General features: G+C 60.4%; 33 protein-coding genes and 2 pseudogenes (1 of these 35 cut by a window edge). 10 read left to right on the forward strand and 25 right to left on the reverse strand.

The genetic code is table 11. The features are described 5' to 3' along the window. Nucleotides 1-251, reverse strand: partial view of a gamma-glutamylcyclotransferase gene (locus tag ONB52_21000; protein MDZ7418612.1) — the 5' portion only. 238 nt of this gene lie to the left of the window's left edge; the window shows 251 of its 489 coding nt (coding positions 1-251); its start codon is at nucleotides 249-251; its stop codon lies off the left edge, out of view. 185 nt (nucleotides 252-436) lie between these two features. Then, nucleotides 437-1,243 (reverse strand): DUF3108 domain-containing protein, encoded by an 807-nt coding sequence (locus tag ONB52_21005; protein MDZ7418613.1) that lies wholly within the window; start codon nucleotides 1,241-1,243, stop codon nucleotides 437-439. Between the two features lie 823 nt (nucleotides 1,244-2,066). Here ONB52_21005 and ONB52_21010 point away from each other — a divergent pair. The 4 genes and pseudogenes from ONB52_21010 (at nucleotide 2,067) to ONB52_21025 (ending at nucleotide 8,192) form a co-directional block, all read left to right on the forward strand. Continuing rightward, nucleotides 2,067-3,176, forward strand: a pseudogene (locus ONB52_21010) (aminopeptidase). A 326-nt stretch (nucleotides 3,177-3,502) separates the two neighbouring features. Beyond that, nucleotides 3,503-3,673: pseudogene (locus ONB52_21015) on the forward strand (Rdx family protein). Nucleotides 3,674-3,821: 148 nt separating this feature from the next. Continuing rightward, the gene (locus tag ONB52_21020) at nucleotides 3,822-4,697 is read left to right on the forward strand and encodes a class A beta-lactamase-related serine hydrolase (GenBank protein ID MDZ7418614.1); all 876 of its coding nucleotides are present in this window, start codon (nucleotides 3,822-3,824) and stop codon (nucleotides 4,695-4,697) included. A gap of 39 nt (nucleotides 4,698-4,736) precedes the next feature. After that, nucleotides 4,737-8,192, forward strand: a complete 3,456-nt coding sequence (locus ONB52_21025) for a PAS domain S-box protein (protein ID MDZ7418615.1) — start codon at nucleotides 4,737-4,739, stop codon at nucleotides 8,190-8,192. 247 nt (nucleotides 8,193-8,439) lie between these two features. Here ONB52_21025 and ONB52_21030 read toward each other — a convergent pair whose 3' ends face one another. The 4 genes from ONB52_21030 to ONB52_21045 all read right to left on the reverse strand — a co-directional run bounded on the left by ONB52_21030 (nucleotide 8,440) and on the right by ONB52_21045 (nucleotide 13,004). Continuing rightward, on the reverse strand, nucleotides 8,440-10,017 hold the full coding sequence (locus ONB52_21030) for an ATP-binding protein (GenBank protein MDZ7418616.1): 1,578 nt from the start codon (nucleotides 10,015-10,017) through the stop codon (nucleotides 8,440-8,442). A gap of 141 nt (nucleotides 10,018-10,158) precedes the next feature. Further along, nucleotides 10,159-11,079 carry a DUF58 domain-containing protein gene (locus ONB52_21035; GenBank protein ID MDZ7418617.1) on the reverse strand — a complete coding sequence of 307 codons (921 nt, stop codon included), beginning with the start codon at nucleotides 11,077-11,079 and terminating at the stop codon, nucleotides 10,159-10,161. A gap of 73 nt (nucleotides 11,080-11,152) precedes the next feature. Next, entirely contained in the window at nucleotides 11,153-12,145 is a 993-nt protein-coding gene (locus ONB52_21040; protein MDZ7418618.1) for a MoxR family ATPase, read from the reverse strand. A 340-nt stretch (nucleotides 12,146-12,485) separates the two neighbouring features. Next, on the reverse strand, nucleotides 12,486-13,004 hold the full coding sequence (locus tag ONB52_21045) for a hypothetical protein (protein ID MDZ7418619.1): 519 nt from the start codon (nucleotides 13,002-13,004) through the stop codon (nucleotides 12,486-12,488). A 213-nt stretch (nucleotides 13,005-13,217) separates the two neighbouring features. Between ONB52_21045 and ONB52_21050 the strand changes: the two genes are divergently transcribed. The 3 genes from ONB52_21050 (at nucleotide 13,218) to ONB52_21060 (ending at nucleotide 16,512) form a co-directional block, all read left to right on the forward strand. Next, nucleotides 13,218-14,594: a cystathionine beta-synthase gene (locus ONB52_21050; protein ID MDZ7418620.1), complete on the forward strand. Its 1,377-nt coding sequence runs from the start codon at nucleotides 13,218-13,220 to the stop codon at nucleotides 14,592-14,594. A gap of 127 nt (nucleotides 14,595-14,721) precedes the next feature. Then, nucleotides 14,722-15,672, forward strand: a complete 951-nt coding sequence (locus ONB52_21055) for a DUF4249 domain-containing protein (protein ID MDZ7418621.1) — start codon at nucleotides 14,722-14,724, stop codon at nucleotides 15,670-15,672. 429 nt (nucleotides 15,673-16,101) lie between these two features. Then, nucleotides 16,102-16,512 (forward strand): YkgJ family cysteine cluster protein, encoded by a 411-nt coding sequence (locus ONB52_21060; GenBank protein MDZ7418622.1) that lies wholly within the window; start codon nucleotides 16,102-16,104, stop codon nucleotides 16,510-16,512. Between the two features lie 129 nt (nucleotides 16,513-16,641). Here the strand turns inward: ONB52_21060 and ONB52_21065 are convergent, their stop codons facing one another. From ONB52_21065 to ONB52_21075, 3 genes are all read right to left on the reverse strand, one after another. Then, nucleotides 16,642-18,039 carry a M20/M25/M40 family metallo-hydrolase gene (locus ONB52_21065; protein ID MDZ7418623.1) on the reverse strand — a complete coding sequence of 466 codons (1,398 nt, stop codon included), beginning with the start codon at nucleotides 18,037-18,039 and terminating at the stop codon, nucleotides 16,642-16,644. Between the two features lie 260 nt (nucleotides 18,040-18,299). Next, nucleotides 18,300-18,950 carry an SH3 domain-containing protein gene (locus ONB52_21070; protein MDZ7418624.1) on the reverse strand — a complete coding sequence of 217 codons (651 nt, stop codon included), beginning with the start codon at nucleotides 18,948-18,950 and terminating at the stop codon, nucleotides 18,300-18,302. A gap of 483 nt (nucleotides 18,951-19,433) precedes the next feature. Then, nucleotides 19,434-19,715, reverse strand: a complete 282-nt coding sequence (locus ONB52_21075) for a hypothetical protein (protein ID MDZ7418625.1) — start codon at nucleotides 19,713-19,715, stop codon at nucleotides 19,434-19,436. Between the two features lie 13 nt (nucleotides 19,716-19,728). Between ONB52_21075 and ONB52_21080 the strand changes: the two genes are divergently transcribed. After that, nucleotides 19,729-20,061 carry a hypothetical protein gene (locus ONB52_21080; protein MDZ7418626.1) on the forward strand — a complete coding sequence of 111 codons (333 nt, stop codon included), beginning with the start codon at nucleotides 19,729-19,731 and terminating at the stop codon, nucleotides 20,059-20,061. A 337-nt stretch (nucleotides 20,062-20,398) separates the two neighbouring features. Here the strand turns inward: ONB52_21080 and ONB52_21085 are convergent, their stop codons facing one another. The 4 genes from ONB52_21085 to mtaB form a co-directional block, all read right to left on the reverse strand. After that, a complete protein-coding gene (locus tag ONB52_21085) occupies nucleotides 20,399-21,556 on the reverse strand; it encodes a class I SAM-dependent RNA methyltransferase (protein MDZ7418627.1) in 1,158 nt (385 codons plus the stop codon). 507 nt (nucleotides 21,557-22,063) lie between these two features. Further along, nucleotides 22,064-22,222, reverse strand: a complete 159-nt coding sequence (locus tag ONB52_21090; GenBank protein ID MDZ7418628.1) for a hypothetical protein — start codon at nucleotides 22,220-22,222, stop codon at nucleotides 22,064-22,066. Nucleotides 22,223-22,230: 8 nt separating this feature from the next. Next, entirely contained in the window at nucleotides 22,231-23,991 is a 1,761-nt protein-coding gene (locus ONB52_21095) for a mechanosensitive ion channel family protein (protein ID MDZ7418629.1), read from the reverse strand. Nucleotides 23,992-24,083: 92 nt separating this feature from the next. Next, nucleotides 24,084-25,397 carry a tRNA (N(6)-L-threonylcarbamoyladenosine(37)-C(2))-methylthiotransferase MtaB gene (gene mtaB, locus ONB52_21100; GenBank protein ID MDZ7418630.1) on the reverse strand — a complete coding sequence of 438 codons (1,314 nt, stop codon included), beginning with the start codon at nucleotides 25,395-25,397 and terminating at the stop codon, nucleotides 24,084-24,086. A gap of 433 nt (nucleotides 25,398-25,830) precedes the next feature. On the opposite strand from mtaB, the gene ONB52_21105 reads away from it, so the two are divergent. Next, nucleotides 25,831-26,424, forward strand: coding sequence for a DUF2179 domain-containing protein (locus tag ONB52_21105; GenBank protein MDZ7418631.1), 594 nt, complete (start codon nucleotides 25,831-25,833; stop codon nucleotides 26,422-26,424). 20 nt (nucleotides 26,425-26,444) lie between these two features. On the opposite strand, the gene corA is transcribed toward ONB52_21105, so the two are convergent. From corA to ONB52_21125, 4 genes are all read right to left on the reverse strand, one after another. Continuing rightward, entirely contained in the window at nucleotides 26,445-27,527 is a 1,083-nt protein-coding gene (gene corA / locus ONB52_21110) for a magnesium/cobalt transporter CorA (GenBank protein ID MDZ7418632.1), read from the reverse strand. A gap of 32 nt (nucleotides 27,528-27,559) precedes the next feature. Beyond that, nucleotides 27,560-29,089: an acetyl-CoA carboxylase biotin carboxylase subunit gene (gene accC, locus ONB52_21115; GenBank protein MDZ7418633.1), complete on the reverse strand. Its 1,530-nt coding sequence runs from the start codon at nucleotides 29,087-29,089 to the stop codon at nucleotides 27,560-27,562. Nucleotides 29,090-29,215: 126 nt separating this feature from the next. Then, nucleotides 29,216-29,560, reverse strand: coding sequence for an STAS domain-containing protein (locus ONB52_21120; GenBank protein ID MDZ7418634.1), 345 nt, complete (start codon nucleotides 29,558-29,560; stop codon nucleotides 29,216-29,218). Between the two features lie 76 nt (nucleotides 29,561-29,636). Beyond that, complete coding sequence (locus tag ONB52_21125) at nucleotides 29,637-31,187, reverse strand: acyl-CoA carboxylase subunit beta (protein MDZ7418635.1); 1,551 nt, start codon at nucleotides 31,185-31,187, stop codon at nucleotides 29,637-29,639. A 480-nt stretch (nucleotides 31,188-31,667) separates the two neighbouring features. Here ONB52_21125 and ONB52_21130 point away from each other — a divergent pair, with 480 nt between their 5' ends. Beyond that, entirely contained in the window at nucleotides 31,668-34,622 is a 2,955-nt protein-coding gene (locus ONB52_21130; protein MDZ7418636.1) for a TonB-dependent receptor, read from the forward strand. Nucleotides 34,623-34,758: 136 nt separating this feature from the next. Here ONB52_21130 and ONB52_21135 read toward each other — a convergent pair whose 3' ends face one another. The 8 genes from ONB52_21135 to ONB52_21170 all read right to left on the reverse strand — a co-directional run bounded on the left by ONB52_21135 (nucleotide 34,759) and on the right by ONB52_21170 (nucleotide 43,806). Continuing rightward, entirely contained in the window at nucleotides 34,759-35,625 is an 867-nt protein-coding gene (locus ONB52_21135; GenBank protein ID MDZ7418637.1) for an acyltransferase, read from the reverse strand. A 31-nt stretch (nucleotides 35,626-35,656) separates the two neighbouring features. Further along, nucleotides 35,657-36,286, reverse strand: a complete 630-nt coding sequence (locus tag ONB52_21140) for a Uma2 family endonuclease (GenBank protein MDZ7418638.1) — start codon at nucleotides 36,284-36,286, stop codon at nucleotides 35,657-35,659. Between the two features lie 202 nt (nucleotides 36,287-36,488). Next, nucleotides 36,489-36,995 (reverse strand): DinB family protein, encoded by a 507-nt coding sequence (locus tag ONB52_21145; protein ID MDZ7418639.1) that lies wholly within the window; start codon nucleotides 36,993-36,995, stop codon nucleotides 36,489-36,491. A 95-nt stretch (nucleotides 36,996-37,090) separates the two neighbouring features. Then, complete coding sequence (gene preA, locus ONB52_21150) at nucleotides 37,091-38,386, reverse strand: NAD-dependent dihydropyrimidine dehydrogenase subunit PreA (protein MDZ7418640.1); 1,296 nt, start codon at nucleotides 38,384-38,386, stop codon at nucleotides 37,091-37,093. A 60-nt stretch (nucleotides 38,387-38,446) separates the two neighbouring features. After that, a complete protein-coding gene (locus tag ONB52_21155) occupies nucleotides 38,447-39,793 on the reverse strand; it encodes an NAD(P)-dependent oxidoreductase (protein ID MDZ7418641.1) in 1,347 nt (448 codons plus the stop codon). Nucleotides 39,794-39,856: 63 nt separating this feature from the next. Next, nucleotides 39,857-41,242 (reverse strand): dihydropyrimidinase, encoded by a 1,386-nt coding sequence (gene hydA, locus ONB52_21160; protein MDZ7418642.1) that lies wholly within the window; start codon nucleotides 41,240-41,242, stop codon nucleotides 39,857-39,859. A 39-nt stretch (nucleotides 41,243-41,281) separates the two neighbouring features. After that, entirely contained in the window at nucleotides 41,282-42,676 is a 1,395-nt protein-coding gene (locus ONB52_21165) for an aspartate aminotransferase family protein (protein ID MDZ7418643.1), read from the reverse strand. A gap of 350 nt (nucleotides 42,677-43,026) precedes the next feature. Beyond that, nucleotides 43,027-43,806 (reverse strand): T9SS type A sorting domain-containing protein, encoded by a 780-nt coding sequence (locus tag ONB52_21170; GenBank protein MDZ7418644.1) that lies wholly within the window; start codon nucleotides 43,804-43,806, stop codon nucleotides 43,027-43,029. Nucleotides 43,807-43,989 lie beyond the last annotated feature (183 nt).

The raw sequence follows: 43,989 nt of genomic DNA on the forward strand, positions 1-43,989 counted from the left end.
TCGCCATGCACCCGCTCGCCGTTGTCGCTTTCAATCATGCCGGGGAAGGAACCGACGTCATACAGTTTGCCGGCAGCGGTGGCGGGCCCGGCAAAGCTGGCTTTATCGGGATTGTTCAAAAAATCTGCGCGCTCCATGCCGCGCATGAGTGTGCCATAAACGAAAAGGAGATCGGTCGTTTCCGCCGCGGGTGCACGGCGCGGCCGCAGGCGAAACAGAGTGTTTTTGGGGAGATGATCGATAAATAGCATGGGGGATTCCTGACGCGCCCGCACAAGCGAAAAAATTTTGTGAAAAGTAAGCATCCGCCTGCAGGATGTCAAGGGCTTTGACGGCGCTGCATGGTGGCCGGGGCGCCTGTGTTGGTGCGCGGCGGGAGAGGCAGCGCGCCACGCCGCAAAGTGACGGGGTGGCGCGTTTGCGCTCGCGATCACTTTCAAAATGTGGCGGATACTTCGACCAGCTCGAAGCTCAAATGCGCGGCGGGCAGAATCTGTTTGATGAGGCGGTGGGGAGCTGTGCTTTCCAACAGCAGAATCCAGCGCGCTTTGCCGGAGAAACCTTCAACGCGGTAGCAGTGGAACGAGCCCGCGGGAACCGACACTTCCTCGGTGCGCACCACCCAGGCCCGCGCGAGGGTTTCTTCATTCTCCAGTGCGTCGAAAATCGGGAAGGTGAGGGTGCGCCCCACCGCCAACCGGCTGGCGCGCAGGAGGTAGGGCACCGCGTTGACATCCGCCACCCCGGAGGAGAGCAGGCGGTGAATGTTCAAATTGCCGCCGAGCGCCTCCGGCCGTTTGACCATGCCGTTGACCGTGCGATCCTCATAGCGCAGATGGGCTTCCCGCGTCCAATCCTCATCGGACACGATCGTGTGGCTGGTCAACGGCTGCAAAGTCGAATCAGCTCGCAACGTGAAGGCGGTGGTGCGTGCGAACAATCCACGGGTGGCTTCGCTGATGTGAATGACGCCGGCGGCGCGGTCATGGACGATCGTCACAAGGGTTTCGCCGAACACGTTATGCCCGGAGACAGTGCGATAACGCAGTTGATCATCCACCAGCAATTGCGCATGGAATGGCCCGGGTGACGGCAGGCTCTGCGCCGATCCCACAGCGCACGGTCCAATGATGGCCGTGAGAATCACCCTTGCCAGCCATATACCTGCCGCGGTTTGCCACTGGTCACGCCGGTGGCGGCGGCACCACGTGAACAGGTAAACAGGCGCTTTGCAAATCAACATATGCTGCTCCTCTTCATCCATAAAGGGTCTGGCCGGGGCCTTTTCCCCAGGCCGGCAAGCTGGCGTGAGAAATGTTGACAGCGAGCCTGCAAAAGCGCGGGTCACACGGCAACGCCGCAGGTCCAAATCCAAAGACCAGGATGTTGCCTCAGAATCCTCGACGTGCGCCGCTCTCTGGAGACCGCAGCCTGAACAGGCATGGAAACATTTTTGATCAAACACTAAAATAGCCGCAACCGGCCGCTCTTGCTGATTGTCGCATCACACTGTTTTGAGATTGCCTGAAAAGGCATTTCTCACTTTGGATCCTGCCCGCCTGCTCGCCAACTCGGAAACGATGGCCTACTTGAGAAGGCGGGCCGCCAGTGCGCCGATCCTCTTGCGGAAGGTTTTTTTCCCGGCCGGAAATTTGAGAGGGCCAACCCGGCATGTCTGCCGGCGAACAAATGTCTACTGCAGTTTGCCGGAAAAGCCGCTCTTTTCCGCAGATTTGCCAGGTTGATTGTACAAGAAAATGTTGCGGCTAAACACACTTGAAGCCCGGCCGGAATGGCATCGTGGAATCCCGAGGCAGGGAAACAACAGTTGCCGGAGCCTGTTTTCCGCAGGAAGGGGAACAGAAAAAAATTCGCAGGATCGCTGCCCGGCGCATACTAATAAGCGGCTGGTGATTGGCCAGTCGCAAGCAGGCAACGACCAGACCGGTTGTTGACAATCGGGCAATCATTTAATATATTTGCCGGTCGTTCTGCCAGATGCCACTAATTCAATGAACACGGCATTGCGCGACTGGCATCACGAACTTCAACATTGGCGGAATGCTATGAAAGATCCAAGACTAGCACGGTTGGCGGAGGTTCTCACGCGTCACTCCACCCGCCTCCAGAAGGGGGAGCGGGTTTTGATCGAAGCCTATGATGTTCCGGAGATATTCGTCAACGAATTGATTGCCGCGGCGGTGCAATGCGGCGCGCTGCCGATTGTCGAGACCAGGCACAATCAGGTGTTGCGGCAGATGTATCGCAAATACGGCGAAGACGCCTTCAAGCTGCTGGGCGACATTGAGAAGTACCGCATGGCCAAGATGGATGCCTACATCGGCGTGCGCGGCAGTCACAACATCTGCGAGATGTCCGACGTGCCGGTGCTCAACATGCGGCATTTGCAGCGCCACATCCTGCAGCCGGTGCATCACGACATTCGCCTGAAAACCAAGTGGGTGGTGTTGCGCTATCCCAATGCCGCCATGGCGCAGCAGGCCGGTATGAGCACGGAAGCCTTTGAAGATTTCTACTTCGAAGTGTGCACCATGGACTACGGCCGCATGTCGCATGCCATGCAGGCGCTCAAGGAATTCATGGAACGCTGCGACCGCGTGCGCATCGTTGGGCCCGGCACCGATTTGGAATTCAGTATCAAGGGCATGCCGGCCGTACCCTGCGGTGGGGAGTACAACATCCCGGACGGCGAGTGTTTCACCGCGCCGGTGCGGGATTCGGTCAACGGCCGTATTCGCTTCAATACACCGACGATCTATCAGGGCGTGACCTTCTCCGACATCGAATTCACCTTCGAGAACGGCAGGATCGTCAAAGCCTCGGCCGACAAAACCGCCCGCCTCAATGAGATTCTCGACACCGACGAAGGCGCGCGTTACCTCGGCGAGTTTTCCCTGGGCTTCAATCCCTACATCACCAGGCCAATGCTCGACATTCTCTTTGACGAGAAGATTGCCGGCTCCTTCCATCTCACCCCTGGCAACGCCTACGAGCATGCCGACAACGGCAATCGCAGTCAGGTGCATTGGGATTTGGTGATGATCCAGACGCCCGAGTACGGTGGCGGCCAGATTTACTTCGATGATGTCCTCGTGCGCCGCGACGGCAAATTCGTAATCCCGGAACTGCTGGCGCTCAATCCCGAAAATCTGATCGGCAACGGCAAAACCGCCCGGACGCGCGTCACCGATGAAGAACCGCTGGAAGAAGTGTACGTCTGAAGTGTGCCTCCGCTCTGTAACGCGGTGACCTGATAGCGGCTCTTATTCCTGCTCTTTCTCATACTCATACTCAAATCCCGACACTTGAAAGCGAGCGTGGGTATGAGAAAGAGTAGGAGTAGGAGTAGGAGTAGGAGTAAGAGTAAGAGTAAGGAGGAGGAAGTCGGAGCGATGGATGAACACCGCCATCTTTTGTGAGGAATGATGGAGAGATGAAAGTCACCATTGAATACTGCGTGCAGTGAAACTACTGGCCGCAGGCCTCCAGTTTGGAGCGCGAGATCAAAGCCCATTTTCCCGAGGCGGTTGTCGAGTTGATCGAAGGCAGCCGTGGTATTTTTGATGTGAAGAAGGACGGCCGTTTGATTTACTCGAAATATGCCACCGGTCGCTTTCCCCAAGGCCATGAAATTCTCGCATTGCTGAAGTGAATCGCGTCCCGCTGCCGGTTCCCGGCCGGAACCGGGGCGGGACATTTCTTTTCCGCCCATGCCGTCCTCATTGCGATTGGCCGTACTCATTGTCCTGTGCGCCGGGAAATGGGCATGCATCGCCCAGCCCGGCACCAAGCCGACTCTCATGCCCACCCCACCTGCTTCCGACGTGCTCGCCGGACTCGACCGTTCTCTCCAGCATCTCAGCGACAGTCTGCAGGCGAAAATCGGCGTGGCTTTTCGTGACCTGGAGACCGGCCGCGAGTATTGCTTCAACGAAAAGACCATGCTGCATGCGGCCAGTACGATGAAAGTGGCGGTGATGATCGAAGTCTTCCGTCAGGCGGAGGCGGGAAGATTTCAACTGAGCGATTCGCTCCCTGTCCGCAATCAGTTCATCAGCATTGTCGACGGCTCGCCCTACAGTCTGGAGTTGGAGGAAGACAGCGATGACTCCGTCTACGCCGCGCTCGGCGGCAAAATGCCCATCCTGGAACTGGTTCGCCACATGATTACGCTGAGCAGCAATCTCGCCACCAATCTGCTGATCGAACTGGTGCGTGCCGACAGCGTCATGCACACGCTGCATCGCCTCGGCATTCATGAGCTGCAGGTGCTGCGCGGCGTGGAAGACCGCAAGGCGTATGAGCGCGGCCTGAACAATCGCACCAACGCCCGCGCGCTCATGCTTTGCCTGCAGGCAATCGCCGAGGGACGCGCCGCCAGCCCCGCCGGCTGTCAGGCGATGATCGCGATTATGCGCGAGCAAAAATTCCGGCAAAACATTCCCGCGGGTGTGCCGCCGGGCTTCTGGGTGGCCAACAAAACCGGATCGATTACCGCCATCGATCATGATTGCGCCATCATCGGAAGGGATAATCGCAACCCCGTGGTGCTTGCCATCCTCACGCATGGGATTGCCACACACCAACAAGCCAGTGAAACCATTGCCGGCATCACCCGGCTGCTTTTCGACAAGCTCGTGCCGTCCATTGCCTCGAACCGGCCGCCGGCACAGTGACCACAATCCTCCTGTCATCCTGATCGTGCCAGGTTGCTTATGAAAATCCAGGTGATTGTCCCCCTGCTCGCCGTGCTCGCGCTGCTGCTGTGCGGCCGCAGTGCTGCACAGCGGCTGCAGATTCATACCTACGGCACCGCCCAGGGGCTGCCGCAAAGTGAAATCATGGAAATCTATCAGGATCGGCAGGGCTATGTTTGGTTCGGCACTTATGAAAATGGTGTGGCGCGCTATGACGGCAGCCATATGAAACATTTTTCCGTCGAAACGGGGCTGGCACACGCCTCGGTGCGCGCGATCGTGCAGGACCGCTGGAGCAATGTCTGGATCGCCACGGAAAAAGGTCTCTCCTGCCTCACGCCCGCGGAAACCATCTTCAACTTCACCACTGCTGAAGGCCTGCCCTCCGACCAAATCTTCAGTCTGCGCGAAGATGAGCAAGGTCATCTCTGGATCGGCACCGGCAACGGGCTGTGCCGCACGACCGTGCCCAATCTAATCACTCCGGCATCCAGGCCCCACCGGCCGGAATTGACTTTCGTCACGTATCCCTTCGCGGTGACCGGCGCCGACACGGCGGTGCGATCCCTCGCGCTCGCGCCTGACCGCCAGCTTTGGGCCGGCACGGGTGGAGGCCTCTACCGGCTGCAGGGGGAGCATTTGGTGGAGGTGCCGGAAGCGGCGACGCTGAAAATTTTTCTTGTGCGCGAACTGCTGTTCACACGTGACAGCACGCTGTGGATCGGAACCAACAGCGGCCTCTACCGGCTGAAGCATTCCCGCCTCCAATCCCTCGACGTGCCACTGCGGGATCAAAACATTTATGCCCTGGCAGCGGATCACGATGGCCATTTGTGGATCGGCACGCGTTCGGGCTTGAGCAAATTCGACGGCCGCAACCTGGTGCATTATGACACCCGCCACGGCCTGCCCAACAGCTTCGTGCGCAGTCTGCTGGTCGATTATGAGAACAACATCTGGGTCGGCACCATTGGGGCCGGTGCCGGCAAAATTTTCGGATGGAACATCCAGAACTACACCCGTGAAGTGGGTCTGCCGGGCAATGTCGTCTACAGCTTCCTGGAAGACCCCCGGGGCCGCGTGTGGATCGGCACCGCCGGCGGTGGACTGGCCATCGTGGCCGGCGACTCCATCACCGTCATTGACGCCCGCACGGTGCTGCCGGACAATTTTGTACACGGCCTGGCACAGTCGCCCAACGGCGATATTTGGCTGGCCACCAATGGCGGGGCGGTGCGCTGGCGCAACGGAACCTGGCGCACTTTTACGCAGCGCGAGGGGCTGCCCATTCTCAATCTGCGCCAGGTGTTTTGCAGCGCAACTGGCGAGGTTTGGTTCAGCACGGCGGGCGGTGGCGCAGTGCGTTATCACAACGAACGGTTCGAATCCTTCACCACTGTGCAGGGGCTGCCGCACAACTCGGTTGCACAAATTCATCGCGATCGCCGCGGCCGCTTGTGGATGGCAACCGACGCCGGCCTGTTCATGCTTTCGGCCGACGGCCGGCCGCATGTATTTGACCGTTTCGAAAATCTGGTTGCGCCCACCATTTATTGTATTTGCGAAGATCATACCGGCGCGCTGTGGTTCGGCACGCGTTTCGGCGGCGCGCTGCACTATGACAACGAGGTCTTCAAAGTCATCGACGCCCGCGACGGCCTGCCGAGCCGAACCATCTATTTCATTGCGGAAGACCGCCAGCAGCGCCTGTGGTTCGGGACCAACGACGGCGTCGCCTACCGGCATGACTCCACCTTCTCCTACCTCAATGCCGCCCTCGGGCTGGCCGACAATGAATGCAACACCCGCGCCGTCCTGCTCGACCGCCAGGGCTGGATGTGGTTCGGCACCATTGCCGGTGCCTCACGCGTGAACGTGTCCGCCGTGCCCTTTCGTTCCGTGCCGCCGCGCGTGGACATTCTCACGCTCGACCGGCAGGGCAAACTGTTTCATCGCTTCGATCAGGTGGCCATGCGCTCCAGCGAAGCCAACGTCCTGAATTTCAGGCTGGGCACACTTTCCTTCATCAATGAGGCTGCCAATCGCAATTTCGTGATGCTGGAAGGGTTCGACCGTGAATGGAAGAACCTGGGTGCCGCGCGCGAGATTCGCTATACCAACCTGGCCCCGAAATCATACCGGCTGCTGGTGCGCGGCCAGAACGCCCTCGGCCTCGCCTCCGCCGACACCGCCCGCTTCGCTTTCGAGGTCGAGCCGGAATTTTATCAAACCCCGGCCTTCTTCACCGGCTGTGCCGTCCTCCTTGCGGGCTTGATCTATGGCGGCTTCCGTTTGCGCGTCCACCAGGTGCGCGCGCGCGAACGCGAGCTGGAGCAGGCCGTGGCCGAGAAAACCACCCGCCTGCAGGAGACCCACTCCTTTCTTGCCACCGTCAAGGAATCGCTGCCCATTGGCTTGCTGGTTTTGGATGCCCGCGGTCTGGTTGTCGAAGTCAATCGTGCGGCGCAGGAATTGTTCGGTTTGACCGCCGAGGAAATGCGCGGCCGCGAACTGCATGCCCTGCTCGCCAGCCCACTGCTCAAACGGGACGCGGTGTGGGAGATGCTCACCACGCAAAAAGCCGATATCGAACTCATGGGGCTGCACCAAAGCGGCAAGCGGTTTGTCTGCGAAGTGCATTCCGATCATGTCAATGACAGCGCCGGCCGCCTGCTGTTTCTCATCCTGACCTGCGAAAACATCGATGAGCACAAGGAGCTGGAGGCCAAGGTCATTGAGAATGAAAAGCAGCTCGCCATGATCGACTTGATGGCCGGCATGAGCGATGTGCTCAACAACAAGCTCGCCGGCATCCAGGGCTACCTCGACGTGTTGAAAACCGAGCTGGCCCAGCTCGCCAATGCCGAATCGGCGCGCGCCATCGCCTGGGTGCAGGCCGCGATTCACGACATGAGCAAAGTCTTCCGCCAGTTGATCGACTGCAGCGCCTATTTCGTCAAGCAGCCGGTGGTGATCACTGATTTGCGCCAGGAATTGCACGGCCTGGTGCAGCGCTGGAGCGACAAAATCGCCTTCCGCCTGCCGGCCATGCCGGACCCCCTGCCGGTGGCGGTCATCTCCAAATTCCGCACTGCGCTCGACGAAGCCGTCTTGAATTCCATTGAAGCCGAAGCCACGCAAATCACCATCGCCATCGAGCCTCTGCACGCCGCTGCCCGTCTCCGGCTGCTGCTGACCGACAACGGCCGTGGCATTCCACTGGAAGACCTCAACAAGGTGTTTCTGCCGTTTTTCAAAACCAAGGGCGCGCCACACTCCGGTCTGGGTTTGTGGAAGCTCTACCAGGTCATCAAACAATGCGGCGGTGCCGCCGAGGTGGTGGCGCTGCCCAACGGCGGCACACAGTTGCGCCTGACGCTGCCGTTACAGACTTCAGGAGACAGTGGTGCAATGCCGGCTGCCGGACGGATGATGATGACGGAGGGGCGCTGGGGTGGGGAGAGAACGGCGTGAGTATGAGCATTGCGGCTGGAATGCCAGCCCGCTTTTTTGCCATTTTTCGATCATGGCTGCCGGCTGTTTTGCCCGCAACCGTCCGGCCTCTCTAAAAACAGGCCGCATTCCACAAAAAGTCTGCTCTGCCTTTTCATTCTGATCGCCGGGTTGGCACCTCTTTCCCGCGCGCGTTTTGCCTCGTTTGTTCAACCAGGTGGCCCGATCCGCCTGCCGTCATGTCCGTTGCTCCGGCCAGGCCGCGGGTTTAAAGCACGATGGTGAAGGTCGTTCCCTTTCCTGCCGCGCTCTCCACAGTGATCGTTCCGCCGTGTTCTTCAACGATGCGTTTGACCATCGTCAGACCCAGGCCGCTGCCGCCGCGCTTGGTGCTGAAATTGGGTTCGAAGATTTTTTCCAGCATGTCCGGTGGCAGCCCGGGACCCTGATCCGCAATGATCAGGCGGACTTTGTCGCCGGCGCGCTGCGTGCGGAGGGTAATCGTGCCGCCGGGTGTGAAGCCCGCCTCCAGCGCATTCTTGATCAAATTGTTCAGCAGGCGTTTGATTTGCTCACGGTCGAACGGCCGCGGCGGGATATCCGGTTCCAGCTCGGTTTTGATCTGCCTTTCCCCGCCCGCACCCTGAAACAAACGCGCCGTCAGTTGAACCACCTCATTCAAATTGCCCGGCTGCAGATCGGCCTTGGGCAAACGCGCGAATTCGGAGAATTCCTCGGCGAGATGGCGCAGGCTCGCCAGCTCTTCCGCGATGCTCTGAAACGATTCCTGCACGGCCGGCTGCGCGGCTGTGGATTCATCCAGGCGCTGGCGCACGCGATACAAGGCAAGCTGAATGGGTGTCAGGGGATTTTTGATTTCATGCGCCACCTGCCGCGCCACTTCCCGCCAGGCTGCCAGCCGCTCGCTGATCACCAGTCTCTCCCGGCTCGCACGCAATTCGCTGATCATATGGTTGAACGAGTCGACGAGCTGGCGAATTTCATCTTTTGCCGAAGTCGCCGCCTGCACTTGCAAATTGCCGCGCGCCACCTGCAAACTGGCCTGGGTGAGCTGCTCGAGCGGCCGGCTGAGGCGTTGCGACAGCAGCCGGGCGCTGGCAATGGAAAGCAAAGCCAGCAGCAAAATCGCCGCGACCGCCCCGCCCCAGATCAGCTCGTCGTGCAGGGCACGCTCCTTGATCAACGACAGGGAATTGTACACGCCTATGGCCTGTGTCAAACGAACTTTCGCAGCGGCGATCTCCGGCGCCACCGCATAACCCACCAGCACCATTTCCCTTTCGCCGCGCGGCAGCCACACCCGGCAATGACCGCGCAGCCCGCTGCTGTCCCGGGAAGTGCTCTCCAACTCGCTGTCCCTTTGCCCCCACGCCTCGGTCAGACGCTCCCCGTCAAAATGCAAGCCCTGCTGGTACGCTGCTTCCTCCCGGCCCACAGCCTGCACGAGTTGCACTGTCTCGCCTTCCTTGCGCCAAACCAGGAAATAATCGAACCCCCATTTGTGCAGCAGGGCGGGCGTGATGGAATCGCCCTGCACGGCCTGCACAAAATTCCCGGCATGGCTCTCGAGTTGCTGTTTCATCGCCTGCACGGCCTGCAGCATGGTGGCCTCCACCTCCGGCACCAGCAACATTTCGATGGTGCTGGTCGTCAGGGTGCTCGCGACAAACAACAACGGCACGCTCGGCCCGATCGCAAACAACAGAAACAAGGCGGTGAGGCGGACTTGAAAGCGTGAACGCCGGGTGGGATGCCACCACCGGTAGGCGAGATAACCCGCGAGTAGAAAAAGAATGATTGCCAGCCAGAGGAAGAAGAAAGTCATGCTGAAGGTCCGATGCTGGATGCCTGCGCCTGGATGCCGGCCGCCAATTCCCCAACTCCGCGCCCCGTTGACGGGCTGTCGGCCAGCCGGCGGTTGTCAGGCAGTATGTGCCAGTCACGAACTATGACCTGCCCCCACCACCTACCCCAGGTGTTTGCGCTTCAGCAGGTAGGCCATCAAGCCCTGATCGAAAGTGGTGGTGGTGTCGAGCAGGGTGTAGTCGATGCGATTCTCCCGGCATTGGCGCTTGAACCAGGCGAGATACTCGTCGATTTCCTTCTGCACCGCTGCACGGATATGCAGCGGCTGGGTGGGCAGTCGCAGGCCGGACTCCACATCTTCGAAGATGGCGTCCTCGCGAAAGTCGAAGCGATAGTCGCGCCGGTCGAGCACCTGGAATGCCAGCACCTCATGGTGGCGATGGCGGAAATGCTTCAGGCCGGTGAGAATCTGTTTGGGTTCGTGTTCGAGATCGTGCGGCAGGAAATCCGAGAGGACAATTACCAAGCCGCGGCGTTTGATGCGCTCGGCGACGTGATGCAGTGAGCCGGCCCAATCGGCATGGCCGTCCGGCCGGACGTTTTCCAGCGCGCTCAGCAGCCGGGTGAGGTAGCTCATCACCGCGCGCGGGGGCAAATGGCAGGTGATTTTTTGATTGAACAACGTCAGGCCCACGGCATCGCGCTGATGCAGCATGAGATAGCTCAGCGCAGCGGCAAGATAACTGGCATATTGAAATTTGCTCACCCCGCCGCCGGCTGCCAGTCCCATGGAAGCCGACTGGTCCACCACCAGATAACTTTTGAGGTTGGTCTCCTCTTCGAATTGTTTGACATAGAAACGGTCGGTCTTGCCGTAGACCTTCCAGTCAAGATGGCGGATTTCATCGCCCGGCATGTATTGTCGGTGCTCGGCAAACTCGACGCTGAAGCCGTGATAGGGGCTGCGATGCAGGCCGGTGAGAAAGCCCTCCACCACCAGGCGCGCGCGCAGATGCATATTCTTCAGCCGCGAGATGGTGGTGGCCTCGAGATATTTTTTGTACAGTGGTTCGCTTGCCATGATCGGGATGCCGGTTGCGGTGGGCCGGGGGCTGCCGGCCGGCACAAGCGCCGGCAGGGGCAGCGTGGGGCAATCAGCGGCCGTTCTTGATCAAGTCGTCGATGATTTGCACGGTGGTGACGCCCTCGGCCTCCGCGGCGAAATTGGTAACCAGACGATGGCGCAACACCGGCCGCGCCACGGCACGGATGTCGTCGATATCGGGAGTCGGGCGGCCGTCGAGAAGCGCGCGTGTTTTCGCACCCAGCACGAGATATTGCGAGGCGCGCGGCCCGGCACCCCAACTGATCCAGTCACGAATGAATTTCGGCGCGCCGTTGTGATGGGGCCGCGTTTGCCGCGTCAAAGTGACGGCATAATCCACGACATTGTCAGCCACCGGCACCTCGCGCACCAGCCGCTGCAGCGCCAGGATTTTTTCGGCATCGAGAATTTCACGCAGGTCGGCGACCCGGCTGCCGGTGGTGGTCTTCACGATCAGCTTCTCCTCCTCGTAGCTGGGGTAATCCACCCACAGATTGAACATGAAACGGTCGAGCTGCGCCTCGGGCAGGGGATAGGTGCCCTCCTGCTCGATGGGATTTTGTGTCGCCAAAACGAAAAAAGGCTCCGGCAGTTTGTGGGTTTGCCCGGCTGCCGTGACTTCATGCTCCTGCATGGCCTGCAGCAGCGCTGCCTGGGTTTTGGGCGGGGTGCGGTTGATCTCGTCGGCGAGCACGATGTTCGCGAACACCGGGCCGTGCACGAAGCGAAACGCCTTGCGGCCGGTGCTGACATCCTCCTCGATGATTTCCGTGCCGGTGATGTCGGAGGGCATCAAATCCGGGGTGAATTGAATCCGGTTGAATTTGAGCTCGAGCACGCGCGCCAGCGTGCTGATGAGAAGGGTTTTGGCCAGGCCGGGAACGCCGACCAGCAAACAGTGACCGTTCGCCAGCAGCGCGATCAACAACTGCTCGATCACTTCCTGCTGGCCGACGATGACCTTGCTGACTTCGGCAACGATGGCCTGGTACGCCTGTTTGACTTCCTCAATAATGGCGAGATCCTGCGAACTTCTGCTCATGAAGGTGAAACTCCTGCTATTGAAAACGGTGAGTGTGCGATGGTCATGCCGCGTCGGCAGGGGCGGTTCCCGCCGCCGCGACAGGCGCTATGATAACCAATCACCTGCCGAAATGCAACGGTTAATTCCCGCCTGCCTCAAGGTGTGCGGGGACGTGGCACAGACCTCTTGTTCAATGCTGCGCCTGAGAATAGCCTGAGCATAAATTCCCAGGCGCAAAGTTGAAACCGGCTGAAGGCGGCGGCCTGCCAATCGGGTGAGAAGTCGGCCTTGGCCAACTCGAGCTTTGCGCCTGCGATTTCAATTGCAGGCGGTGAAGGCAAGACGACCCATGCAAAATTCAGATGCTGACTTTTTCGCCGCGATAAAATCCAAAAGCCAAAACGCGCAAGGACGCGAAGCCACAGGGGGTTCGCAAAGAATAACCGTTCCGCCACAGTCTGATCGTGGCTTTCTCCTGCGATCCTGCGGATGCTCTCGGCAGGCATGCCATGGCCAAGCCGTGACAGATCCCTGAATTTTGCATGCTGGCTTGTTGTTGCCCGGAGGAAATGGTGTGTTCACATAACTCCGGAGACATGGGAATCACGCGTGTCTTTAAAGCCCCTTGGGAGTGGCCTGTAGAATTTCTCATGATCTGGCGCGGTTTTTCGAGCAGGGCCAGGCAGGTTACTCCTGAGGGAGTTTTGGGAAATGAAAGAAGCAGCTTCACTAAAAACAGTTCACTCCTGCCGGAGTCGCGCGCACATTTGCCTGCAAAATTTTTTATGCACCATCCCCTGGGTGGTTGCGTGTCGCGATCAAATCGGCGTTGCCCGCTGATGAGATCAATCAGGGTGCACAATTCAGGTCGTGACATTGGACATCCGGTCCGCAGTCCGGGAAATCTGCGCGATGCCACACGTTACTGATGGATTAGCGCCTGCCGGCGGGAAAAAGGCAACGACAGGCTTGCTTCTTGCCGGCGATTTTCCTATCATCGCACGTTTTTTGACGGGCCCGCCACCGGTCTTGAACAACCAACCCGCACGGTTTCGCCCGGCGCACCCTGAATCCGCAACGTGAGGACGACATGCTTTTCGACAACATCCTGCAGGTCGTGGGCAAAACGCCCATGGTGAGGCTGAATCGCGTCGGCGCGCAGTTGGCGTGCCGCCTCTATGCCAAATGTGAGTTTCTCAATCCCGGCGGCTCGCTGAAAGACCGCATCGGCCGCAGCATGGTGGAGGCGGCCGAGGCCGAAGGCCGCATCAAACCGGGCGACACCCTGATCGAGCCGACCAGCGGCAACACCGGCATCGGCATCGCCCTGGCAGGCGCGGTGCGCGGGTATCGCGTTATCATCACCATGCCCGAGAAAATGAGCCGGGAAAAGCAGGTCGTGCTCGAAGCCTTGGGCGCTGAGATCATTCGCACGCCCACTGAAGCCGCCTATGACTCGCCGGAGAGCCACATCAGCGTGGCGCGGCGGCTGCAATCCGAATTGCCCAACGCCCACATCCTCGATCAATATTCCAATCCCAACAATCCGCGCGTGCACTATCAGGAAACTGCACAGGAAATTCTCGATGACCTGGACGGCAGGGTCGACATGGTGGTGATGGGCGCCGGCACCGGCGGCTCGATTACCGGCGTGGCCAGGCGCATCAAGGAGGTCTGCCCGCACTGTCTCATCATCGGCGCCGATCCGGTGGGTTCCATTCTCGGCGGTGGCACCGAGGTCGGCACCTACAAGGTCGAAGGCATCGGCTATGATTTCATCCCCGCCGTGCTCGAACGCGAGCTGGTGGACGAGTGGGTGAAGACCACGGATCGGCATTCGTTTCTACTGGCGCGGCGGCTGATCCGCGAAGAAGGCCTGCTGGTGGGCGGCTCAAGCGGCGCGGTGTTGTACGCGGCTTTGCAAAAGGCGCCGAAACTCAAAGCCGGCCAGAATTGCGTGGTGGTGCTGCCCGATGGCGTGCGCAACTACATGACGAAATTCGTCGACAACAAGTGGATGCGCGACAACGGCTTCTTTGAATCCCCTGCGCTCACCGGCAAAGTCGGGGATCTCCTGGCACAACACGGCCCGCGGCCGGCACTGATTTGTGCGGAAGATGTGCAAACGCTGCGGGAGGTGGTGGCGGTCATGCGTCAGCAGGGCATCTCGCAGTTGCCGGTCACCTCCGGCGGCGTGCTGGTCGGCATGATTTCCGAAAGCGATCTCATGGAATTCCTGGCCTCGGGCGCCGGCGATGCCAATGCCCTTGTTTCCCGCTGCATGAACCGGCAGGTGGCGGTGGTGGGACCGCACACGCCGCTGGCCACGCTGCAGGAATCCCTGCGGCAGAGCAATGCCGTGGTGGTGGTGGACAACGCACGCAAGCCGCTGAGCATCCTGACCCGTATCGATTTGTTGGATTATCTTGCCCGCACCAGCGGAGAGGATGAACCTGTCCGGCATTGAACCGTGGCCGGGCGCAAAGACCTGACGCTGTGAAGCGCGCGCAGCCGCAATGGCAATCCTGTCCCTGCGGCACGCTGCGCTGCGGGAAGTGTGGGCAATCTGGTCTGTGGTAATGAGGAACAAGAAAATGCAATTTCCGCCGGCCGCCTCTCTGCTCCTGCTGGTGATGGCGGCGTTTCTGTTGGCATGCAGTGAGCAACCCACCGAACCGGTCTTCGCAGAGAAGCTGGTGGTCAACGGGTTTCTGCGCCTGGGAGGCGGGGTGGACAGCATTGTCGTAAGCCGGACGGTTGCCATCGAAGAAAGATTCGATGTCGCGCACTCCCGCGTGCGCGGTGCCCTGGTGCGGTTGCGAAGGCAAAATGACCGCTGGTTCACGCTGCGGGAGCGGCACACCGCGGCGGGTGACAGCGTTTCCCTCCCCGGCGTGTATTTCCTGCCGCCCGAATCTTTGCAGGTGGAAAGCGGCCAGACTTATGAATTGCAGGTGACGGCACTGGGCCAAACCGTGACGGCGCAGACAACGGTGCCGCCGCAAATCAGTCTGCTCGAAGCGAACCGCGGCCTGCGCTATGGTGACCGGCCGTTGCTCGCCAGCGGCGACACCGTCGAGTATGTTTCCGGCAAGAGCTTCGCGGATGCGCCGCTCTTCAGCCTGTTCTGGCCGCCGTTGCCGGGGGTGAGCCTTTACCGCGTGATTGCGGATGCCGACAATAATGACTTCCGCAACCTGATTCGCGACACCACCACCGCGGCCAACATTTTCAAAGGGGATTTGCAGCAGCGCAAGGAACCGTTCGGCTTCAATATCGCGTTCACACCGGATTACAATCCCATGCGCGCCCGCATTTCCTGGCTGTATTTCAACTACTACGGCTGGCACACCATTCGGCTGCTGGCGATGGATGAAGCCTACGCGCGTTACATGCAGGGGCAGCTCGATGACGGTGCGCAGCGTGAGATGCCGAAGAGCAACATCGTGGGTGGTTACGGGATTTTGGCTTCGTATTCGGAAGTAAAGCTGCGTGTCTACCTCAAAAAGGGGCCGCGTTCGGAGCCGGGTGCGCTGTCACCGTGATTTGCTGAAGCTGCCTCCTGCAAAGTCCTGTCGCGCGGCCTGTCCCGACGAAATCGAGTCGCCGCCCGGGGTCGTGCGCCCCGCACTCTGGAATTCATATCATCGTCATCCCGGCGGACAGGAAACCTCCTCCGAAGCCGGAACACCCGCGAACATCACGGCAAACTTTTTTTGCGGGAGAAACGGGGGCCCTCAGACAGGCTGTGGCCTTTCGTGCAACACCGGCAGGCCGGATCCTGTCATTCCGTTATCCACCCGAAGCAAGCGGAGCAATTTTCTGCAACGCCGAGCGTCGCGAATACGAGCGGCCGTGGTAATCCCGCAATAACGTGGGAGTGGCGCCGGCATCCCTGTTTGCAGCGACAAGAAGTCTGCGCGGCATCGCCCCACGTAATTGTGGCATTGCCTGCCATACTCCCGGAGCAAAACATGTCTGCTGAATTTTATCAGAACGGTCTGCGTTTTGAATGCCAGCCCCAATGTGGCGCCTGTTGCAGCCAGCCGGGCGAAGTGTATGTCAATGGGGAGGAGGCGCACCGCCTGGCCACACATCTGCGGCTGCCGGCGCCGCAATTTCGCAAACGCTATTTGCGCCGTGTGCACGGCCGCTACAGTCTGCGCGATCGCGAGGCCGGCGGCTGCATTTTTCTGGGGGAGGATTTGAAGTGCACGGTTTACGATGCCCGGCCCAACCAATGCCGCACCTACCCCTTTTGGCCGCATCTGCTGGCGAGCCGGCTTGCGTGGGAATGGGAAAGCCTGAAATGTCCCGGCATCGGCAAGGGCGGCATTATCCCCGCCAGCCAGATCAAAAAACTGCTGCACGCGGACTCGCCATGATCGTCGGGCCGGCGGCACAATCGAATGTGAGCCTCAGCAGGCTGGGGCCCCGGGTTCTCTCCAGGGGTTTGCTGTCCCGGTGGTCAAACTGATGAAGCCCGCGCACGCGGAGGCGATGCCGCCGCCAGCTCACAACTCCTCGGAAAGCAGGTAGGCCATGATCGCCATCGCGGCGGCGCCCAATTCCAGCTCGCGTGGATTCACCTTGTCGATGGTGTCGTTGTCGGAATGATGATAATCGAAATAGCGCTGGGATTCCGGAATCAAACCAAGGCCGGGAACACCGGTTTTGACCAGCGGTGAAATATCGGCGCCGCTGCCGCCGCGAAACAGGTGGTCCGCCCGCAGGGGCGCAAAAACTTCGCGCCACGACAGGATGCGCTGCGTGGTGCTGGAGTCCGCCTCGATGGAAAAGCCGCGGGGCGCAAAACCGCCGCGATCCGATTCGATGGCCGCCACATGTTTGATCTTCTTCTCGACCGCCACGCGTGCGTATTCCTGAGCGCCGCGCAGCCCGTTTTCCTCATTCATGAACATCACCGCGCGAATCGTGCGTTTCGGCCGGAAGCCGAGTTGTTTGAGCAGCCGCACCGCCTCGATCGCCTGCACACACCCGGCGCCGTCATCGTGCGCGCCCGTGCCCTTGTCCCAACTGTCGAGATGGCCGCCCAGCACGATGATTTCCTCCGGCTGCTCGACGCCGCGCAATTCACCCATCACATTGGCGGAGGGCACATCCGGCTGCGTTTCACAAGTAAGCCGCAGCCGCACGGTTACGCTGCGCTCATGCGCCAGCAGTCGGCTGAGCAAATCGGCCGCGGCCGTGCTGAGCGCCGCCACGGGGATTGCTGGCACGCCCGCTTCATAGTGGGTGTTGCCGGTGTGTGGCACGTCATCGTTCGCGGTGGTGAGCGAGCGCACCAGGGCGGCCACGCCGCCGGCTTTCGCGGCCTCCACTGCGCCGCGGCTGCGTTGATTCACTGCGCCGCCATAACCGGCAAATGTGTCGAGGAGAGTGGGATCCATCGGCCGGTTGAAGAAGATGATCCTGCCCGCGGCCTTCCTGCCCAGCGCCCGCAGCTCCTCGAATGATTTGACCTCCACCACTTCGGCCACCACCCCCATCGCAGGGGTGGCAATGCTGCTGCCCAGTGCACACACGGCCAGCGGCACGGTGCCATGGCTGGGCGAGTTGATGATCGCAGCCTCCTCGACCGGCCCGCGAACCCAGCGCGGCACCATCACCGGCTGCAACCGTACATTTTCAAAGCCGTACCGTTCCATCATTTGGCGGGTCAACTCCACCGCGGCGGCAGCCTGCGGTGAGCCGCTCAAGCGCGGCCCGATTCTGGTCAGTTCCACCAACATGGCGTAAGCCCGGCCCTCGCGCAGCGCGGCGGAGAGAATCTGTTGGGTCACCGCCTGGTACGCGTTGACCGGACGGGCATTTTCTTGTTGTGCACACAGCGAACCGGCCGCAAACCAAACCACCAGGCCGGCGCCGCAAACAATCATTCGAACAGGCATGAGTGCTTCCTTTCCGGAAAAGTCGCGGTTCGAAAAGACTCCGTCTCTGCCGGGGCTTCCTGCCACTGCTTTCACAATGCGGAATACCGGCAATTAAAGGAACTTCTCGTGAAAAGCAACTCCCTGCCCGTTGTCCGACAGGCGTTCCCCGGACAACCACTGGAGGATGTGGCACCACAAGCTGCCGGCGGAAGATGGTGGCGACCCGAAGCCGCGCCTCTTGTGATTTATCTCCATCCCCGCGGTCAGCGGTTTCGCCGTCACAGCCTCGACCAGGCAAGGCGGCGTGTGAACCCGGCCAGGAATTCGAGGTAATGCGTCACCCCGGGCTGGTTAAAGGCCGTGCACCGGCGCATCTCTGCGCGCAGCCAGTGATTGCCGCCCAACCGGCGCTGCACGCCCATGCCGTAGCTGATTGTCAAAGCCGTAGACGGGCGAGTGACACTCGCCTCCCGCGCCGTGGAACGAAGCACGCCGGCGCCGACGAGCAGCACCGCCTCGCCGCCCAATGCAAGCGGCTGAAGAGAGCGGGCTTTCATGTGCAGCAAATAGAACGATGTCGCCTTGCCCGCCGCATATTGCAGCGTTGCTTCGCTCTCCAGTCGCGCCAGGCTGCGATAAGAGAGGCTCACCGCGCCCGTGAGTCCGCTGCCGAATTTTCCAAACTGCAAGGAGACGCCGCCTTCCACGGGCGGCATCGGTGCCGTGACTGGCACCGGTGGCCGGGGCCTTTTCCCCCGCTCTGCGGTCTCGCCGAGAAACATCCAGCCCTTGTGATCGTCGCGCGTCACAAGCTGCAACCACAAACCGCGGTTTTGCAGAATGTGCACCGTGTCACCGGCCGACAACGTGACGATGCGGCGGCTGGTGATGCTGGGCATCTCGTAAAGCGTGGTTGCGGGATCGCGCATCACCGCCGGCTGGGCTTGCAACGGACCCGGGCTGCCGCACCATAACGCCAGTCCCAAACCGACAGCCAGAAGCCGGCTCCTCCTGCAAGTTTCCCCGCGGGCACACCCGTGCCCCGATCGCATTGGCAACATATCCGCCTCCTGCCGCAGTGTACAAAGAATATCATTGTGGCGGGATTATCAGCCACGAGTGAGGAGAGAATGATGGCAGTGTTCGCCCGAGAATGCCTCATGCCCGGTTGAGCCGGGAATGCCGCACTCCGGTCGTGGAGAAAACTTCGGTTGCCAGCAACGACCCGGCCGTTGCAGCAGCAATCGTGCATTCGTTCGTGATGTGGGACGAACACTGTTCAGACGATCAACCCGCCCAGACCATTACCGTTCAAGCAGTGATTTGCAGAAATCCCCGGCGGGGAGATGACGGCCTGCAAAAGGCGGAAGCGGAATGCAATCGCCGCAGAGGGGAGGCGTAATCGCGACGGGTCAAATCGCATCGCACATTATAACCTCTGCCGGTAAAAAGTGCTTTGCAGCAATGCCCGCTGCGTCAAGGACGGCATGAGCAAAAGGGGGGCGGACTGGCGCTGCCGCAACGAGTGGCAGGCTGTATCCCAATGCTGCCAACTTTTCGGAAAGGCAAGCCAATTGCGGGCAAAACAATTCAAAAGCAATGACAGAAAAATGAATGGCAAAAATATGCGGGCGGGTTTTCATCAAAAACTCTCTTGGTCGCTCTGGCAAGAAATCTGAATATCTTTCTGCCATACATCTTCCTGTCATGACTTTCTTGAAAAAGTTGGTGCCTGAATTTTGCACCCAGATTGATCTCCTCCGCGAGAGATGCTGTTTTGATCGCGACAGCCAACCACCCAAGGGGTGGTACATAAAAAATTTTGCGGACAACGTTGCTGTCAACTCCGGCAGGAGTCAACTGTTTTTAGCGAAGCGGCATCTCGCATTTCCCCAAACTCCGTCAGGAGTGACCTGCCTGGCCCTCCTTGAAAAAACCGCGCCAGATCATGGGAAATTTGACAGACCACTTCTGACGGAGTTGAAAGCCATGCAGGATGCCCATGTCGACAAACAGTTCACTCCTGACGGAGTTTTGTGAACACACCATTTCTTCCGGGCAACAGCAAGCCAGCAGGCAAAATTCAGGGAGTGACATGGGGCTGTCATCCTGCAAGGTTGTTTTGCAGGCTTGGGCAACCATGTCGGGTAATCGGGGCTCGTCCGAAATCGTCACGGATCTGGCAATACCTGTTCCTGCAACGGCCCGGCCGAAGCCGCAAAATTCCCGCGGTTTTTCCGGTCGGGCTTGGCGAAACCCCGGCTCAGCCGAGGGGGGAAGGTTTTCAGACAGGCATCAACTCACAGGATTTCTTTGAATGCTCAAGCCCCGTGGAGGCGAAATGCAGCCGGGAGGGCGGGAACATTTGTGCCGTCTCTCACCTCCGCCAGCGCGGCTTGCTGCCTTCATACAATTCGAATTCCAACAACCGGCATTCAATCGCGCCATTGAAAAACGGCAGCCGGCGCCTGGGCCGCAAGCCGATCCGCTTCGCCAATTCGAGATTGCCGGTGAACACATAACCGGTGTAGCCTGCGCCTTTCTGTTTGAACCAGTCACCGATGGCAGGATAGACGGCCTGCAACTCCGGCAGTCGTCCCAGCCGCTCGCCGTACTCGGGATTGAGCATGATTACCCCGCCACCAGCCGGCACCGGCGTTGCGGCAAAGTCGCAAACTGCGAATTCAATCAAATGATCGACGCCGGCAGTTTTGGCGTTCTGTCGCGCGGCAGCCACGGCCCGGGGATCGTGATCGGTCGCGATAATTTTGGCTGGGAGAGTCTTTTGCATTCCCGCTTTCGCTTCCGCCAGCAACGCCTGCCACGCCGCCGGCGCGAAGCTGCGCAGATGCATGAACCCGAAATTGTCGCGCAGCAAACCCGGCGGCCGGCCGAGACTCAGCCATGCCGCTTCGATCGCCAGCGTCCCGCTGCCGCACATCGGATTGATAAAATGGCCCTCGCCCCGCCAGCCGGTGGCCAAAATCGTGGCTGCCGCCAAAGTTTCCTGCATCGGTGCCTGCAGCGGAATTTTGCGGTAGCCGCGTTTCGCCAGCGATTCGCCGGAAGTGTCGAGGTAGAGGCTGGCTTCGCTTTCTTTCCAGTACAGAAAAACCACGGCGCCCCGGCGCCGGGGCCCGGAATCCGGCCGCCGGCCAATCGTGCGCTTGAGACGGTCGACAATCGCATCCTTGCATTTGAGATTGGCGAAGCGCGTGTCTTTGATGGTGTCGTTGTGCACCGCCGAGGTGATGCTGAGCGGGCTGCCGGCCTCGAGGTAATTTTCCCACGGCAGGCGCACGAGGTTGCCGTACAACTCTGCGGGGGTGCGGCAGCGGAAATCTTGCAGCAGGAACAAGACGCGGTGGCCGGTGCGCAGCCAGAGATTCAGGCGCATGGTGTCGTGCAACGTGCCGCTGGTTTCCACCGCCGCTTCTTTCTGCGCCAGCACAGGGAAACCCAGCGTGCGGATTTCATCCGCCAAAATCGGGGGAATGGCTTTGGGACAGGTGACGAGAATGCGGCTGGTTTGCATGGGAGGGAAGGGCTGCGAGTAAGCGGATCAGGCCGTCAGGCACTCCAAGCCAAAACGCAATTTTAAAAGATTCTTGACCACAAACCAAACGCTTGCGCCGTGCCGTTTCAAAATCAAGGGAGTCCTTCCCGGCGGTCTTCGCGTCCCGGGGTGAGCTTTTGCAGGGAATGGCGCGGCCGTGCGCAGCCAGCGTGACAGGATCCCTGCTGGATGGCGGCAGTGGTTGATGGTTCGCGCACAACAACCGTGTGCCAATCGAGCTTCCTGCTGCCCGAATCCGCGGCAGACTTCGGGGCAAATGATGAAGGATGAAGCCATGCAATCATCACTGCCTGGGTTCCCCTGTGTTGGGGTGGCATCTGACACTATTGGCGGCCGCGAGTGTGCGGCTTTGCACGTTCTGCCGCTTCCCGCCATTCGCACGGATGGCGGGTCTCGGAGAGACGGGCTGGCAGCGCAGTGAGCCCGGCTGGTGTGAGGTTGCCGCGCAGCCGCACCGGCGCCTGTTCACTGCCAATTCCAAATACTCAAAATCACAAATGCAAGCAGCGCGAACAGATAGAGCATGAGCTTGGCTGCCGGTCGCGCCTTCCGGCTGGGATTCAGCCACCAGAGCAGCAGCAATCCCGCCAGCAGCAGGAGTTGAAAGAGGCTGCGATTGGTCATGATCCTGCTCAGCTCCATTCCTCATCGGAAAGGGTTTGCGGTTTGGGCAAATTGAGCAGCGTCTGGGCGGTGAAGTCAACGGGGATGCCGTTGTCCTGCAGCCGTGGTGCTGAGGGTTGTGAATATTCGCCGCCGGGCCCGAAGCCTTGTACGATTTTTGCCAACTCGGCTTCGGAGAGCTGTTTGCCGACGACGCGCGGCTGGCGCGCGTAAAAACTGTCGATGTGCAGCGTTTGCGTGGGAAAGGCGAATTCCACGCCCACGGCCGCCGCCAGCCGCAAAATTTCCATGAAGAAGTTGTGTTTCTCGCGCAGCTCTTCGCTGATGCTGCCGACTTTGAGAAAGCACACCACCAGCACGTTGAGCGAATGGGCGCCGAATTCGTTGAAGTAGACTTCATAGGCGTCCTTGCGCATGCAGGGATTGGCGGCGATGATCGCGCGGATGCCTTCGACAAACGCCTGCATCTGCAGCGGGGTCGTGCTGTAGGTCAATCCCAAAAGCAGGCGGATGCGGCGATAGTTGCGCAGACCCAGATTGTCGATCTGCACATCGGCGAGTTTGGCGTTGGGCATGGTCACCACGGAATTCTCCGGCGTGCGCAGTCGCGTGGAGCGGAACCCCACCTCCTCCACCGTACCTTCCGCACCATCGATCCGAATGAAATCGCCGACTTGAAACGGTTTGTCGAGAAAGATCATCACCGAGCCGAAGAAATTGGCGAGCGTGTTCTGCGCCGCCAAAGCGATGGCCAAACCGCCGAGGCCGAGACCGGCCACGATCGAGCCGATGGAGTAGCCGTAGCTCTGAATGACGGTGATGACGCCGAGCAGCAGTGCCAGCAACTTCAGTACCTTGCTGAGGATCGGGATCAACTGATCATCGAGCTTGCTGGCGGTTTTCCGGGTGATCCGGGCGAGGTAGGTGGAAAAGGCATCGATGAGATTGAATATCTGCCAGATGATGGCGGCCGCCGCCAGCAACTGCAGCATCACGCTCAGGAAAAGATTGGCGCGCAGGGGGAGCTGCAAATTGGAATAGGTGAGGGAGAAGAAGCCGATCATCAGCAGAAAGCTGAGCGGTCGCAGCAGACTGCGCAACTGTGCCGGCTCCCACTGCCACTGCTCCCGCGCGATCAGCCGGCCGGCGAGGCGGTTGATCAACCACGCAAAGATCCTGCGCAAAAAGATGCCGGTGAACAACAGCAGCACGAAGCCGGCAGCCTGCCAAATCGCAATGCCCAGGAAGGAATAGAAGAATGGTGCGGGCAAAAGGCGCTGCACCTCCTCCAGCCAGGCGGAATAAGTCTGACGGTAGAGCCGGGGGATTTCCTGCAAGGTTTCCGGCGCGAACAGCCACTCGTCACCGACTTTGATGAGATAAACCTGCGGCAGTTTGTCGGGGAAAAGTGTGTATTCCGCCTGGCCGCTGCGGGGGTCGCGATGATTGGCACTGTCGGGAATGCTTTCCAGTCGCACGAGCAGGGCACGGCCATCGAGCACGCGTTTGAGCTGGCGTGCGAGCGTTTGCTGTTTGGCAGCGTTGCGGGTCGGGTCGAGCGTGAAAGCCTCCGCCGCGATGGCATAATCGATGCCGGGCGGGTTTTGCCACTCCAGAAAATTTTGGAGGGTTTGGCGCGGGGTCGCCAGCCGCTGTTTGCGCAGTGAAGCCTGGCGCAGCGAATCAACTGCATCCGGCTGGGCGGCGAGCGGTGCCGCCGCTGCCAGTCCGAGACCGGCCAGCAGCAGGCAGGCAAGCGTTTTTCTCATACTCGTCCTCTGGCAATCTGTTCATGTGTTTTTTTCGTGGGGTGGGAAAAAACGGGGCCCCGTTGAGCGGGCGTTGTGCCGGTTTGCCGGGCTCAGGCTTGCGATACGATCGTGCCCTGTGCCCGTCCTCCTTGCACACTCTCCAGCCGCACGCGCACCAGTTCATTCTCCGCCAGAGGCGCACCATTGACCTGCACTTTGATGTAATTGTCCGAGAAGCCGACCCAACCGCCGCTGTCGGACTGTTCCTCCAGCAGCACGCGCAGTTCGCGGCCGAGGAAGCGGCGGTAGAAAGCCATTTTCTTCGCCTCGGAGATTTCATGCAGCCACTGGCTGCGTTCCTTTTTCACGGCGGCGGGAACCTGACCGGGTTGGCGGGCGGCGGCGGTGCCGGCCCGGCTGGAAAAGGTGAAGACATGCGCATAAGCCAGCGGCGAGTTTTGCAGCAAATCACAACTCGCGCGAAAGGCGGCTTCGCTCTCGCCAGGAAAGCCGACCATGAGATCCGTGGAAATCATGGCGTCCGGCACGCGGCGCTGCACACCGGCGAGCAACGCCTCGAACTCGGCGCGGGTGTAGAGGCGCTTCATCGCCGCCAGCACACCATCATCGCCGCTTTGCACCGGCACGTGCAGATGCGGGCACAGGATTTTGGACGCCGCCATCAGCTCGAGCAACTCCTCCGGAATGGTGGTGGGCTCGATGCTGCTGATGCGCAGGCGCGCGAGGCCGGGAAGCGCCAGCAGCATTTTGACCACGTCCAGAAAGGTTTTGCCGGCGAAGGAGTAGGTGCCGAGGTTGACGCCGGTGAGCACCAGTTCCTTGTGGCCGGCGGCGATGAGATCGACAGCCTCACGGCGAAGGTCATCGAAGGCGCGCGAGCGGGCGCGGCCGCGGGCAAAGGGAATGATGCAGAAGCTGCACATGAAATCACAGCCATCCTGGATTTTCAAATTGGCGCGCGTGGTGGGCGCGGGCAGGCCGGTGCCCGCGATGGTGAAGGGCGCGCGCCCCGGGCGCGGCCGCACCACCTGCGGGGTTGTGCGTTTCACCGGATCCACGATCAGGTCGGCGAGATTGAGCTTTTCCTGGGTGCCAACGATCAGGTCGATGCCGGGGATGCGTTGCAGCGCCTCGGCCGCCACCTGGGCATAGCAGCCGACCACCGCCACGAAGGTGTCCGGGTTGCGGCGCAGCACCTGCTTCACGAGCTGGCGGCATTTGCGATCGGCATGTTCGGTGACTGTGCAGGAATTGATCACGCACACCTCGCAGGGCTCGTCGCCCGAGACGATTTCATAGCCCTGCAAACGAAAGCGATTTGACAACAGCGCGGTCTCCGCCTGGTTGAGACGGCAGCCGAGCGTGTGAAAGGAGGCACGTAGTTTGGCAGGCTTCAATTGCATCACAGCCCGTATTTTTTTCCTGATTTTGCCGGTTTCCCCGGCCGGCGCCTGGGGGTCACTTTGCTCTGCCAGTTGCGGAAGCACAGCCGTGAGTGCGGCCTGCTCCCGCGTTCAAGCAGGCCATGACGATACGGAAAGGGGGCTTGAAATTCAAGTAGTTTGTCCAGTGCCTTGTGATCTCTCGTAAGACATGTGGAGTGGCGCAGGCATCTCTGCCCAATGGTGCCAATTTGGGCCGGGTAAAGACGCGGGCATGCGAGCAAAGCCGCCGGGAAAACCGTGGCCCGTGGCCGCGCCGCAGGCAGCCCGGCCGGCAAGTTCAAACTTGCGCTTGCACGCCATCTTTTTTTGAGCTTATTTGCCCCTGCGAGGCACGCGCGAGCGTCACGCACGACTGGAAATCCCCAGGCTTGGAATCAAGGAGAGAGACAAAATGGATTCTGCCGCTGTGCTGCAGTCAGAGTTGTTCCAGTGGGTGATTTTGCCGGCGTTGATTTTCAGCGCACGGGTGGTGGATGTTTCGATCGGCACGCTGCGCATCATGTTTCTGGCACGCAGCCGCAGGGTGCTGGCGCCGATCCTGGGATTTTTCGAAGTGATGATCTGGCTGCTCGCCATCAGCCAGATTTTCAAACACCTCGACAATTTCATGTGCTATCTCGCCTATGGCGGTGGCTTCGCCATGGGCAGTTTCGTGGGCATTTACATCGAGGACAAGCTGGCGCTCGGCATGCAGGTGGTGCGCATCATCACCCGCAAGGATGCCTCCGCGCTGATTGCTCATCTCAAAGAAGCGGGCTATGGCCTGACGGTGTTGAACGGCGAGGGGGTGACGGGCCCGGTGAAGGTGATTTTCACCGTGATTCAGCGCAAGCGCCTGCCCGAATTGAGTGAGATCATTCAACGGTTCAATCCCGGCGCGTTCATTTCCATTGAGGATGTCCGGCTGGCCGCGGAAGCCAGGTTTCCCCCCTATCCGGAGGAGAAAACAGTTCTGAATCGCAATGCTGCGGTGAAAAAAACGTGAAGCCGGGCCGGGGTGCCCGTTCAGAACCAGCCCCTTTTCTTGAAGAAATAGAGCATCGCCCCGCCGATGGCTGCCATCACCAGCCAGACGGCGGGATAGCCCCAGTACCAATTCAACTCGGGCATGTTCCACGGGCTGGCGGCGGGGTTGAAGTTCATGCCGTACACGCCGGCGAGGAAGGTGAGCGGAATGAAGATGGTGGAGATGATGGTGAGCACTTTGATGACCTCATTCATCTTGTGACTGAGGCTGGAGAGGTAAAGGTCCATCATGCTGGCGGCGACATCGCGGTAGCTTTCGGTCGTTTCGATCACCCGCACGGTGTGATCATAGACATCGCGCAGGAAAACGAGGGTGGCGTCCCTGATCAGGGGGGACTCGATGCGGGTCAGCTCGCTGATGACTTCGCGCAGCGGCCAGGTGGATCGACGCAGGAAGAGCAACTCGCGTTTGAGGTGGTAAATCGCGCGCAGCGTGTTTTTGCTGGGCTGCTCGATCAGCTCGTCTTCCACGGCATCGATGCGTTCGCCGAGCCGGTCGAGCGCCAGAAAGTAGTTGTCGACGACGGCGTCGAGCAGGCGATAGAGCAGATAATCCGTGCCGCAGCGCCGCACCTGGCTGCCGGTGGTGCGGATGCGTTCGCGCAGCGGGTCGAAGACATCCTCGAAGGCCTCCTCGAAGGAGAGCAGATAGTTCGAAGTCATCCAAATGCTCACCTGCTGCCCGGTGATGCCGCCGGCCGATTCATCATACTTCAGGAGTTTCAGCACGATGAAGAGATGGTCGCCGTGTTCATCCAGCTTGGGGCGCTGCGCCGTGTTGGCAATATCCTCCAGCGCGAGGGGGTGGATCTTGAAATGATGGCCCAACTTTTCCAGCAGGCGGACGTCATGCAGACCGGTGATGTTGATCCAGCTTGTGGGGGGATTGGTGCGGCAGGGGTAAATCTCCTCGAGGTTTTCGACCTGGCGCTCTTGATAGCGTTCGGAATTGTAGACAAACAGCGTGATCACCGGCCGGTCGACTTTTTTTTCGCCCACGTGCACCAGGGTGCCGGGCGAGGCGCCGGCTTTTTTTTGCGCTCTGCGGTTGCGCCGCGACATGATGATTCTCCCTCCTCACTGCCGTGGGGCATTCACCCGTGCTGCATATTCTCCCGCCAGCCGCGGCGTCTCCAATTGCTGCTCGCGGGCGGTGTGCCATTGCCCGGCGCTGCAAGCGGCGGCGCCGTTGCGGTTTCCTGCTTCAGCACGGCGGCCAGCGCCGCCGCCGCAGGCAGATCCCGCTCCGCGGCGTAACCATCGCGGTGCTGCGCCAGCAGAGCCGGTGTGAATTCGTTTTGTACAAAGTGGGTGTCGAATTCACCGGCGCGGAACCTGGGATGTTGCATCACCCACAGGCAAAAGGGGATGGTGGTTTTGACGCCGCCGATTTCATATTCCGTCAGCGCCCGGCGCATGCGCTGGATGGCCTCTTCCCGCGTGGCACCCCACGCCATGAGCTTGGCAATGAGCGGATCATAATAAACCGAAATCTCTCCGCCTTCTTCCACGCCGCTGTCCTCGCGGATGCCGAAGCCGTCCGGTTTGTGCAAATGGCGCAACCGGCCGATGGCAGGCAAAAAATTGTTTTCCGGATCCTCGGCGTAAATCCGGCATGCAATCGCATGGCCGTGGCGCTTCACCTCCGCCTGGCTCAGCGGCAACCTCTGCCCGGCCGCGATCGCGATCTGCAGGCGCACCAAATCCAGCCCGGTCACCATTTCCGTGACGGGATGCTCGACCTGCAGGCGCGTGTTCATCTCCAAAAAGTAATAGCGCCGGTGTTCGTCCACGATGAACTCGACGGTGCCGGCATTGACGTAGCCGCAGCTCTGCGCGGCGGCCACGGCGGCCTCGCCCATCTCGCGCCGCATGCCGGGATCCAGCAGGGTGGAGGGGGCTTCCTCGATCACTTTCTGATGCCGACGCTGAATCGAGCATTCCCGTTCCCCCAGGTGTATGACATTGCCGAAGCGATCGGCGAGGATTTGAAATTCGATGTGGCGCGGCTGCTCGACATATTTTTCGAGAAACACCCGGCCGTCGGCAAAAGCGGATTGCGCTTCGGAGGCGGCGGTGCGCAACAGCTCCGGCAAATCCTCGGGCCGGTGCACCAGCCGCATGCCCTTGCCGCCACCGCCGGCCGCGGCCTTGAGCAGCACGGGATAACCAATTTCTGCGGCAAGGGCGCGTGCCTGCTCGACCCCCGTCACCGGTTCGTGTGTGCCGGGCACCACCGGAACTCCCGCCGCCATCATCAACTGGCGGGCCGCCACCTTGTCGCCCATCTTGCGCATGGCCTGGGCCGGCGGGCCGATGAAAACCAAGCCCGCCGCCGCCACGGCCTCGGCGAAGGCGGCATTCTCCGAAAGAAAACCATAGCCCGGATGAATCGCTTCCGCGCCACTGGCCCTGGCCGCCGCGATGATTTTCTCCGGCACCAGATAGGATTCCCGCGCCGGTGCCGGGCCCAACAGCCGGGCTTCATCGGCCAGGCGGACATGCAGCGCCAGACGGTCCGCCTCGGAGAAGACGGCCACGGTGCCAATGCCCATTTCGCGGCAGGTGCGGATGATGCGCACCGCAATCTCGCCGCGGTTGGCAATCAGGATTTTTTTGAACATGCCGTGTTTGCTGATTGCACGAATTGTACCGCTCTCTGCTGCGGGCGAGCCGCGCTCAGCACCGCCGCCGGCTGTGGTCGGCCACCACCTGAAATGTCGCAAATCACCTGCTGCGGCTGCCCGGTGTCAGTCTTCCGCGAAGCTGGCCAGCGCCTCGGTTTCATCGTCGAAGCTCTCGATGACGTTGTCGAGCTTGGCGATTTTGATGAGGGTGAGCACACGCGGCTGCAGATTGACGATTTTCAAGCTGCCCTTGGCCGGGCGCAGTTGCCGGATGCCGAACAAAATGGCGCCCAGCCCCGAGCTGTCGGCATATTCGACGTTGGCGAGATCGAGCAGGAGGTGCTTCTCTCCGGTGTTGGCGAGTTCGACGAATTTGGTCTTGAGATCGGGCGCGACGCTAAAATCGAGCCGCTGGTCCTCCAATCTCAGGATGGTGACGCCTCGTTTTTTTTCGGACTGCAATTGCATATGCGCTTCTCGTCTTCGGCCCCGCAAAAGGGGGGACTGGTCTTGCTGCGGCCGACGGGCAGGGCCGGCGGCCGGCTTACAGGGGAATGTTGCCGTGTTTCTTTTTGGGGTTGCGGTCAACCTTGTTGGCCAGCATGTCCAGCGCGGCAATGAGCTTGGGCCGCGTCTGCGCCGGCTCGATGATGTCGTCGATATAGCCGCGCTCCGCGGCAATGTAGGGGCTGGCAAATTTCTCGCGATACTCCTCGACTTTGGCGGCGGTGGCAGCCTGGGGATCGGCAGCCTGTTCAATCTCGCGCTTGAAAATGATCTCGACCGCGCCCTGCGGCCCCATCACCGCGATTTCGGCGGAGGGCCAGGCGTAGTTGATGTCGCCGCGGATGTGCTTGGAGCTCATCACGTCATAGGCGCCGCCATAAGCCTTGCGTGTAATCACAGTGATCTTGGGCACGGTGGCTTCGCAATAGGCGTACAGCAGTTTCGCGCCATGCTTGATAATGCCGCGCCATTCCTGATCCGTGCCCGGCAGAAAACCCGGCACGTCCACCAGCGTGATCAGGGGAATGTTGAAGGCATCGCAAAAGCGCACGAAACGTGCCGCCTTGCTCGAAGAGTCGATGTCGAGCACCCCGGCGAGCACCGCGGGTTGATTGGCCACGAAACCCACCGGCTTGCCGGCCAGGCGCGCGAAACCGACCACGATGTTTTGCGCGTAGCGTTCGTGCACTTCCATGAAATCGCCGTCATCCACCACCCGCAGGATGACGTCCTTGATGTCATAGGGCTTGTTGGGATTCTCCGGGACGATGGTGTTGAGCATCTCGTCCTGGCGTTGCGGGCTGTCGCTGCTGGGCCGCAGGGGCGGGTCTTCACAGTTGTTCAGCGGCAGAAAGCCGAGCAGCCGGCGGATGCTTTGCATGCAACTCACTTCATCCGGCGCAAGAAAATGCGCCACCCCGCTTTTGGTGGCATGTGTTTCCGCCCCGCCCAGCTCTTCAAAGGTGACATCCTCGTGGGTGACGGTCTTGACCACGTTGGGGCCGGTGACGAACATGTAGCTGATGTTCGGCACCATGAAAATGAAATCACAGATGGCGGGTGAATAGACCGCACCGCCGGCACATGGCCCAAGGATCGCTGCGATTTGCGGCACGACGCCGCTGGCGAGCGTGTTGCGCAGAAAAATATCGGCGTAGGCGCCCAGGCTCACCACCCCCTCCTGAATGCGCGCGCCTCCCGAGTCATTCAGCCCGATGATCGGCGCACCGTTCTTCATGGCCATGTCCATGATCTTGCAGATTTTCGCGCCATGCGCTTCGGACAGGGAGCCGCCCAGCACGGTGAAATCCTGAGAGAAGACATAAACCAGCCGGCCGTCGATGCGGCCGTATCCGGTGACCACCCCATCACCCAGGAATTTTTGTCTCTCCAGGCCAAAATCATGGCTGCGATGCTGTACCAGCATGTCCAGCTCGTGGAAGCTGTTCTCATCCAGCAGCAACTCAAGACGTTCGCGCGCCGTGAGCTTGCCCTTTTGATGTTGTTGGTGAATACGCTTCTCGCCGCCGCCGGCGAGTGCTTTTTGTTTTAATTCGCGAAGGTGTTTGATCTTGTCGGGAGAAGCCATGATGCGATCATTTATGGAGGCGCACTGCCGGTCTCAGTTAGCACCTGCTCTCGGTTGATGATATGCGTAATTTTAGGGCACTATATAGCCAGAAAGCCCTAAAAATGCAAATTTTTTTTGGGGCTGACGCAAGGGCACTGCGGCAGCGTCCCGACAACACGACGTCTCTTCACCACAGTTGCAACAGCCGAGGAGACGGACGGTATCTCCCAAACAGGCGAACAGGCCATGTGGTCTCGTGCCGGCCGGCAGTTTTTTTGCTTGCGGCTGAAACTTGCCCTTGCTATAATTAAGCCGATTTTTTTCAACTCTGTAAACTGGCAAAGGCCAGTTCTTTGCCCGTTCTGTGATCCTGCCGTTTCCAAAACTACGATCTCTTGCTTCGGCTGCATCCATCTTCCATCACCGCCGCCACCGACGAGTTTCATTTGCCGGTGCGGCACGCTGTCCGTTAAAACTAAATTCCACGGGAGGAAAGGTATGGTACAACGACGAGTGCTCTCGACGTTGGTGCGGCTCCTGTTTGCCGGAACACTTCTGCTTGTGCCGGCGATGGTGTTGGCGCAGACCGCCACGCTGCGGGGAACGGTAACCGACGCAGAGAGCAAAGAAAAGCTGCCGGGTGCCAGCGTGGTGGTGACGGCACCGGGGATGTCGCCGACCGGTGCGGCGGCTGACGCTTCCGGCAACTTCCAGGTGTCGAATCTGCCAGCCGGCACCTATACTGTCTCTGTTTCTTTCATCGGCTATGAAAAGAAAGTGATTGGGAATGTCACTTTGGCAGCCGGGGAAACCAGGACACTCGACATCGAGGTTGTGCCTTCCGGCATCTCTTTAAATCCGGTCATCATCTCGGCCTCACGGCGCCAGGAGAAAGCGCTTGATGCTCCCGCAGCGGTTTCCGTCCTGGAAGCCACGCAGATCCGTGGCCGTGCGACCACCACTCCGACTGATTACATGCGGGGTCTGCCGGCAGTCGACATCTCCACCAACGGTATTGCACAAAGCAACGTTGTCGTGCGCGGCTTCAACAATATCTTTTCCGGCTCGTTGCTGTCGTTGGTGGACAACCGCTATGCCAATGTTCCTTCGCTGCGTCTCAACGCCTACAATTTCATCCCGACCTCGACCGAGGATATTGCCCGCATTGAGGTCGTCTCCGGCCCCGGTTCAGCGCTGTATGGCCCCAACAGTGCCAGCGGTGTGATGCACATCATTACCCGTTCGCCCTTTGAGTCCAAGGGCACGACCTTCAGCATTGGCGGCGGCGGCCGGGATTTTTTCAACATCTCCCAACGCGAGCCCCAGGGCGGCCGCAACATTTACATGACTTCGATGCGTCACGCCGGTGTTTTGGGCGACAAGCTGGGCTACAAACTCTCGGCGCAATATTATCAGGGCCAGGATTGGGTCAACTATGACCCGGCCGAGCCGCCCACCATCACGCCCTATCGCCAAACCACCAGCGGCAATGTGCCGGTCAGCGGCCCCATCCCGAACAAGCGCGATTTTGATGTGGAGAAAATTGCGGCGGAAGCCCGGCTGGATTATCGCCTGAGCAATGACGCCACCGTCATTTTCAGCGGGGGCTACAATCGCGCCACCAATCTGGAGTATACCGGCATCGGCGCCGGCCAGGCCAAAAACTGGACCTATTCTTATGCGCAAGCCCGCTTCCTCTACAAGAACCTCTTTATCCAGGGCTTCATGAATCAAAGCGATGCCGGTGATACCTACCTGCTGCGCGACGGCGCTTTGATTGTGGACAATTCCAAGCTCTTTGCCGCCCAGATTCAACACAGTGCGACCCTCGGCACGCGCCAGCGCTTCACCTACGGCGCGGATGCCATTCTCACGCGCCCCGACACGGACAACACCATCAACGGCCGCAATGAGAACAACGACAACATCAACGAGCTGGGCGCTTATCTGCAATCAGAAACCAAACTCTCCAACCAGTTCGATGTGTTGCTCGCCGCCCGCATCGATGACCACAACCGCATCAAGGACCCGGTGTTCTCGCCCCGGGCCGCGCTGGTGTACAAACCCAATCTCTCCCACACCCTGCGCGCCACCTACAATCGCGCCTTCAGCACGCCCTCGAGCCTGAACCTCTTTCTCGATATTTCGGCGGGGCAGGATATCTTCCGTTTTCGCCAACTCGGTCTGCAGTCCTCGTTTCCGTTCGACATCACCACCGGTGCGCGCACCCAGGGCGTGCCGGAAACCGGCTTCAGTTTCAGCCGCAGCGCCAATGGCTTGCCGCGCTTCCGCTCGCCGTTTGCACCGCTGGCAGGTCTAACCCGGGATAGCTACATTGATCTCAACAATCCCCAGTTCACCAACGTGATGTGGAACGTGGGGCGTGGTGCCGTCCTCGCCCAGCTTGTACCGCAATTCCGCGGCCTGCTCGCCGCCCAGGGGCTGCCGCCCGCGGCCATTGACGCCATCACCCAGCAATTCCTCAGCATCGTGCCGCAACAGGTTTCCGGCGTCAACAACATCATGCGGGTGATCGATCCCACCACCCGCCAGTCGCTCGTGGTGCAGAATGTGGTGGATGTCAAACCCATCAAGGAAACGACCACGGAAACCTTTGAGCTGGGCTACAAAGGCGTGATCAATGAGAAACTGGTGGTGGGCGTGGATGTTTATCACTCCCGTATCAAAAACTTCGTCGGACCGCTGAACAACGAAACGCCCAATGTGTTCCTCGATCCTGCGACGTTGGGTGCGAATCTGGGACAGCAGTTCGGCGCGGCGCTCGCCAATCCCGCCAACGCCCAGCTTGCAGCGGTGCTGGCGGCGCTCGACAACCCGGCGTTGGGCTTGGGCGGCAATGGCAACGGCACGCCGGTGGACGAGCTGGCCACCATCTTCACCAGAGGCGCGGCGCAGATTCCCTACGGCACAGCGACCCCGAAGGAAGCCTTCGACCCGGTGGCGATTCTGCTCACCTACCGTAATTTTGGCAAGGTCAGCCTCAACGGCGTGGATTTCAACTTCGCCTACTATGCCTCACCGCAATGGGTATTGGCCGGCAACTACTCCTTCGTCACCAAGAGTGGGCTGAACTTTTTCAAGAGGCCCAATCGCGTCATCTATCGCAATCTCGATGGCGTCACCGACATTGCACTCAATGCGCCCGGCAACAAGGCGACGCTCGCGGTGCAGTACCGTTCCGCCCAGCGCGGCTATGACACAGAATTGCGCGCCCGTTATGTCGAGGGCTTCCCCATGGATTCCGGCGTGTTCGTGGGTGAGGTGCAAACCTACACCGTGATGGATTTCAACTTTGGCTACGATCTGCCCTTCGCACGCGGCACGCGCTTCTCGCTCAACGTGCAGAACCTGCTCGACAAGGAGCATCGTGAGTTCATCGGTGCTCCCATCCTTGGCCGCTTGATTCTAAGCCGCCTGACCTACAGTTTCTAATCACCGCGCCGCCGGTTTGCCGGCGTGCTGGTAAGCCGGCGCCGGAAAATGACAAGCCCTGTGCGCCCCACCCGGACGCACAGGGCTTTTTGTTTTGGGGAAAAGTGCTGCCGGCAGGCCGGCGCTCCGGCTCCCGCTACTCCAGCAGCCGGCCGTAACTTTCCGGCCGGCGGTCGCGGAAAAACTGCCAGACGTTGCGCACCTCCCGGATTTGATCGAGATCGAGATCCGCCACGATCACTTCATCCTGATCGCGGCTGCCCTGCGCGATGATTTGCCCGCGCGGGTCGCAGAAATAACTCGAGCCGTAAAACTCGCCGATGTCCCACGGCTTCTCGTGCCCGACACGATTGATGGCGCCGACGAAGTATTGATTGGCGACCGCATGCGCGGGCTGCTCGAGCTTCCATAAATATTCCGAGAGGCCGGCCACGGTGGCGGAAGGATTGAACACGATCTCCGCACCGTTCAGGCCGAGCACACGCGCGCCCTCCGGGAAGTGACGATCATAGCAGATGTAGACCCCGATCCTGGCGACGCGGGTGGTGAAAACCGGGTAGCCGAGATTGCCGGGCTTGAAATAGAATTTCTCCCAAAAGCCCGGATGACAGTGGGGAATGTGATTCTTGCGGTATTTGCCGAGATAGGCGCCGGTTTCGTCGAGCACGGCGGCGGTGTTGTAGAACACGCCGGTCATGTCTTCCTCGTAAATCGGCACCACCATGATCATCTTGTGTCGCGCGGCCAGCTCGCGCATCAGTCTGATGGTCGGACCGTCGGGGATCGGCTCCGCCATCTGATACCAGCGCGTTTGCTCCTCCGCGCAGAAGTAGGGGCCGAAAAAGATTTCCTGCAGACACAACACCTGCACACCCTTGCCGGCGGCCTGTGCGATCAGGGCCACGTGTTTGTCGATCATGGCTTGTTTCAGCTTGTCCAGCGGTGAATCAGCCGGCAGGGGCAACGAGGCCTGAATCAAGCCGGCGCGAACGATGCGGGCCATGGTTGACCTTTCATCATTATTTTCAGAAGGATCATTCGCCACGCAGTTTTTTTAGTTCCTCGCGCAGACGCGCCAATTCCCCTTCCGCCGCGCGACGTTCACGGGCTTCGTGTTCCGCACGGGCCTCCGCTTCACGGCGTGCGGCTTCCGCCTCCGTGGGGGTCAGCAAGCGCTTGCCGGTTTTGCGGTCGTACAGCCGCAAAGTATTCTGCTCGACGCGCAATTCCAAACCCAGCACCTCGCTGTTGATCCGGCTTCCCATCAACGGCACATAGTCGCCCTGTTCCAGGCGAAAACCGCGCAGGGGCGGCCGCATGGTTTCCTGCAGGGGATCGAAGATGAAATATTCGCGCACGCCGAGCGTGGCATAGATGTAACGCTTGTCGCCGAGATCATTGACCTTGGTTTCATCCGAGGTCAGTTCGATCACGACATCCGGCGCCTTGCCCTCCGCCTCCAGTTTGTAGATGCGGCGCTCTTTTTTTTCGATGCCAAACACGACGAGAATGTCGGGCGAAACGCTTCGCCGGATGCCCTTTTCATCGAGATAGTAGAGAAAAATGTTGCCGCTGACATAAACCCGCGGCTGCTCGCGGAAATGCTCTTCGAGGGCATGGAGCAAGTCCAGCATGAGGCGGCGATGCACATCGGTCTCAGCCATGGGCCTCCCATCGGATGCGGGAAGGTATTCCTCCGGGTGAGGACGCTCCGGCGAAAGGATCGGGGTGGTTGTCATGGACATGCTGTTCACCTCACAATTTTCACGGCAGCCTGAAAATAGGCATCTGCTGCTGCAAATGCAAGGCTGCCGGCGGACACCCTGCGATGACAGCGCCATCGCCCCCGGCCGGGCCGGGCCGGAATCATTTCACCCCCAGCAAAGAATCGCCGATCACGTGCGTGGCCGCCTCCCATTCTTTGAGCGGCGCCGGCCAACTGCGATCCTGCGCCCGCCGCAGATAGACGATCTGCGCGAGATGATACAAATCATGCTGGGCGATGTGCAGCGCGGCCACGCCCGGCTTCTCGCGATCTTTGCCGTCCAGCGAAACACGCTCGCGCAGCAGTTCATCATCGTTCTCACAGGCCGCGACGACCTCGCGAACCTGGCGGTGGCTTTGCTGCAGGCCTGCCGCCAGTTCCTCCGCACCTCCGGTTGGAACGTCAGCCACCCATGGTTCAATCCCCAGGCGCCGGAGAAACCAGGCATTCACCCGCACGAGATGGCGGCAAATCTCACCGAGGCTGCGCGATTCAGCGGCCGGCTTCCAACGCAGTTGCTCGAGCGGAATGTCCTGCAACACCAGCAGCAGCGGTTGCTCACAAGCCTGCAGGACCTCCAATGTCATTGCGATTTTGCTGCGATTCATTTCTGCTCCGCATGTTTCCGTTGCGATTCTCCCCCGGCTTCCCTGTGCGCACCACCCACTGCCAAAATCCCTGTCAGGCAAACACCCCGGGCGCGTCACACATGTGCCGGCGGCGCGATCGGCGCAATCCGGCCCTCGGCCAGCAGTTTTTGATACTGATTCCACGACATCACGGGTTTGTCGCCACTGCGCTCCTGCATGGTGATACAGCCCTCGACCGGACAAACGAGCATGCACATGTTGCAGCCCACACATTTGTCCGCGATCACTTCATAATGGTTCGTGCCATTGCGCTTTTCCATGCGAATGCTTTGATGGCAGCCGTCTTCACAGGCGATGTAGCACAACCCGCAATGAATGCAGAGGCGCTGATCGATCTGCGCCGTGATGGCGTAATTGAGATCGAGATTGCCCCAGTCGGTGACGCGGGGCAGCGACTTGCCGATGAAATCCCGCGTGCTGGTGAAACCTTTCTCCCGCATCCAGTTTGCCATGCCCTCGATCATGCCCGCGACGATGCGAAAGCCGTAGTGCATCACCGCGGTGCAGACCTGCACGCTGGTGGCGCCCAGCAGCATGAATTCCACCGCGTCACTCCAGCTCTGAATGCCGCCGATGCCGCTGAGCGGCACGCGTCGCGGCGCCTGCTCATCGGCGGCGACCTGATGCACCATGTTGAGCGCGATCGGTTTCACTGCCGGGCCGCAATAGCCGCCGTGCGAGGACTGTCCGCGCACCGCCGGCCGCGGCACGAAGGTGTCGAGATCGATGCCGGTGATGGAATTGATGGTGTTGATCAGCGACAGGGCATCGGCGCCGCCGCGCACCGCAGCGCGCGCGATGTAGCGGATGTCCGTGACATTGGGGGTGAGTTTGACCATCACCGGCGTGGTCGCCACCTCCTTCACCCATTCGGTGATTTGACAGGCATATTCCGGCACCTGCCCGACGGCCGAGCCCATGCCGCGCTCACTCATGCCATGCGGGCAGCCGAAATTGAGTTCCAACCCGTCGCAACCCGTGTCCTCGGTGCGCTTGACGATGTCATGCCAGGCCTCGCGTTTCGACTCCACCATGAGCGACACCAGCAGGGCATGGTTGGGATAGCGCTTCTTGATGTCTGCAATCTCGCGCAGATTGTCTGCCAGCGGCCGGTCGGTGATCAGCTCGATGTTGTTCAGCCCCATCACCCGCTGGTTGGCGTAATGCACTGCGGAATAGCGGCTGCTGACGTTGACGATGGGCTCGCCGATGGTTTTCCACACCGCGCCGCCCCAGCCCGCGTCGAAGGCACGCGCCACTTGATAGGCGCTGTTGGTGGGCGGCGCCGAGGCCAGCCAAAACGGATTGGGCGATTTGATGCCGCAGAACTCAATGGAAAGATCAGGCATGAGTGTCCCTCATTTTGTGCAAAGGCCGTGGGGAAGATTGACGCCGTCAGCGCCGGGGCATCAGTGCGCCGGCTGCCGGGAATTCAGATACTGCAGGATGCCATGGGCGGCAATCTTGCCCATCTGCACGGCATCCACCACCTCTCTGCCGCCGTTGACACAGTCGCCGCCGGCGAACAAGCCCGGCACCGAAGTCGCGCCCGTGGCGGAATCCACAACCACACGCTTGCCCGCCATTTCAAGATTGGGGATCGTGCGGTAGAGGTCGTAAAGCGCATCCTGACCGAGCGCCGCCACAACCATGTCGCAGGCAAGGGTGTGCAGCGTGCCGGGGATTTCCTGCAGGCGTTCTCCTTTGGCACCGGGTTGAACCTTGACGCACTCCACCCCGGTCACTTGGCCATTCGCGCCCACGATGCGCCTGGGCAGCGTATGCCAGCGGAACTGCACCCCGTCGGATTTTGCCAGCTCGTATTCGTAGGCAAAGGCCGGCATTTCCGCCTCGCCGCGACGATAAACGATCGTGACCTGCTCCGCACCCAGCCGGCGGGCGGCCGTGGCCACGTCAATCGCGGTGTTGCCCGCGCCGATCACCACCACGTTTTCTCCCACCACACACTCCTCGAGACGGCGCAAGCGTGTCGACATGATGAAATCCAATGCTTCAAACGAACCGCTCAGGTCTTCGCCTTCGATCCCCAGGCTGGCGGTTTTGCCCAGTCCCACGCCCAGAAACACGGCATCGTATTCCTGCAGCAACCGGCTCACCGGCAAATCCCTGCCCACCGGCGTGTTGAAATGAATGGGAATGCCGATCTGCCGCACATACTCGACTTCGGCGAGTGCAAACTCGGTGTTGACCTTGTAGGCGGCAATTCCGCTGGTGTTGAGGCCGCCGGCGTATTCACTGGCCTCATAAACCACGGCTTGGATGCCGAGTTTGACCAGCTCGTGGGCGCAGGACAAACCTGCCGGCCCGGCACCGATCACCGCGACCTTTTTGCCGAGTGGCTGGCCGGCGGTGAAGAAGTGCAGCCTGCGCTCCATCACATAATCGGTGGCATAGCGCTGCAACCGCCCGATTTGAATCGGTTTGTCATTGAGCTGGTTCAGCACACAAGCGCCCTCGCACAGCACCGCGGTCGGGCAGGCGCGCGCGCAGGTGCCGCCGAAAATATTCGCCGACAGAATTGTGTGACCCGCGCCGGCCACGTGGCGTTCGAGAATCTGGCGGATGAATTTCGGCACCTCGATGCCGGTGGGGCAGGCGCGCGTGCAGGGCGCATCGTAGCAAAACAGGCAGCGCGCGGCTTCCAACAGGGCTTCATTGTGTGTGTAGCGGGGCGCGAGATCGGCAAAGTTTTGCGCGAGTTGTTCTGCATTCAAGCGCGTGGGGTGCAGGCTCATAATCGCCTTTCCGTGTCGGGTGAAGGGATGGTCGAAATCACGTTCACAAAGCCGGTGAGCAAATCACAGGCCGTAGGGCTTGCGCGGCAGGAAGCGCCCGGCGCCGCGCTCAACGCGCAAATCACCCTCCTTGTAGACCAGCTTGCCGCCGGCAATGACGTGAATGGGATTGCCTTTTACCGTCATGCCCTCGAAGATGCTGCGGTCCACCCGCTGATGATGCGTACTGGCGCTGATGGTGCGCTCCTTGTTCGGATCAAAAATCACCAGATCGGCATCCGAGTCCACGGCGATCGTGCCCTTGCGCGGGTAGAGTCCGAAAATGCGGCAGGCATTGGTGGTGAAAAGATTGACGAATTCATTGGGTGAGAGGCGCCCGCCGTTCACACCATGATGCCACAGCAAACTCATGCGATCCTCGATTGCCGGACAGCCGTTGGGAATCAGGGTGAAATTGTCTTTGCCCATCGCCTTTTGCTGCATGGTGAAGGGGCAATGATCGGTGCCGGTGGCTTGAATCATGCCGGCCTTGATGCCGTCCCACAAGGCGGCGGGATTTCCCGCGGGGCGGAACGGCGGACTCATGACATAAGCCGCGGCCTCGAAACCGGGTTTGCGATAAACCTCGTCGTCGAGCACGAGGTGATTGATCAGCGACTCGGCATACACGTGGCGCTGACCGCGCAAGCGGGCGGCGATCACCGCGTCGAGCGCGGCCTTGCACGACAAATGCACAATGTAAACCGGCACGCCCACCACCTCCGCAATGCGGATCACGCGATTGGTGGCCTCGCCCTCCACCTCCGGCGGCCGCGAGACCGCGTGATATTCCGGCCCGCTTTTGCCCTCCGCCAGCAGCTTGCGTTGCAGGTTCCACACCAGATCACCGTTTTCCGCATGCACCGTGGCAATGCCGTTCAGCTCCTTCACCCGGCAAAAGCTGTGATAGAGCTGGTCGTCATTGAGCATGAGCGCGCCCCTGTAGGCCATGAAATGTTTGAAGCTGGTGATGCCGCGCTCGCGCACCACAATCCCCATCTCCGCGGCGACCTGTTCGCTCCACCAGGTGATGGCCATGTGATAGGAATAATCCGCCACCGCGATTTTGGCCTTCTCGTCCCACTGCCGCAGCGCCTCGAGCAGCGACTGGTTGGCGTTGGGAATGCAAAAATCGATGATGGTGGTGACGCCGCCGCAGATGCCCGCGATGGTGCCGGATTCAAAATCATCCGCGCTCACCGTGCCCATGAAGGGCAGTGCCATGTGCACGTGGGGATCGAGGCCGCCGGGCATGACCAGCAAGCCGGTGGCATCGATCACTTCGGTGCCGGCGGGTGCTTCGAGCCGCGCGCCGATCGCGCGAATCAGGCCGCCCTCGCAATACACCTCGGCCTGGTAACGGTCGCTGCCGGTGAGGATTTCACCGCCGCGAATCAGGAGTTTTGACATGACGTTCTCCTTTCCCTGCGTTTCAGCAGGCGGTTGTGTCTACGCTGCCTCCACCTCGGCCAGCACGTGGTCCAGCGTGTCGATGAGAAAATCGGCATCGCTCAGCGTGAGGCACATCGGTGGTTTGATGCGCAGGACATTGCCGTACAAACCGCCCTTGCCGATGAGCAGGCCATTGTTCTTGGTGCGCTCCATCACTTCGGCGGTTTCGGCAGTGGCGGGTTCCTTGCTTTGGCGGTCTTTCACCAGCTCCACGCCCAGCATCAAGCCCAGACCGCGCACCTCGCCGATCAGACGGTGCTTGTCCATCAACGCGGTGAGTTTTTCTTTCAGATAATTTCCGACTCTCGCCGCATTGGCCTGCGTGCCTTCCTTGTCAATCACCTCGAGCGTCGCCAGCCCCTGCACCATTGACACCGGGTTGCCGCCAAAGGTGTTGAACCAGATTTTCTGCGACATCGCTTCGGCGATCTCGCGGCGGGTGGTGAGCGCACTCAGCGGAATACCGTTGCCGATGCCCTTGGCCATGGTGATGGCGTCCGGTGTCACGCCCCAGTTTTGAATGCCCCAGTAATGGCTGCCGGTGCGGCCGAAACCGGTTTGCACTTCATCGGCAATGAACAAGCCGCCGTACTTTTTCACAATGTCATACACGATCTTGAAGTACTCCGGCGGGGGCGTCACCGTGCCGCCCACGCCCTGGATCGGCTCGCCAATGAACGCCGCCACCCTGCCGCTGGTGTTGTGCCTGATCACGTTTTCCACGTCGCGCGCGCAGTGCAGGTCACAGGCGGGATAGGTTTTGCCGAACGGGCAGCGATAGCAATAGCCCGGCGCGACGTGATGAATGTTGCCTGCAGTTGGAATCGGATATTTCCAGGTGCTGTGGCCCACCAGGCTCATGGTGGCGAGGCCGGCGCCGTGATAGCAGTTGCGCAACGCCAGCACGTCGAGGTTGCCGGTGAACAGCCGCGCCATGGTAAGGGCGAGATCGTTGGTTTCACTGCCGGAATTGGTGAAGAAGGTGACCTTCAAGTCCGGGCTGGGCATTTTTTCCGCGAGTTTTTGGGCGAGCAGCGGCATGGCGGGGTGCAGATAGATGGTGGTGGCATGCTGCAGCTTGTCGATCTGCGCCTTGGTTTTGGCAATCACTTCGGGATGGCAATGCCCCACGCTGATGGTGACGATGCCGCCGAGCGCATCGAGATATTGCCGGCCGGTGTCGTCGTAGAGGTATTGCATGTGGCCGCGCACCAGATTGACCGGCTCGCGATAGTACATGAACACCGCCGGCGGCAGATACTCGCGCCGCAAGGCCAAAACCTGGTCGCGGTTCAATTCGTTTTCGGAAGCAAACGTTTCGGCGGGTTGGGCGCCGGGGTTGGGTTCACGCGCATGGACCTGAGCAGTGGGGGCAGCGACGGTCGCTGGCATGGCCGGCTCCTTGTGGAAGAGATCGAAACAGGCAACGGATTTTTGGGGGAAAGAGCGCTCGCGCGCAGGTGAAAAAAGTGGGGGTAAAATACAAAACCGGTGATGGAAATGCAAGAGGGGCGAGGCCGGCTGGCAGCCTGCCTGCATTGACAGGCGATTGTCACCCGGCAAATATCTTGTGACAAGCAAGGGCGCTGTTGAGTTGGGACAAGATTCGCTTGTGAATGGCAAGCTCCTGCTGCCTGAGCGGCTGCCGCATGATGTTGGGCGCAAAAACAGCCGCGGCCATCGCACGATGACAGCGGCTGTTGCACTCTCGTCGCAGCGTTGTGCGGCTGCGGCGGCTTCCGTTACTTTTGCAAAACCATCTTGCGCACCTGAGTGTGCCGGCCGGCGGTGATTTTGTACAGGTAGATGCCGGTGGCCACCGGCCGGCCGGCCTCATCGCGGCCATCCCACCCCGCGCGGTGATAGCCCGCCGGTTGCGCTGTCTGATTCACCAGGGTGCGCACCTTGCGGCCGAGCTGGTCATAGATCACCAGCGTCACCACCGCGGCTTCGGGCAGGTTGTAGCGAATGCTGGTTTCGGGATTGAAGGGGTTGGGGAAGTTCTGCTCCAACACCAAACTCGCCGGCACCTGCCCTGCGCGCGCCGCCAGCGATTTGAGTGACGCGCTTTCCGTGCTGTTGCTGAGATCATAAACATGTCCCAAGCTCGCCACCACCTCTGCATCGCTTTTTTGATGACTCGGGTAAACTCTTAAAATCACTCTTGCCTCCTGGCGCAAACCCTCGGTGCTTACGCCCAGCAATACGCCGGCCTGATTGAAGGCCTCGTCGGAAGACAACGCCAGAGCTTGTGACGCTTTGGTCAGCGTTGCGTCGCCAATGGTTTCGACTTCAAACGTGAGCGCCAGCGGTGCTTTGCCGTCAGACAAGCTTATCGCCTTCTCGCCGGCAATGACATAAACCACCAGCAGACTTTCCGCCTCTGCCGGCAAGAGGAATTCCGCCGAAGCCAACGCTGCCCAAGCCTCGCTGGCGGTCAATTTCGCCGTATCCGCAGGCGCGGCCGCAAAGTCGACTGTCGAAAAGCTGCCGTCCGCATGCTGCACCAGAAAATTTTCCATACACAGGTTCAGCCACGCGCCGGAAACCGGCTCAACCAGACCCACCGCCCGTTGCACGTATCCACCCGGTGAACCCATCTTGAAGCTTGCCGAAGCAAGAGGTATTTTCGAACTTTTTTTAGCGCGCACTTTTGTGGCGACCAGCCGGAAATGGCAACCGAATGGCAATTCAGATAACGGCCC

It is taken from the genome of candidate division KSB1 bacterium (assembly GCA_034506255.1).
Lineage (GTDB): Bacteria > Zhuqueibacterota > Zhuqueibacteria > Zhuqueibacterales > Zhuqueibacteraceae > Coneutiohabitans > Coneutiohabitans thermophilus.

Excerpts from the sequence above, each read along its gene's own strand:
- ONB52_21005 (MDZ7418613.1), bottom strand. The coding sequence starts at position 1,243 with ATGTTGATTTGCAAAGCGCCTGTTTACCTGTTCACGTGGTGCCGCCGC.
- ONB52_21020 (MDZ7418614.1), top strand. The coding sequence starts at position 3,822 with ATGCCCACCCCACCTGCTTCCGACGTGCTCGCCGGACTCGACCGTTCT.
- ONB52_21025 (MDZ7418615.1), top strand. The coding sequence starts at position 4,737 with ATGAAAATCCAGGTGATTGTCCCCCTGCTCGCCGTGCTCGCGCTGCTG.
- ONB52_21030 (MDZ7418616.1), bottom strand. The coding sequence starts at position 10,017 with ATGACTTTCTTCTTCCTCTGGCTGGCAATCATTCTTTTTCTACTCGCG.
- ONB52_21035 (MDZ7418617.1), bottom strand. The coding sequence starts at position 11,079 with ATGGCAAGCGAACCACTGTACAAAAAATATCTCGAGGCCACCACCATC.
- ONB52_21040 (MDZ7418618.1), bottom strand. The coding sequence starts at position 12,145 with ATGAGCAGAAGTTCGCAGGATCTCGCCATTATTGAGGAAGTCAAACAG.
- ONB52_21045 (MDZ7418619.1), bottom strand. The coding sequence starts at position 13,004 with ATGTCACGACCTGAATTGTGCACCCTGATTGATCTCATCAGCGGGCAA.
- ONB52_21050 (MDZ7418620.1), top strand. The coding sequence starts at position 13,218 with ATGCTTTTCGACAACATCCTGCAGGTCGTGGGCAAAACGCCCATGGTG.
- ONB52_21055 (MDZ7418621.1), top strand. The coding sequence starts at position 14,722 with ATGCAATTTCCGCCGGCCGCCTCTCTGCTCCTGCTGGTGATGGCGGCG.
- ONB52_21060 (MDZ7418622.1), top strand. The coding sequence starts at position 16,102 with ATGTCTGCTGAATTTTATCAGAACGGTCTGCGTTTTGAATGCCAGCCC.
- ONB52_21065 (MDZ7418623.1), bottom strand. The coding sequence starts at position 18,039 with ATGCCTGTTCGAATGATTGTTTGCGGCGCCGGCCTGGTGGTTTGGTTT.
- ONB52_21070 (MDZ7418624.1), bottom strand. The coding sequence starts at position 18,950 with ATGCGCGATCCCGCAACCACGCTTTACGAGATGCCCAGCATCACCAGC.
- ONB52_21075 (MDZ7418625.1), bottom strand. The coding sequence starts at position 19,715 with ATGGCAGAAAGATATTCAGATTTCTTGCCAGAGCGACCAAGAGAGTTT.
- ONB52_21080 (MDZ7418626.1), top strand. The coding sequence starts at position 19,729 with ATGACTTTCTTGAAAAAGTTGGTGCCTGAATTTTGCACCCAGATTGAT.
- ONB52_21085 (MDZ7418627.1), bottom strand. The coding sequence starts at position 21,556 with ATGCAAACCAGCCGCATTCTCGTCACCTGTCCCAAAGCCATTCCCCCG.
- ONB52_21090 (MDZ7418628.1), bottom strand. The coding sequence starts at position 22,222 with ATGACCAATCGCAGCCTCTTTCAACTCCTGCTGCTGGCGGGATTGCTG.
- ONB52_21095 (MDZ7418629.1), bottom strand. The coding sequence starts at position 23,991 with ATGAGAAAAACGCTTGCCTGCCTGCTGCTGGCCGGTCTCGGACTGGCA.
- mtaB (MDZ7418630.1), bottom strand. The coding sequence starts at position 25,397 with ATGCAATTGAAGCCTGCCAAACTACGTGCCTCCTTTCACACGCTCGGC.
- ONB52_21105 (MDZ7418631.1), top strand. The coding sequence starts at position 25,831 with ATGGATTCTGCCGCTGTGCTGCAGTCAGAGTTGTTCCAGTGGGTGATT.
- corA (MDZ7418632.1), bottom strand. The coding sequence starts at position 27,527 with ATGTCGCGGCGCAACCGCAGAGCGCAAAAAAAAGCCGGCGCCTCGCCC.
- accC (MDZ7418633.1), bottom strand. The coding sequence starts at position 29,089 with ATGTTCAAAAAAATCCTGATTGCCAACCGCGGCGAGATTGCGGTGCGC.
- ONB52_21120 (MDZ7418634.1), bottom strand. The coding sequence starts at position 29,560 with ATGCAATTGCAGTCCGAAAAAAAACGAGGCGTCACCATCCTGAGATTG.
- ONB52_21125 (MDZ7418635.1), bottom strand. The coding sequence starts at position 31,187 with ATGGCTTCTCCCGACAAGATCAAACACCTTCGCGAATTAAAACAAAAA.
- ONB52_21130 (MDZ7418636.1), top strand. The coding sequence starts at position 31,668 with ATGGTACAACGACGAGTGCTCTCGACGTTGGTGCGGCTCCTGTTTGCC.
- ONB52_21135 (MDZ7418637.1), bottom strand. The coding sequence starts at position 35,625 with ATGGCCCGCATCGTTCGCGCCGGCTTGATTCAGGCCTCGTTGCCCCTG.
- ONB52_21140 (MDZ7418638.1), bottom strand. The coding sequence starts at position 36,286 with ATGGCTGAGACCGATGTGCATCGCCGCCTCATGCTGGACTTGCTCCAT.
- ONB52_21145 (MDZ7418639.1), bottom strand. The coding sequence starts at position 36,995 with ATGAATCGCAGCAAAATCGCAATGACATTGGAGGTCCTGCAGGCTTGT.
- preA (MDZ7418640.1), bottom strand. The coding sequence starts at position 38,386 with ATGCCTGATCTTTCCATTGAGTTCTGCGGCATCAAATCGCCCAATCCG.
- ONB52_21155 (MDZ7418641.1), bottom strand. The coding sequence starts at position 39,793 with ATGAGCCTGCACCCCACGCGCTTGAATGCAGAACAACTCGCGCAAAAC.
- hydA (MDZ7418642.1), bottom strand. The coding sequence starts at position 41,242 with ATGTCAAAACTCCTGATTCGCGGCGGTGAAATCCTCACCGGCAGCGAC.
- ONB52_21165 (MDZ7418643.1), bottom strand. The coding sequence starts at position 42,676 with ATGCCAGCGACCGTCGCTGCCCCCACTGCTCAGGTCCATGCGCGTGAA.
- ONB52_21170 (MDZ7418644.1), bottom strand. The coding sequence starts at position 43,806 with ATGGAAAATTTTCTGGTGCAGCATGCGGACGGCAGCTTTTCGACAGTC.